We start from the raw sequence: 54,066 nt of genomic DNA, 5'->3' as shown, positions 1-54,066 counted from the left end.
ACCACCGGCAACGATCAGGGCTGGCTATCCTCCGCCACTTGGTCGCCGACGCTCGGGCATTCGATCGGCCTCGGTTTCCTGGTCGGCGGCAGCGCGATGGTGGGCGAAGTCTTCCGCGCCTGGGACGGGCTGCGCGGCACCGACATCGAGGTCGAGATCTGCGCCCCCTGCTTCATCGATCCGGAAGGAGTGCGCCTCCGTGGCTGACCTTCTCGCCTCCATCCATCCCGCAAAATCTCTGCCGCCCGGCCGCTACGGCGCGTCCACGCAGACGCCCGGCGTGACGCTGAAGCGCCTCGACAAGGCGGTGGCCGTGCTGGTTGCCGGCCGCGCCGGCCTGTCGGCGGAGCGCGCAAAATCGCTCGGTGCAACGCTGCCCGAAGGGCCGCAGCGCGTGGTCGCCGGCGATCTTTGCGTGGTCGGCATCGGGCCGGGCCGCTGGCAAATCTCGTCCGATGGCGATCCCGATGCGCTGGTGGAAAAGCTCGACGCGGCGTTTTCGCCCGAGGCGTCGGCCTTCGACCAGTCGGGCGGCACCGTGCAGCTCTCGGCATCCGGACCGCATCTGCCCGATGTGCTGGCAAAGCTCGTCGCGCTCGATCTCGACCCGAACGAGTTTTCGGTCGGCACCGCCGCCACCACCGTGACGGCGCATGTCGGCGTCACGCTCTGGCGCGAGGACGACGGCTTCGTGTTCGCCGTCGGCCGCTCGTTCGAGCCGGCGTTTCTGCGCGCGTTCGTTCAGTCGGCGGCGGAGTTCGGCATCGCGCTGGTCGACTGACGCAAGCTCACGGTGCGCCCGCCGTGGCGATGAACTGCGCGAGGTTCTGGCGCTGCGTGCCGTCCTCGTAAAAATTCGCGGGCGACAGCCAGGCGTCGAACGCCGCCTTGCGCGCCGGCCAATCGTCGACCACCATCGCCAGCCAGGCGGTGTCGCGGCTGCGGCCCTTCTGGATCATGTGCCGGCGAAACACGCCCTCGTAGACGAAGCCGAGCCGCAGCGCGGCCTTCAGCGAGGGCGCGTTCAGCGTGTTGCACTTCCATTCGACGCGGTCGTAGCCGAGATCGTCGAAGGCATGGCGCAGCATCAGCACCACCGCCTCGGTCGCCCCCGTCGTGCGGGCGAGCGACGGCGAGAACAGCACGTTGCCGATCTCGACCCTGTGGTCCGCCGGGACGATGTGCATATAGGCGATATGCCCGACAACCCGCCCGCTCGCGCGATCGAGGATCGCGTAAAACACCCGCTCCTCGTGCTCGATCCAGCGGGCGAGATAGGCGTCGAACGCCGCGCGGTCGGAGAACGGGCCGTCACCGAGATAGAACCACAGCCTTTCACGCTCGGGCCCGTGGGTGGCGGCAAACAGCTCGGCGGCATGATGGTCGATGTCGAACGGCGCCAGCGCGACGACGCGTCCGGCGAGCGCGACGCCACCCGGCCGCCGCGCCGGCGTGGCGTCGACTTTCGGGCCGATCGGCAGCCCGACCGCGCAATCGAAGACGGCCTCGGTGCTCATCGCAAAGCCCGCTGCGGTGGTGACGCCCCGAGCTAGCGCGCCCCGCACCCCGCCGCAAGCGGAACTCGCAGCGCCACGAAGGACGAGGCCACTGTGCGGGCCTCATCCTTCGAGACGGCCGCTTCGCGGCCCCTCGGGATGAGGTCACAGTCTCTTGCCGTTCGTCTCACACGGCGACGCGCATCGTGCCGGCCGCCATCGCCTCGGCGCCGCGCCGCAGCGCGCCGATCGCGTCACGGTAGTCCGGAGCGCCAAAGATCGCGCTGCCGGCGACGAAGGTGTCGGCGCCTTCCGCCGCCACCTCGCGGATCGTCTCGGGCGTGATGCCGCCGTCGACCTGGAGGCGGATCGGCCGGCCGCTGCCGGCGATCATGTCGCGCACGACGCCGACCTTCTCCACCACCGAGCGGATGAAGGCTTGGCCGGGAAAGCCGGGGTTCACGGTCATCAAGAGCACGAGATCGACCTGGTGCAGCACGCATTCGAGGCTGCTCGCCGGCGTCGCCGGGTTGAGCACCACGCCGACCTGCTTGCCCTTGGCGCGGATCAGCTGGAGGCTGCGGTCGAGATGCGGGCAGGCCTCGACATGCACCGAGATCAGGTCGGCGCCGGCGGCGGCAAAGCCTTCGATCAGCGCATCGACCGGCTGCACCATCAGATGCACGTCGATCGGCAGCTCGGTGTGCGGCCGCACGGCCTTCAGCACCATCGGTCCGAAGGTGAGGTTCGGCACGAAATGATTGTCCATCACGTCGAAATGGATCCAGTCGGCGCCGGCCGCCTCGACGGCGGCGATCTCCGCGCCGAGGCGGGAGAAGTCGGCGGACAGGATGGACGGCGCGATCACCGGCTTCATGGCATGCTCCCCGGAAAGATTCCTCGGAGAAGCTTGGGCGATCGCATCACATCAGTAAATTTGAATATTGTGAAAGCAGGCTTCATTCCGGCTGAAGCGTCGGCCGCTCCCGGGCGGTGCCCTCGCGCGGCCCGATGCCGCTCGCGAGCCGCCGCGCCGGCCGCGGCACGTCCGCCCGCTGCGGCCGCACGAACAGCGCCCGCACCTCGGGATGCTTCGACCGGATCGCCTCCTCGAGGGCGGCGACGTCCCGCTCGATGTCGCCGGCGGTGCGGGCGTCGGTGAAGTCGAGCGCGAGCGCGACGAGAATCTGGTCGGGCGCGAGATGCACGGTGATCAGGTCGATCACCCGGTCGACGCCTTCGTGCGCGCGGGCGATCGCACCGATCGAATCGCGGACCCCCTTGCGGGCGGGCTCGCCGATCAGCAGGCCCTTGCTCTCGCGGGCGAGGAAGGCGGCGGTGGCGGCGAGCAGCAGGCCGATGCCGATCGAGGCGACGCCGTCGAGGATCGGCTCCTCGAAATACTCCGCCGCGAACGTGCCGAGCGCGGCGATGGCGATGCCGATCAGCGCCGCGGAATCCTCGAACAGCACCATGAAGCCCGGCGGGTCCTTGCTGCGGGTGGCGGCATCGAGCCAGCCCTGGCCGGGATTGGCGCGGCGGAACGCGCGCAGCGCGATCGCCCAGGAGGTGCCCTCGAACACGAAGGCGATGCCATAGACGATGTAATTGATCCGAGCATCGCTGATCGGCGACGGCTCGAGGATGTGCAGCACGCCCTCGTAGAGCGACACGCCGGAGCCGACCGCGAAGATCAGCAAGGCGACGATGAAGCTCCAGAAATAGAGCTCGCGGCCGTGGCCGAGCGGGTGATGGTCGTCGGGCGGGCGCTTGGCCCGATGCATGCCGTAGAGCAGCAGCCCCTCGTTGCCGGTGTCGACCACCGAATGGACGCCCTCGCTCAGCATCGCGGAGCTGCCGGACCACGCCGCCGCGATGAATTTCGTGATGGCGATCAGCAGGTTGCCGATCAGCGCCGCATACACGACGGTTTTCGAGGACTGGTCCGACATGCCTCTTTCGCTCTCCCGTGCCGCCGCTGCGTGGCGCCAGGGGAAACGGCGAAGCCCGGGTGCAGAGTTCCGCAACTTCGGCGCATTGCGCCCGGTGTCGGACCAATGGCGAACACGAAAAGGCGGCGCCGTCGCGGGACCGACGGCGCCGAGGACACCCGAACGCGTTTCCGGCGGTCACACCACGGCGCGCACCGCGGCGGCGACACGATCGGCGGTGAAGCCGAAATGCGCCAGAAGGTCCTTTTCCGGCGCCGACTCGCCGAACCGGTCGAGGCCGATCACCCGCCCCGTGGGCCCGGCGAGGCCGCGCCAGCCACGCGTCGCCCCCGCCTCCACCACCACCACGGGCTTGCCGGACGGCACCAGGGCGGCGCACGCCTCGGCCGGAAGGGCCTCGAAGGCTTCGACGCACGGCATCGACACGACCCGCACCGGCGTGCCCTCCTCCGCGAGCGTCGCGGCGGCGTCCATCGCGAGGCGGACCTCCGAGCCGGTCGCGACCAGCGTCGCCTTGGCGTCCGCCGCCTCGCGCAGCACGCGGGCGCCGGTCTCCGGCAGCGTGTCGAGCCCGTCCGCCGGCTGCGGCGGCAAGGCCTGGCGGGTGAGGATCAGCGCCGTCGGCCCGTCGTGCCGGGCGAGCGCCGCCCGCCACGCCCGCGCGGTCTCGGCCGCATCGGCCGGCCGCCACACCGCGAGGTTCGGGATCAGCCGAAGGCTCTCCACGTGCTCGATCGGCTGGTGGGTCGGGCCGTCCTCGCCGACCGAGATCGAGTCGTGAGTGAAGACATAGACCACCCGCAGGCCCATCAGCGCCGACATCCGCACCGCGTTGCGGGCATAGTCGGAGAAGACCAGGAAGGTCGCGACATAGGGCACGAAGCCGCCGTGCAGCGCGAGACCGTTGGCGATCGCCGACATGCCGAACTCGCGCACGCCGAAGAAGATCTGGTTGCCGGCCGGGTCGCGCGTCACCGGCCTGCTGCCGGGATGGATCGTGAGGTTCGAGTGGGCGAGATCGGCCGACCCGCCGATCAGCTCCGGCAAAGCCTTGGCGAACTCGGTCAGCGCGATCTGGCCCGCCTTGCGGGTGGCGACGCTGCCGGCCGCAGTCTCTGCCGCGAGCGCCGCCTCCGCCGCGGTGGCGAAGTCTTGCGGCAGGTGACCGGCGAGCCGCCGGGTGAACTCGGCGGCGAGCTCCGGGTGCGCTTGCGTGTAGGCGGAAAAGCGCGCCCGCCAGTCGGCCGACAGTGCCGCGCCGCGCGGCCGGGCGTCCCACTCGGCATAAATCTCGGCCGGCACCACGAAGGGCGGATGGCTCCAGCCCATCGCCTCGCGGGTGGCGGCGATCTCGTCCTTGCCGAGCGGCGCGCCGTGGGTGTCCTGGTGGCCCTGCTTGGTCGGTGCGCCGCGGCCGATCACCGTGCGGCAGCACACCAGCGACGGCTTGTCCGTCTCCGCCAATGCCTCGGCCGCGGCCTTGGCGACCGCCGCGACGTCGTGCCCGTCGACCCCCTCCACCACGTGCCAGCCATAGGCGCGGAAGCGCGCGGCGGTGTCGTCGGCGAACCACTCGCTCACCTTGCCGTCGATCGAGATGCCGTTGTCGTCCCAGAAGCAGACGAGCTTGCCGAGCCCCAGCCGACCGGCGAGCGAGCACGCCTCGTGGCTGATGCCTTCCATCAGGCAGCCGTCGCCGAGAAACACGAAGGTGCGGTGATCGACGATCGTGTGGCCCGGCCGGTTGAACTGCGCGGCGAGCGTCTTTTCCGCCAGCGCCATGCCGACCGCGTTGCCGAGCCCCTGCCCGAGCGGCCCGGTGGTGGTCTCCACGCCCGGCGTCATGCCGCGCTCGGGATGGCCGGGCGTCTTTGAGCCGAACTGGCGGAACCGCTTCAGCTCCTCGACCGGCAGATCGTAGCCGGTGAGATGCAGAAGCGCGTAGAGCAGCATCGAGGCGTGCCCGTTGGACAGCACGAAGCGGTCGCGGTCGGGCCAGGCGGGGTCGGCCGGATCGTGCCGCATCACCTCGCGCCACACCACCGCGGCGATCTCCGCCATGCCCATCGGCGCGCCGGGATGGCCCGATTTCGCCGCCTCCACCGCATCCATCGCCAGCGCCCGCAGCGCCGCCGTCACCGGCCATTGCAGCCCGGTCGCGGCCGGCGGCCGTTCCAGCGTGTCGGTCGTGGTCATCGTCGTTCCTCCCGTGCCGTGTCTTTGTCTGTTCCGACGCCTGCTTTCCCGGCCTCTCGACCTCGTGGTGAGGAGGCTGCGAAGCAGCCGTCTCGAACCACGAGGCCCGGAACGGGCCGCCCGCCCTTCGAGACGCGCTCTTGCAGAGCGCTCCTCAGGACGAGGGCGGATCGTTCTCCGTCGCTTTCCTCACGCCAGCGCGCGGCGCTTGCGCTCGACGATCTTCAGGATCATCGGCGTGAGGATGAGCTGCATCGCCAGATCGAGCTTGCCGCCCGGAATCACGATCGAGTTGGCGCGGCTCATGAAGCTGCCGTCGATCATGGTGCGCAGATAGGCGAAGTCGATGCCGCGCGGGTTCTTGAAGCGGATCACCACCATCGATTCGTCCGGAGTCGGGATCCAGCGGGCGACGAACGGGTTCGAGGTGTCGACCGTCGGCACGCGCTGGAAGTTGATGTCGGTCTCGGTGAATTGCGGACAGATCACGTGCACGTAGGCGTGCATGCGCCGCAAGATCACGTCGGTGACCGCCTCGGCGGTGTAGCCGCGCGCCGCACGGTCGCGGTGCATCTTCTGGATCCATTCGAGATTGATCACCGGCACCACGCCGATCTTCAGGTCCGCGTGCCGGGCGATGTCGATCGTGTCGGTGACGACGGCGCCGTGCAGCCCCTCGTAAAACAGCAGATCGGAGGTCTCGGTGAACGGCTCCCACGGCGTGAAGTGGCCGGCCGGCACGCCGAATTTGGCGGCCTCCGCCTCGCTGTGGACATAGTGGCGCGTGCGCCCCTTGCCGCTCGCCCCGTACTCCATGAAGACCTGCTCGAGTGTCTCCAGCTCGTTCGCCTCGAGGCTGAAATGGCTGAAGGTCGGGTCGCCCTCGGCATAGTGGCGGGCGAGCTGCTCCTTCATCGCCGCACGGTCGTAGCGATGGAAGGCGTCGCCCTCGATCGACACCGCGGAAATGCCTTCGCGGCGAAAAATCTGGTCGAAGGTGTGCTTCACCGTGGTGGTGCCGGCGCCGGAGGAGCCGGTGACGGAAATGATCGGGTGCTTGATGGACATTTCGCAAATCCGAATGAGCTGACGAAACGAGTCGTTCCGGCACGCGGCCCGCGGGTCCGCGAGCCCGGGCTCCACGACCAGGGACCGTGGCCGTGAACCGGGTCATGGAGGCCGGGCGGCCGTGCATCGCACGGCGTCCGGAACGACGAACGACGGAAGACGCTCTCTCACGCCATCAGAAGGCCGCGCCTGCCGAACAGCGGCGAGCGCTCGGCGATCTCGCCCGGCCCGGTGAGATAGTTCGACACCCGCTCCACCTTCTCGCGCGAGCCGAACACCAGCGGAATGCGCTGGTGCAGCTTCTCCGGCGTCACGTCGAGAATGGGCGTGCGCCCGTCGGTCGCGGCGGCGCCCGCCTGCTCCATCAGCAGCGCGACCGGGTTCGCCTCGTAGATCAGCCGCAGCCGCCCTTGCGTGTAGCCCGCCCGCGTGTCGGCCGGATAGAGATAGATGCCGCCGCGCACCAGGATGCGATGCGCTTCCGCGACCATCGAGGCGATCCAGCGCATGTTGTAGTCGGCCTCGCGCGGGCCGTCCTTGCCCTGGAGAAGATCGTCGATATAGAGCCGCAAGCGGTCGTCCCAGTGCCGGTGGTTCGACATGTTGATCGCGAACTCTTTCGCGCTTGCCGGGATCTTCACCTCGGCGTTCACCAGGCGGAACGTGTCGGCCTTGCGATCCAGCACGAAATGCGCGGTGCCCTGCCCGACACTCAGCACCAGCGCGCTGTGCGGGCCGTAGACGACATAGCCGGCGGCGAGCTGATTGCGGCCGGGCTGCATGAACGCCGCCTCGCTCACCGGATCGACGCCCTCGGGCGCCGGCAGCACCGAGAAGATGGTGCCGATCGTCACGTCGGTGTCGATATTGGAGGAGCCGTCGAGCGGATCGACCGCGACCAAGAGCGGCCCGCCTGCGGTGACCGCGACCGGCAGCTCGGCCTCCTCCGAGGCGTATGCCGCGACCGGCGTGCCGGCGAGGGCTTCGCAGATCAGCCGGTCGGCGCGCACGTCGAGCTCTTTCTGCTCGTCCCAGCCGTCGGCACCGACGCCGAGCGAGGCCGAGAGGTCGCCGAGCAGCGGGCCGTCCGCCACCACGGCCGAGATGCGGGCGGTGGCGCCGGCGAGCGCGAGCAGCGTGGCCTTCACCGCGGCGCGGGTCGCGTCGTCGCCGGCCCAGCGTGTCAGATAGTCTTGGAGCGTGTCCATGGTCGTCCCGCCTCTTCCGCCTCGCCGTTTTCGCCGTTTTCGCCGGTCCGACGCCGGCTCTCACGACATCATATCAGTTCCCGAAAACCCGGCTCGCCTTGATTTCGGCCGCCGTGATGGTGCGCAGCGCCTCGCGGTCGACCGTGCCGTCGCCCTCGAACAGGCGCATCGCCTGGCGCAGCCGGGCGCGGTCGAAAGCGTTGCGCATCGAGCGCGCATTGGCGAAATTCGGCTGCTGCCGCCGCGCCGAGACATAGGACACGAGCGCCGCCCGCGCCTCGTCGTCGAAGAGATAGCCTTCCTCCGCGGCGAGCTTTTCGGTGATCGCCACCAGCTCGCCGTCGTCGTAGTCCGGGAAATCGATGTGGTGCGTGATGCGCGAGCGAAACCCGGGATTGGCGGAGAAGAAGGTCTCCATGCGATCGCCGTAGCCGGCGAGGATCACGACCAGATCCTCGCGCTGGTTCTCCATCACCTGGAGGAGAATCTCGATCGCTTCCTGGCCGTAATCCTTCTCGTTCTCCGGCCGGTAGAGATAATAGGCCTCGTCGATGAACAGCACGCCGCCCATCGCCCGCTTGAGCACCTCTTTGGTCTTCGGCGCGGTGTGGCCGATATACTGGCCGACCAGATCGTCGCGGGTGACCGAGACGAGATGGCCCTTTCGCACATAGCCGAGCCGGTGGAGGATCGAGGCCATGCGCAGCGCCACCGTCGTCTTGCCGGTGCCGGGGTTGCCGGTGAACGCCATGTGCAGCGTCGGCGGATTGGCGGTGAGCCCCTGCAGGCGGCGCGCCTTGTCGACCAGCAGATAGGCGGCGATCTCGCGGATGCGCCGCTTCACCGGCTTCAGCCCGATCAGCGCATTGTCGAGCTCGGTCAACACCTCGTCGATCTGAGTGTCGTGCGACAGCGCCTTGAGGTCGACGCGGCCGTTCTCCGGCGGGGCGGTGTCGGCGGCTTGGTCGGCAGCCTGGTCGGCGGTCGCGCCGGCGGGATTTTTCGCCTGCGGGGCCGCCCCGTTGCCGGTCTGCATCGTCGTGGTCATGGCCGACTCCTACCGCCTCGATTTCGCCGTCCGGGGCCCGACGTCCTGTGAGACCCGCTCACCGACCGATCCCCTCATGGAGAGGAGCGGCCGAAGGCTGCGTCTCGAACCATGAGGCCACCGGACGCCGGCTTCAGCCGACTTGTGCACTCGAGATGCCGAAATCGCCGGAACCGATTTCAAGCGTCCATCCCGGCCGCCCTCGCCCTTCGAGACGCCCGCTACGCGGGCTCCTCAGGGTGAGGGCGGAAGCCCCATTCTCCGCTCGTTCCCGCGCAAGCGGGAACCCGGCTCTCACGCCGTCCGGTCCTTCGTCCCCGCCTTCGCGGGGACGAGCGGAGCACCTCGGTGCGCCGGCGACAAGCGCACCTCGTGCCGGCGCGTCACGCCCGCACGATCTCGTAACGCTGCACCCGCCCGGCGCCTTCGGTGCGCGAGAGGCGGTATTTCGCCTCCTCCTTCGGCCGGTGGACGATGAAGGCGAGCCGCACCGTCTCCCAGCCGCGGGTCGAGTCGAACGCCGAGAGGCGAATGTAGCAGTCCGGATTCGCCTCGCGGCAGGCCTTCACCTCGCCCATCACGCCGGCGGCGTCGCGCAGGTCGAACATCGGGATCCCCCACATGTCCCAATAGGTGTTGCGGGGATGCGGGTCGTCGGTGAATTCGATGGCGACGGCCCAGCCCTTCTCCAGCGCGTACTCGATCTGCGCGGAAATCTGCTGGTCGGTCAGGTCGGGCAGGAAGGAGAACGCTCCCTGGGTGATGCGCATTTTCTGCTCCTTGTCGCTGGGCGACGAATTCTGATGATCCCCTCGTGCCGAGAAGGCTGCGACGCAGCCGTCTCGAACCATGAGGTCACCGGCTCCGGTCCGGGCCGCCCTCGCCCTTCGAGGCCCGGCTCCGCCGGGCACCTCGGGCCGAGGACGGAGAAAGGTCCGGGGGCCGGGGGCGAGCCCCCGTCACGCCACCGAGGCGGTCGGGACGAAATCCGAGGTGTCGGTCGAGGTGTAGTCGAAGGTGACCGAGCCCCAGGTGTGCAGCGCCGCCTCCAGCGGCTTGCACCACTTCGCCGCCTCCTGAAGGATCTCCGGCCCCTCCGCCATGATGTCGCGGCCCTCGTTGCGGGCGAGCACCATCGCCTCCAGCGCCACGCGGTTGGCGATCGCGCCGGCCTCGATGCCCATCGGGTGGCCGATCGTGCCGCCGCCGAACTGCAGCACCACGTCGTCGCCGAACAGGGTCAGCAGCTGGTGCATCTGCCCGGCGTGGATGCCGCCCGAGGCGACCGGCATGACGCGGCGGATGTCGGCCCAGTCCTGCTCGAAGAACACGCCGCGCGGCAGATCCACCTCGTTGTGACGCTCGCGCAGGATGTTGTAGTAGCCCTGCACGGTCATCGGATCGCCCTCGAGCTTGCCGACCGCGGTGCCCGCATGCAGATGGTCGACGCCGGCGAGCCGCAGCCACTTGGCGATCACCCGGAACGACACGCCGTGCGATTTCTGGCGCGTGTAGGTGCCGTGGCCGGCGCGGTGCATGTGCAGGATCATGTCGTTCGCGCGCGCCCATTCGGAGATCGACTGAATGGCGGTCCAGCCGATGATCAGATCGACCATCACGATCACCGAGCCGAGTTCCTTGGCGAATTCGGCGCGGCGATACATCTCCTCCATGGTGCCGGCGGTGATGTTGAGATAATGCCCCTTCACCTCGCCGGTGCGCACGGCGGCCTGGTTGACGCCCTCCATGCAGTAGAGGAAGCGGTCGCGCCAGTGCATGAAAGGCTGCGAGTTGATGTTCTCGTCGTCCTTGGTGAAGTCGAGGCCGCCGCGCAACGCCTCGTAGACGACGCGGCCGTAATTCTTGCCCGACAGGCCGAGCTTCGGCTTGATGGTGGCGCCGAGCAGCGGACGGCCGAAGGAGTTGAGCCGCTCGCGCTCGACCACGATGCCGGTCGGCGGGCCCTTGAAGGTTTTCACATAAGCCGGCGGCAGCCGCATGTCCTCGAGCCGGGCGGCCTTCAGCGGCTTGAACGAGAACACGTTGCCGATGATCGAGGCGGTGAGGTTGGCGATCGAGCCTTCCTCGAACAGGATCAGGTCGTAGGCGATATAGACGAAATACTGGCCCTCCTGGCCCGGCACCGGCTCGACCTTGTAGGCTTTGCCGCGATAGCTGTCGCACGCGGTCAGACGGTCGGTCCACACCACCGTCCAGGTCGCGGTGGAGCTTTCGCCGGCCACCGCCGCCGCCGCCTCCACCGGGTCGACGCCCTCTTGCGGGGTGATGCGGAAGACCGCGAGAACGTCGGTGTCCTTGGGCTCGTAGTCGCCGTCCCAGTATCCCATCTGGGCGTATTTCAGGACGCCCGCGGCGTAGCGCTTCTTGGCGTCCTTGATGGCACCGGTGTCGGCGCCGCTCTGGCTCTGGGTCGGGCTCGGGGCGAGCGTGACGGTCATCGGATGCTCCTCGGGTCTGGTCGAGGGGGAGATTGCGCTATCCGAAATATTCAGTAAATTCGAATGTCCTGAAGTTGTGTTTCAGCCAGGCTTAATGCCATGCGCAATGTCACGCTCAAGCACCTGCGGCTGGTGGAAAGCGCCGCCCGGCTCGGCAGCTTTTCCGCCGCGGCGGACGCCAACCACATCACCCCGCCGGCCGTCACCATGCAGATGCGCCAGCTCGAGCAGGAGGTCGGCCTGCCGCTGTTCGACCGCGACGGCCGCGGCCTCACCCCCACCGCCGCCGGCCGCGAGGTTTTGCTGGCCGCCCGCAAGGTGGAGGCGGCGCTCGCCGAATGCCGCGACGCGCTGGTGGCGCTGGAATCGCTCGATGCCGGGCGGGTCACCGTCGGCGTGGTGTCGACCGCAAAGTATTTCGCGCCGCGCATGCTGGCGGCCTTCGCCAAGGAGCACCCGAAGGTCGAGCTGCAGCTGGTGGTCGGCAATCGGCGCGACATCATCGCCCAGTTCGAGGCAGGCGCGCTCGATCTGTGCGTGATGGGCCGTCCGCCCGAGACCGGCGAGGTGGAGAGCCATTTGATCGGTCCGCACCCGCACGTGATCGTCGGGCCGCCCGAGCACCGGCTCGCCGGCCGCAAGGGGCTGACGCCGGCAGCCCTCGCCACGGAGACGTTTCTCGTGCGCGAAATCGGCTCCGGCACCCGCACGCTGATGGAGACGTTTTTCGCCCGCGCCGGTGTGCAGCCGGCGATCGGCATGGAGATCGGCTCCAACGAGACGATCAAGCAGGCGGTGATGGCCGGGCTCGGCCTGTCCTTCATCTCGGTGCACACGATCGCCGCCGAGCTGTCCGACGGCCGGCTGGTGGTGCTCGACGTCGAAGGCTTGCCGCTGCTGCGCAACTGGTTCGTGGTGCGGCTTTCCAGCAAGCGGGCGATGCCGGCGACCACCGCACTGCAGGACTTCGTGGTGGCCGAGGGCGCCCGCTTCCTGCCCAACCCGCCGGAGGTGCGGGCGGGGTGACCGAGGGGTGCAGCGGTACGGCGGCGCCGGCGCTCGCTTTCGTTCGGCCGCGCATTTGCTAGACTTCCGCGCGTACACGCCACCCGACGAGCCGCCCGCATGACCCGAGAAAAATCCTCGAGCTTCACCGTCACCGCCACCTGGGACGCGGAGGCCGGCGTGTTCACCTCACAGTCGGACGTGCCGGGCCTGCACGTCGAGGCGGCGACCTTCGACGAGTTCGTCGACCTGGTGCGCGACCTCGCCCCCGAGATGATCGCCGACAATCGTCCGGACCTGAAAGGGCCGTTCTCCATCCACATCGAAGCGCGCCGCGACCTCGTCCTGCCGGCTGCCTGATGGCAGAGGCGTTCCGACCAGCCACGCCTCTCTGCAACCCCGACACTCGCCGGCAAACCCCTCGCCTTGCACGGCTGCGGCACGGCGCCGTGTCACGCAAGTGTCACCGGACGGTCGTGGGGCGGTAGCGGGAGGCTTCCAAAACCCTCGGAGACCCACCGAAGGAGTCTCCATGTCCCGCTCGATGCCTCGCTCGATCGTTTTCGCGGGCGCCGCTCTCGCGCTCGCGCTCGCCACCCCCGCCTTCGCCCAGCAGGAATTTCCCGCCGTGCTCGCCGGCCACGCCGTGCTGCCGGCGGAGAGCTTCGTGCCGGCCCCGGCCGACGCCCCGGCCGACCTGAAGGTGTCCGGCAAGTTCACCACCGGCAAGCGGGTCGATGCCGTCGGCACGGTGATGGGCACGTCGAAGGAGCGCCCGACCGGCGTGTCGCTGCCGTTCGACGGCCAGCCGATCCAGGGCCATTCCGGCGTCAAGGTGATGCCCGACGGCACCTTCCTGATCCTCACCGACAACGGCTTCGGCGCCAAGACGAACTCGCCGGACACGATGCTCTTCCTCAACCGCTACCGGATCGACTGGGCGTCCGGCAAGTTCGAGCGCATCGAGACGATCTTCCTGTCCGATCCCGACAAGAAGGTGCCGTTCCGCATCGTCCACGAGGGAACCGACAAGCGCTACCTCACCGGCAGCGACTTCGACACCGAGGGCTTTCAGCCGATCGGCGACACTTTGTGGATCGGCGACGAGTTCGGCCCGTGGATCATCGAGGCCGACATGTCGGGAAAAGTGCGCGCCGTCTACGAGACGCTCGCCGACGGCAAGCCGGTGCGCTCGCCCGACAACCCGATGATTTCTTCGCCCGCCGCTCCCGACCAGACCGGCAAGTTCAATCTGCGCCGCTCGAAGGGCTTCGAGGGCTTTGCCGCCTCGATGGACGGTCGCTTCCTCTACGGCCTCTTGGAAGGCCCGCTGTGGAACGCCGACAAGAAGGAGTGGGAGAACCTCGACGGCAAGCAGGCCTCGCGCATCCTCGAGTTCGACACGCAGGCGAAGAAGTTCACCGGGCGGTTCTGGTACTACCCGTTCGAGCAGAACGGCAACGCCATCGGCGATTTCAACATGATCGACGGCACCGCGGGCCTGGTGATCGAGCGTGACGACGGCGAGGGTGTGGCCGAAAAGGCCTGCCCGGCCGGCACGCGCGGCACCGACTGCTTTCCGGACCTGCCGAAGTTCAAGCGCATCTACAAGATCGAGCTGACCGACGAGACCGTCGGCAAGCCGGTGCGCAAGATCGGCTATATCGACCTGCTGAAGATCCAGGACCCGAACAAGAAGGCGAGAAAGCCGCTGGAGAACGGCGTGCTGACCTTCCCGTTCTTCACCATCGAGAACGTCGACCGGGTCGACGCCACCCACATCGTGGTCGGCAACGACAACAACCTGCCGTTCTCGTCGAGCCGCGAGCCCAACAAGGCGGACGACAACGAGTTCGTGCTGCTCGAGGTCGGCGACTTTCTGAAGGCGAAGTGATCCGAGCGGCGGCGACTTCTCACCTCTCCCCGCGCGCGGGGAGAGGTGAGACCTGAGCGATCCCTCCGCTCGTCCCCGCGAAAGCGGGGACCCAGAGCCACACGTTTCCGTTATCAGTTCGAAACATCGGTCCCGGCACGGCCTCCACCTCTCCCCGGTGGGGAGAGGTCGGACCGCGAAGCGGTCCGGCCGAGGGGGACCTCGAGCAAATCACTGGCGCACACGCCCCTCACCCCGACCCTCTCCCCGCGAGCGCTACAGGATGCACACATCGCCTCGGATGCATGCATCCGTCATGCGCGGGCTCCGACCCGCGCATCCATCAAAATCAAAATGCGTCTTTGTTTTCGGTTTGATGGATCGCCGGGTCGAAGCCCGGCGATGACGGCGGAGAGCTTGTCGACCCGCGTGGTTCCAACTGAAACACTTGGCATTTTTCTCTTGTGTGCATCCCATAGCCCGCGAGCGGGGAGAGGGAGCAGCGGCGGCAGTGGACACCCCCGCCCTACCCCAGCAAGAGCTTCTCGTCGTAGGGCGCGCGCGACATCACGTGCGGGGCACCATCGGTGATCAGCACCATGTCCTCGAGCCGCACGCCGCCGCCGCCGCGCACGCCCGGCACCCAGATCAGCGGCTCGACCGCGAACACCATCCCCGGCTCGAACTCGTAGGTGGGCGCGCCCGGCAGCGTCTCGCCGATATAAGGCGGCTCGTTGGCACCGATGCCGACGCCGTGGGCGATGAACAGCGACAGGAAGCGCCCGTCCAGCCCATACTTTCCGGCGGCCCGCACGATCGCGTCGGTGCAGTCCTTGTCGGTGCGGCCGGGTCGCATCTCGGCGATGCCGTCCATCAAACCCTCGTAGACGGCGGTGAAGATCTTTCGCTGCTCGTCGGACGGCTTTCCGCAGATCACCGCGCGCGCCATGTCGCCGAAATAGCCGTTGAAGCAGGCGCCGATATCGATGAAGACGATGTCGCCGTTCCTGATCAGCTTGTCCGAGCAGATCCGGTTCGGCGGCGCCATGTGCTCGCCCGAGGCGACGAACGGCGTCATCACGTGCGAATACTCGCCGCCGAGCTTGAACAGCGTGCGCATCGCCTCGCCGACCACGTCGCACTCGCGCACGCCCTCGGCGATCGCCGCGGTGGCGGAGGCGGTGACCGCATCGGCGATCGCCGTCGCCTCCTCGAGCAGCACGATCTCGCCCGGCAGCTTGTGCCGGCGGGCGGCGAGCATCGGCGTGTCGCCGTCCTCGATCTGCAGTTTCGGAAAGTGGCGCTGCAGCGCCTTGAAGAACACGATGTTGGACTCGTCGAGGCCGAGCTTCGCCTCGGTCAGGCGATGCTTCTTCAGCACCGGCCCCAAAATGTCCTTCACCATCCCGTCGACCAGCGCCACCTCCTCGATGATCGGGATGATGTGCGCCTCCTTCACCCACGGCATGGTGAGCTGCACGCGGTCGTGCTCACCGCCCGAGCAAAACAGGATCGGCGCCTCGCCCTCGATCAGCAGCGCGCCGTTGAGCGCGGTCGTCTTGCCGGCGATCAGCTGCGGCCGCAGGTCGGTGAGGTAGCGGCAGTTCTCGTCCTTCCACACCAAAATGGCATCGAGGCCGGCCTTGCGGCGCTGCTCCTGCGCCTTGGCGATCCGTTCGGCGCGCAGTGTCGAGAGGTCGACCCGCTGCTCGTAGCCGATGTTGAAAGGGCCGCGCGCGTACCGGTCCATGGCGATCGTTCTCCCTTGCGTTCTTGGCGCGTTTCCGGGCGTTTCTCGTGAAGATTGTTCGGGAAGCTCGATCCGGGCGGACACCCGAACCGAAAGGCTCGACCGCGGAAGCTTACACCCGGCCGAGAGGCGCGGAAGATGCTCCGGCGCATTCCTGGGGCGTTCCGGGCGGGGATCCTGCGGCCGCGCCGCACCCGGTCACACCGCATCCCGGCCGCACCGCACCATCGGCCGCGCATGCCCGACGCGGCTTGCCCACGCGGCGGTCGCCTTCCGGATGCGAGGCGGACCACCGCGGGCGGCGCACTCGAGCCGGCCTCTCCGGATGCAAAAAGCATGCACATCCCCTATGATGGCGCGCGCGCCGCAGGATGCCCCGCGCACGACGCACCGCGCACAGTCACGACACCAGGAGACTCCCGATGGCGATCACCATGACTGGGGAGGTGCAGTTGCCGGCACCTCGCGAGACCGTGTGGGACAGGTTGAACGATCCCGAGACGTTGCGCGTGTGCATCCCCGGTTGTGAGATGCTCGACCGCCTGTCGGACTTCGAGTTCCAGGCGGTGGCGGTGACCAAGATCGGGCCGGTGAAGGCCCGCTGGAAGGGCAAGGTGCTGCTGATGGATCTCGATCCGCCGGCGAGCTACCGGATCGTCGGCGAGGGCGAAGGCGGTGTCGCCGGCTTCGCCAAGGGCGGCGCGGCGGTGGCGCTGCTGGAAAACGAGGGCGGCACCGTGCTGTCCTACACGGTGGAGGCGCAGATCGGCGGCAAGCTCGCCCAGCTCGGCCAACGGCTGATCGCCGGCGCCTCCAAGAAGATGGCCGACGAGTTCTTCAACCGGTTCGCGGCGGCGGTGACGCCGGGCGAGCCGGTCGAGCCGATCAACACCGCCACGCCGTCCTGAACGACGGCGCGGCGACCCGGTCGCAGGATCGGACGCAATATCTCGGACGCAGGACAAAGGGGGGACCACATGCCGACCGTCTCGTCGGACGGATGTCCGCTTCACGTGGAGATCCAGGGGCCGGAAAGCGCACCCGCGCTGGTGCTGTCGAGCTCGCTCGGCACCGACCACACGATGTGGGATCGGCTGGTCCCCCTTCTCGCCCGCCACTTCCGGCTGGTGCGATACGACCATCGCGGCCACGGCCGCTCCGGCGTCACGCCCGGCCCCTACGACATGGCCCGGCTCGGCCGCGACGTGATCGCGATCCTCGACGGGCTCGAGATCGACAAGGCTCATTTCTGCGGCTTGTCGATCGGCGGCATGGTCGGCCAGTGGCTGGCGGCGGAGGCGCCCGAGCGCGTCGACCGGCTGGTGCTCGCCAACACCGGGTGCTTCTTCGAGAACAAGACGCCGTGGAACGACCGCATCGCCACCATCCGCGAGCACGGGCTCGAGGCGATCGTCGACGGGGTGATGGACGTCTGGTTCACGGAGAGCTTCCGCAGCCACGATCCGGACGCGGTGCGGATCATTCGCGAGCATTTTCTGGCGACGCCGCAGGAGGGCTACATCGCCTGCGGCGAGGCGGTGCGCGACATGGACCAGCGCGCGCTCCTGGAAAAGATCACGGCGCCGACGCTGGTGATCGCCGGCCGGTTCGACAATTCGACGCCGCTGGCGATGGGCGCCTTCATCCGCAGCAAGGTGGCGAACGCGCAGTTCACCATCCTCGACAGCGCGCACCTGTCGCCGATCGAGCAGGCGGCGGCGTTCGAGACCGAGCTGTTGGGCTTTCTCACGTCGTGAGATCGTGCTGCGCCGCACGTGGCCACCGCACTGCGGCACGACGTGATCGGCACGGGGAGATCGAGGCTTCGGGCGCCTCCGTGCCGCCGTCGCAGTGCAGCGCACCACGAATTCCGCGGGGTTGTCCGCGTGCACCGCCGCGGGACTTCGCGACGGCTCTGTGTTAGGCCCGCTCCATGGCCCGCGGATCACCGTCCGCGGGTCGCGACCCCCGGAGCGACCATGACCCTTCTTCGTCTGGTGTATTTCAGTGAGAACCGGCTCGGCGGCGACGATGTCGCCCGCCAGCAGCAGATGGACGGCATCCTCGCGGCGTCGATCGCCAACAATCGCCGCGCCGGCATCACCGGCGCGATGATCCACGACTCGCGCTGGATCGTTCAGGTGCTGGAAGGCCGACCGCAGGACGTGATGAGCGCGTGCCTGCGCATCCGCGACGACCCGCGCCACCGCGACATGGTGGTGGCCGACACCATCGACACCGAGGAGCGGCGGTTTCCCTATTGGTGGATGGCGAGCGCGGCGATCGAGCCCGACATGGCCGACCTGGTGCGCCGCCACAGCGAGCGCGACACGCTCGACCCGCGCGGCATGAGCGGACGTGATCTGATCGCGCTCACCGAGGCGGTGGTCTCCGCCTACACCGACCGCACCACGCCCCGCCCCTCGCTTCGCGCCGAGGCCGACGCGGAAGCCGACGCGGAGGCCGACGCCTGAGCGTTGCGCCTCGTCGTCTGCGCCGGCCGCGTCGCCCTCACCCGCCGCCCTGCTCGCGAAACTCGTGCGGTGTGGTGCCGGTCTGGCGGCGGAAGAAGCGGGTGAAATGCGACGGATCGGGAAAGGTCAGCTCCTGCCCGATCTCGTGGATCGGCTGGGCGGTGAAGGCGAGCTTGCGCTTCGCCTCGGTGACCACCCGCTGGCGGATCAGATGCCCGGCGGTGACGCCGGTGATCCGCTTGACGTGCTCGTTGAGCCGGCCGGGCGTCATGCTCAGACGGTCTGCGTAGAAGCCGAGTTGCCGCTCGACGCGGAAATGCTGCTCGATCAGCCGGCGCAGCGCCTCCACCACCGGGTCGGATTCCGGCCCGGCGGCGCGGTCGTGCGGGCGGGCGAGCGCCCGGCGGGCGACGCCGACGGCGAGCAGCGCGAGGCAGCCGCGCATCGCCAGCCGGTGGCCCTCGCGGGCAAACACCTGCTCGTCGGCGAGCGCGCAGCACAGCCCGTCGAGCCGGGCGTGGTCGTCGCCGAGCGGCACCACCGGGTCGGCGGCGAGCGCGCGGAACCGGGTGATCGCCTCGCCCGCGCGGTCGCCGAGCCGCTGGGCGACGTCGGCGGTGAAGCTGACCACCCACCCCTCGGTCTCGTTGCGGCGGAACCGGAACCCGTGCGCGACGGTCGCCGGCACCAAGAGCGCCACCGGGGCGGTGAACGGCAGGGTTCCGCTCTCGGTCAGCATCTCGCCGCCGCCGCGGCCGATCACCAGAATCTGGAACAGGTCGCGGTGGCGGTGGGGGGCGATCGTCCAGCCGTGCCGCGCCGCCCGCACGAGGGTCTCGACATGGACGACGTCGAAGGCGTGCTCCTTCGGCGGCTCGCCGTAGAGATGGAAGACCGGGAGGTCGGCGTCGGGCGTCATGAGGTGAGTCTAGGCGAAGCCACGGCCGACCGGAATGCACTCGCTTCTCTTCACCGGCTCGCCGGGCCGACTTGTCGGCTCGCCGACTCGCCGGCCATGGATCGGTCGGTCGCCGACTGGTCGGTCGCCGACTGGTCGGTCGCCGTCGCGCCGGCCCCTGCGTTCACCCCCGCCCCGGCCGCCTCGGCGAGCGCCGTCCTGCCCAAATCTTGATCATCCCGGCGCCGCTTTCGTCCCCTCGTCGCCCGCCTTTCCCCGCCCGCCGCCGCCCGACCGCACCTCACGAAAATCGCGCCGGCCCGATCGCCCCTTGGGCATCGCCGGTCGCCGTCGTCCCCGACGCTGCCCCCGAGCATGGTCGCCGCCCGCAGGCACGCTCCTCGTCCCGCAGGCATTCTCCTTGCAGGGACCGGAGCACCTGTTCACGCGGCGGCACGCCGCAGTCCCCGACGGTCCGGCCGGCGCCGCTCGTGCGCCGCCGGTCGCCTCCGAACGACCCGGTCCGGCCGCAAATCCCGCGGCGCCACCCTGCGTTGCGGGGGCCGGATCGGCCTGTTAAGAGGTCCGAGGAGCCGGTTGCGGCCGGTTCGGGGCGCTGCGACACTGCCGCGGAACCCGAGAACGACGAGGCAAGGGCGCAGCATCCGCATGGACGTCTTTCTGCAGCAACTGATCAACGGCATCACGCTCGGCTCGATCTACGGGCTGATCGCGATCGGCTACACGATGGTGTACGGCATCATCGGCATGGTGAACTTCGCCCATGGCGACGTCTTCATGGTGTCGGCCTTCTTCGCGCTGATCGCCTTCCTGGTGCTGACGAGCTGGATCGGCATCGGCTCGGTGGCGCTCGCGCTCTTGATCGTGCTCCTGGTCTCGATGGTGCTGACCGGGCTGCTGAACTGGGCGATCGAGCGGCTCGCCTACCGGCCGCTGCGCGGCTCGTTCCGCCTCGCCCCGCTGATCTCGGCGATCGGCATGTCGATCTTCCTGTCGAACTTCGTGCAGGTGGCGCAGGGCCCGCGCAACAAGTCGATCCCGCCGCTGCTGCGCGGCGAGTTCGTGCTGTCGGATGCCGGCGGCTACGTGGTCGCGCTCTCCTACAAGCAGATCGTCGTGTGGGTGGTCACCGCGCTGCTGCTCGCCGGCTTTTGGTACGTGGTGCGCTACACCCCGCTCGGCCGCGCCCAGCGCGCCTGCGAGCAGGACCAGAAGATGGCCGCCCTGCTCGGCGTCGACGTCGACCGCACCGTGGCCATCACCTTCGTGCTCGGCGCCGCCCTCGCCGCGGTCGCCGGCACGATGTATCTCATGTATTACGGCGTGATCAGCTTCGCCGACGGCTTCACGCCCGGCGTCAAGGCGTTCACCGCCGCGGTGCTCGGCGGCATCGGCTCGCTGCCCGGCGCGGTGATCGGCGGGCTTCTGATCGGCATCGTCGAGACCATGTGGTCGGCCTACTTCTCGATCGACTACAAGGACGTCGCCGCCTTCTCGATCCTCGCCATCACGCTGATCTTCCTGCCGCAGGGTTTGCTCGGCCGGCCCGAGGTGGAGAAGGTCTAGTGGCGACGCAGCAGGTCTCGATCGACGATGCGACGCGCGAGGCCGGCGGCGGCGCCGTCCGCCGTGCGGTCAAGGACGCCGCGATCTGGGGGCTGGTGGCGCTCGGCGTGCTCGGGCCGCTGGTCGGCCTGCACGCGGTGCAGGACATCCGCGGCTTCCTGCGGCTCGACGGCCGCTGGGGGCTGCTCGCCGTGCTGGTCGGCCTGGTGGTCGCCGGCAGCCTGTTCGGCTCGCTGGTGGTCGAGCCGTGGAAGGAGCGCCGCGCCCGCACCCGCCCAAAGGCGCATCCGCTCGCCGAGCGCGCCCGGGTCGGCTTCGGCCGCTGGTTCCCGCCGGTCGCGATCGCCTTCGTCGCGGTCTATCCGTTCCTCGCGCTGTGGCTCACCGGTTTTTCCGGCTCGATCAAGTGGATCGACAATTTCGGCATCCAGATCCTGATCTATGTGATGCTCGGCTTCGGGCTCAACATCGTGGTCGGGCTCGCCGGTCTGCTCGATCTCGGTTACGTCGCCTTCTATGCGGTGGGCGCCTACTCGACCGCGCTGCTCGCGAAGGAGTTCGGGCTCTCCTTCTTCACGCTGTTGCCGCTCGCCGGCATCTTTGCCGCGCTGTGGGGCATCATGCTGGGCTTTCCGGTGCTGCGGCTGCGGGGCGACTATCTGGCGATCGTCACGCTGGCGTTCGGTGAGATCATCCGCCTCGTGCTGATCAACTGGGTGCCAGTGACCAACGGATACGCCGGCATCTCCGGCATTCCGCGGCCGACCTTTTTCGGCATCCCGTTCACCGCCTCCTCGACCGGCTTCGCGAAGACGTTCGGGCTCGCCTACAGCCCGATCTATCGCGGCATCTTCCTCTATTACATCATCCTCGCGCTCGCGCTGCTCACCGCCTGGGTGACGGTGCGCCTGCGGCGCCTGCCGATCGGCCGCGCCTGGGAGGCGTTGCGCGAGGACGAGATCGCCTGCCGCTCGCTCGGCATCAACACGACGAACACCAAGCTGACGGCGTTCGCGATCGGCGCGATGTTCGGCGGCTTCGCCGGCTCGTTCTTCGCCACCCGCCAGGGCTTCATCTCGCCGGAGTCGTTCACCTTCATGGAATCGGCGACGATCGTCGCGATCGTCGTGCTCGGCGGCATGGGCAGCCAGATCGGCGTCGCGGTCGCCGCGGTCGCGATGATCGGCGGCACCGAGCTCTTGCGCGAGCTCGACTTCCTCAAGGCGATCTTCGGCAGTGCGTTCGATCCGACGCAGTACCGCATGCTGCTGTTCGGCTTCGCCATGGTGCTGATCATGATCTGGAAGCCGCGCGGGCTGATCTCCACCCGCTCGCCCTCGGTGTTTCTGAAGGAGCGCCGCGCGGTGTCCGGCAGCCTGGTCGGGGAGGGCCGCGGATGACCGAGCCCGCACCGATTTTGCTCGAGGTCGACCATCTCACCATGCGGTTCGGCGGGCTGGTGGCGATCGACCAGCTCTCGTTCTCGACCCGGCGTGGCGAGATCACCGCGCTGATCGGCCCGAACGGCGCCGGCAAGACCACCGTGTTCAACTGCATCACCGGCTTCTACAAGCCGACCGAGGGGCGCATCGCGATCGTCCATGGCGAGCCGCAGATGTGGGAGGAGCTCGACGCGCTGACGCTGAAGGGCGACCGCAAGCTCGCGCTCGCCAACGGCGCGCTGTTTCTCCTCGAGCGCATGCCGGACTACCTGGTCTCGCGGCAGGCGAAGGTCGCCCGCACGTTCCAGAACATCCGGCTGTTCTCGGGCATGACGGTGCTCGAGAATCTCCTCATCGCCCAGCACAATCCGCTGATGCACGCCTCCGGCTTCACGCTGCTCGGCGTGCTCGGCATCGGCGGCTACGGCAAGGCCGAGCGGGCGGCGGTGGAGAAGGCGCGCCACTGGCTCGAGCTGACCGACCTGATCGACCGCGCCGACGACCCTGCCGGCGCCCTGCCCTACGGCGCCCAGCGACGGCTCGAGATCGCCCGCGCGATGTGCACCGACCCGGTGCTGTTGTGCCTCGACGAGCCCGCCGCCGGCCTCAATCCGCGCGAGAGCGCCGCGCTCAACGAGCTGATCCTGACCATCCGCGACCGCCACGACACCTCGGTGCTGTTGATCGAGCACGACATGTCGGTGGTGATGGAGATCTCCGACCACGTCGTCGTGCTGGACTACGGGGTGAAGATCGCCGACGGCCGGCCCGAGGAGGTGCGCAACGACGCCAAGGTGATCGCCGCCTATCTCGGCGTCGCCGACGAGGAGGTCGAGGCGGCCGAGGCGGAGGTCGGGCTGTGAGACCAGCAGCGGGAAACTACGACCTCATCCTGAGGGGCCGCGGAGCGGCCGTCTCGAAGGATGAGGCCCGGGCTTTGCTCTCGTCGGGGGCCTCGTCCTTCGAGACGCACTCCTGCGGAGTGCTCCTCTGGACGAGGACGAACTCCGTCGTGGTCGGTACGGGAACCGCTTTCCCCATTCTCCGCTCGTTCCCGCGCAAGCGGGAACCCAGCCTTTTCGCGCTTGCCCGCCTGGGTCCCCGCCTCCGCGGGGACGAGCGGGTGGGGCGGCGCCGCATGCTTCTCGCAGCGCCAAGGGGGGACGTGTCCCATGTCTGAGCCGCTGCTCGCCGTGCGCGGCGTGGAAACCTATTACGGCAGCATCCAGGCGCTGCGCGGCGTCGATCTCGACGTCGCCGAGGGCGAGATCGTCACGCTGATCGGCGCCAACGGCGCCGGCAAGTCGACCTTGATGATGACGATCTGCGGCAATCCGCGCGCGCGGGCCGGCCGCATCGTCTTTGCCGGGCGCGACATCACCGCACTGCCGACCCACGAGATCGCCCGCCTGCGGATCGCCCAGTCGCCCGAGGGCCGCCGCATTTTTGCTCGCATGAGCGTGCTGGAAAATCTTCAGATGGGCACGGTGGCGGCCGGCGGCGAGGCGTCGCCGGAAGACCTCGAGCAGGTGCTCGCCTTCTTCCCGCGGCTGCGCGAACGGCTCGACCAGCGCGGCGGCACCCTCTCGGGCGGCGAGCAGCAGATGCTGGCGATCGCCCGCGCGCTGATGAGCCGGCCGCGCCTGTTGCTGCTCGACGAGCCCTCGCTCGGCCTCGCCCCGCTGATCGCGCAGGCGATCTTCGACATCGTCCGCGAGCTCAACAAGACCCGCGGGCTGACGGTTTTTCTGGTCGAGCAGAACGCCTATCATGCGCTCAAGCTCGCCCACCGCGCCTATGTGATGGTCAACGGCGCCATCACCATGACCGGCTCGGGCCAGGAGCTTCTGGAGCGGCCCGAGGTGAAGGCCGCCTATCTCGAGGGCGGGCGGCGCGAGACCGCGACCGCCGACACCGCTGCCCGCGCCGGGGAGACGCGCTGATGCAGGGCCTCGTCTACGAGGAGAGCTCGCTCTTGGTGTTCGTCCTCGTCACCGTGCTGCTCGGCGGCGCCGGCGCATGGCTGTCGGGGCGCGCGATCGCCCGCACCTGGCGGCCGTGGTGGGCGGTGGTGCAATACATGCTGCTGCTCGGCCTCGCGGTGCGCTTCGTGCATTACGCGCTGTTCGGCGGCACGCTCCTGTCGGCGCATTATTACCTGGTCGACACCGCGATCCTGATCCTGATCGGGCTCGCCGGCTTCCGCGCCACCCGGCGGCGGCAGATGGCGCGCCAATACGGCTTTCTCGCCCGGCCCGAAGAGACCGGCCGGACCACGGCGGGGGCGTGAGCCGCCGAGGCGGCGCGCGCGCCCTCCGAACGACGCCCCGCCCGCGGCGCGCTGCGCCCCCGGACGGTGGCACGCGACCCGCCTGCGGCGCGGCAGACCGCCGCAGGCGAAGGCCTCCATCCCCCGGCGAAAAAAGCCCCTGGCGGGATGACTTTCCGGCGTGCTCGGCTTCAAATCCGGGAGGCGGCGACGCTCCCGTTCCAGGAGGACGATCGATGACGAAGAGCAGGACCTCGATACTCGCGCTGGGCCTCGCGCTCGCGCTCGGCGCCGCGACGGACGCCCGGGCGCAGCTCAAGATGGGCGTCGGCGGCCCGATGACCGGCGGCAGCGCCGCGTTCGGCGCGCAGCTCAAGCAGGGCGCCGAGCAGGCGGTGAAGGACATCAACGCCGCCGGCGGCATCATGGGCGAAAAGATCGAGCTCAGCGTCGGCGACGACCGCGGCGACCCCAAGGAGGGCGTGTCGGTCGCCAACAACTTCACCGCGGAAGGCGTGACCTTCGTGGTCGGCCACTTCAATTCGGGCGTCACCATCCCGGCGTCCGACGTTTATCAGGACAGCGGCATCCTGCAGATCACCCCCGGCTCGACCAACCCGTCGGTGACCGACCGCGGCCTGTGGAACATCTTCCGCGTCTGCGGCCGCGACGACCAGCAGGGCGGCCTCGCCGGAAAGATCATCGCCGAGAAGTTCAAGGGCAAGCGGGTGGCGATCGTCCACGACAAGACCACCTACGGCCAGGGCCTCGCCGAGGAGACCCGCAAGGCGATGGCGGCCGGCGGCCTGAAGGAGGTCTTCTTCGAGGGCGTCAACAAGGACGACAAGGACTTCACCGCGCTGGTCTCCAAGCTCAAGAGCGTCGACCCGGACCTCGTCTATTGGGGCGGCCTGCACGACACCGGCGGCCTGATCCTGCGCCAGATGCGCGACCAGGGCCTCAAGGCGCCGATGATGGGCGGCGACGGCCTCGCCGACACCGAGTTCGCGGCGATCGCCGGGCCGGGCGCCGAGGGCACGCTGATGACGTTCTCGCCCGATCCGCGCAACAACCCGAAGAACAAGGCGATCGTCGAGGAATTCCGCCAGCGTGGCTTCGAGCCGCAGACCTACACGCTGTACAGCTACGCCGCCGTGCAGATCATGAAGGAGGCGATCGAGCAGGCGAAGTCGACCGACCCGGAGAAGGTCGCCAAGCTGATGCGCTCAGGAAAGCCGTTCGACACCGTGCTCGGCACGCTCTCGTTCGACTCCAAGGGCGACGTCTCCGACGACGGCTATCTGGTCAACGGCAAGCGCAAGGACCGCTACGTGCTCTATGTCTGGAAGAAGGGCCCGGACGGCAATTTGACCTACGTCGAAGCCGACGAGTGATCGACGCCGCGCCGGCGCGCACCGACGCGCCCCGGCTCGCACCATTCCCGACACGCCGAAGGCCCGCGGACCCCCGCGGGCCTTTTTTCGTCGCGTTCCGCCACCGGGTCGTACCGACGGCGACAAAGTTCGGCCTCATCCCGAGGGCGGGCGGGACACCCGCGTCGCGTAGGAAGAGGACACTGCGCGGGCCTCGTCCTTCGATACGGCCGCGTCGTGCCCCCGAGGACGCGGTCATGGTGATGAAGCGTCCGACTTCAGGAGTAGGAACATGGGCTGGTGGAAACAACTGTTCGGCGGGGCGACAGGCAAGTCGCTCGACGGAACAATGTATCGAGTTGCCACGACGCTCTATAGCCCGGACGGGAAGCGCTCCGCAGAAGTTCGCGAGTTCGACAATGGACAAACTTATTTGCTCGAACGCGAATGGGTGGAGGGAACCATCTTCGAGGAACGACATGAAGGTCGGATGGTCGGCCCCTTCCGCTCACCACGACATGCGGAGCGATTTGTCGTCGCCACGGCGTGGTTCAACGGAGCGGAATGATTGCACGCTCGGCTACGGTCGGAATTTGTCCACGCCGCCTCGTCCAGTCCCTCCGGGCAAGTCTCCCTCCGAGGAGCCCCCCGAGGCAGGTTTCCCACGGAGGAGCCCTCCGAGGCGAATCCCTCGGGAACGTGTCTACCGGAAACGAGTCTTTCGGGGACGAGTCTTTCGGGGACGAGCCCTCGGGCACCAGTCCCTCGAGGCGTGTCCCTCGGAGACCAGTCGCTCGGGGACGAGTCCCCCCGGGACGAGTCCCCGAAACGAAAAGCGGACGCCGGAATTGCTTCCGACGTCCGCGATCGAGACGACACGTGCATGGAGCGACACGCGTCTCAAACAATCGCCGCGTCTTCCGGGCCGGCTCACACCGGTCCGGCGGCGCAGGGACGGCGCGTCCACACGACGGCGGTACGCGCCATCTCGCCGAGACGACGAAAAGCCCTCACGGCGACTCGAGCGAGACTTTCGTCCGAAAGCCTCCACCCGCCTGCACACGCTCCTCGAAAAGAGGAGAAGCGCCGACAGTCACTCGGCGAATTACTTCGCCGGCTGGCTGTACGCCTGCTGGGCGATCGACATGTGGTTGTAACGCGGGTGCGTCAGAACCAGAGCATGGATCAGGATGGCGACGACGAGGGCCGCGATCCAGATCACGGGCAGCCAGGTCGACGGATTGAGAACCAGCCAGATCTTGTAGTCGTCTTGCGGGTTAGCCATGACGAATTCCTCCTCGCTCAGTGCTCAGTACCAGGGCCGCCAGGCCCACACGAGAACGTGGGCGAGGACGCAGATCACCATGAAGGCGGTGAACGTGGTCTTGAACTGGGCGTGGAACTCGAGGGCTTCCTCTTCGGTCAGGCCGGAGAGGCTCCGGGTCGGCTCAGCCATCTGTATACCCTCCATTGAGGATGCCGCGGGAAGTTGCTGCAAACGTCCCGCACGGCGGGTTTTGTCGTGACGGAAATCGCCACGACCACCATTCCGCCCGATGGAATCGGGGGAATACTGAATCGAGAACGTGCGCCACGTGGCGTCCCAGTCGACCTCGTTGAGCCACTGCGACACCGGCTTCGCCCAACCGACCACGTCCTCGTTGAACTTGAAGTCCTTCATCGAACCCCGCTACCGGCCACCGGTCTCCCCGGCCGGCCCCAAGCTTCGCTGCGCCGCGCGCAACCTTTGCCAAAGTCCCGCGCTCGCGCGCACCGAATTCCGAACCCGTCGCCCTGCCCTCGCCTCGCGAGAGCCCGACCCAGCCCGGCACTCTCGGAACACGGCCCGGCATCACCGGCCCGCATCCGGGTCTCGACATCGACCGCGGCGCGCGGTGGCGCCTCGACCGCACCGGACCTGCGCATCGCGCAAACCCGTCATCTCCGCCTGCGGCTGGCACACCGCCACCACGACGGATACGCTTCGTCCGACGGTCCCGACATCGACATCGAAGCAGCGAGACACCGAGACGGTTCGACGACCGCCGGTGGTTCCGTGTCGCTGCCCGTGCCGTGCTCCTCCGGACGCCGATCGATCCGGCTCGGTCCCGCGCGGTGCGGTCATCGCCGTCGATCGAGTGTCATGCTATCTTTACATCCGAGGGTGTCAACGAGGAGCAATACGTAAATTCCCGAGACTATTCGGACCATCCGCCCGCACTAGTTTCCGGTATCGGCGTCAGGTCGGCCGGACATTGTGCAATTGCGAGACGTATCAGTCACTTGACGGTTCCGGGCGGAAGCACCGAGGCCTCGGCCCCTGCCGCGGCATTAATCCACACGGATGAGTGACGCCGCGGATGTCACAAAAGCCGGGTTTCGGAATCCGACAATGCGCGGCACGCGGGCCGCGCACGACTCTCGCAACCGGGCGATTTCACGGGATGGCAAAGGACGCCGGCGCGGCTCTCAGCCGATGGTGCCGAGCACCGGGAACCATTCGAGCAGCAGGAAGCTCATGTCGCCGATCAGGCCGGTGAGAAAGGCGATGCCGGTGAGCACCAAAAGCGCCCCCATCACCTTCTCGACCACGCCGAGATGCCGCTTGAAGCGGGCGAGGAAGGCGGAGAACGGCTCCACCGCGAAGGCGGCGGCGAGGAACGGCAGGCCGAGGCCGAGCGAGTAGACGGCCAAAAGGCCGGCACCGGTCGCGACCGTCTCCTTGGAGGCGGCGACCGCCAGGATGGCGGCGAGGATCGGGCCGATGCACGGCGTCCAGCCGAAGGCGAAGGCGAGCCCCATCACATAGGCGCCCCAGGCGCCGACCGGGCGCGGCATCGGCGCGCGCTTCTCCCGCATCAGCAGCGCGAGCCGGGTGAGGCCGAGGAAATGCAGGCCCATCAGGATGATGACGACGCCGGCGACGGTCGAGAGAACACCCGAATAGGCCCGCAGGAGCGCGCCGATCGCGGTCGCGCTCGCCCCCAGCGCGACGAACACGGTGGAGAAGCCGGCGACGAACAGCGCCGCCGCCAGCACCGTGGCGCGCCGGGCGCCCGGCGCCGGACCGCCCGCGGTCGCCACCCGGTGCTCCAGCGAGGCGCCGGCGAGATAGACGAGATAAGGCGGCACCAGCGGGAGCACGCACGGCGAGAGGAAGCTGACCACCCCGGCGATCAGCGCCCAGAAGAACGAGACATCGGCCATGTCGGCACCATGCCTCCGGCGGACCGGCCGAGGCAAGCGCCGCGGCGGCGCGAGCGACGCGGTTGACGGTCGCACCGAATCGGTCGTCCGATCGGTGGCCCGATCCGGCGCTCCCCCACCATGCCGGGCGCAACCGCCCCCTCCCGGAGAGAGATCATGACGAGGCGAAAAAACCTGATCACCGACGTGGCGGGCCTCCGGGTCGGCCACGCGCACGATCCGGCGCTCGCCTCCGGCGTCACCTGCGTGCTGTTCGACGAAGCGGCGGTGGCGGCGGTCGATGCGCGCGGCGGCGGGCCGGGCACCCGCGAGACCGACCTTTTGGACGCCGGCCGCACGGTGGAGCGGATCGACGCGCTGTTTCTCTCCGGCGGCTCGGCGTTCGGGCTCGACGCCGGCAGCGGCGTCCAGGCTTCGCTGCGCGGCCGCGGGCGCGGCTTCGACGTCGGCGGCATGCGGGTGCCGATCGTGCCGGGGGCGATTTTGTTCGATCTCCTGAACGGCGGCGACAAGGCGTGGGGCCGCTATCCGGTCTATCGCGAGCTCGGATTTGCCGCGGCCGAGGCGGCGGCGGAGGCCGAGGACGGCGCGTTCGCGCTCGGCACCGTCGGAGCGGGTTTCGGCGCGACCACGGTGAACTACAAAGGCGGGCTCGGCTCGGCCTCGGCGGTCACCGAGGACGGGCTGACGGTCGCGGCGCTCGCCGCCACCAATGCCTGCGGCAGCGCGGTGATCGGCGACGGGCCGTGGTTCTGGGCCGCCGCCTTCGAGGAGGACGGCGAGCTCGGCGGACACGGCCTGCCGGCGCAGGTGCCGCCGTCGGCACGCGCCCCGCGCTCCAAGGGCGTGCTGCAGGCGAGCACGACGCTGGTGATCGTCGCCACCGACGCGGTGCTCACCCGCAACGAGGTGCAGCGTCTCGCGGTGATGGCGCAAGACGGTTTTGCGCGCGCCCTGCATCCCGTTCACACGCCGCTCGACGGCGACATCGCCTTCGCCGCCGCGACCGGCAAAAAGCCCCTGCCCGACCCGGTGTTCGCGCTGATGCGGCTCGGCACCGCGGCCGCACAGGTGGTCGCACGGGCGATCGCCCGCGGCGTTCACGAGGCGACGGCGCTGCCCTTCCCCGGCGCGCTGCCGGCCTGGACCGACCGCTTCGGCGGGTGAGCGAGCTCTGCGCGCCGGTGCCGGAAGTCTTTCCCAGTAACCCGATGCTGCCGACACCTCGAAAGTGTTGCAATTTTCGCGCGCAACGAACGAATTCCGCCTGTCCGACCGGCGTTTTCGGCCGATTTTCACGAACCGCCGCGCGAATCTCCGTAACATAACGTGGGGAATACGACTCTGCCGGCCGCATCGGGCCGAGGCCGCCCATCGCGCCGACCGGTCGATCATGGGGGAATGGCAATGCGCGCACGTGCTGTTGCCGGTGCGGTCGTCGGCTTGTCGATCGCCGGCTCGATCGGGATCGTCTTCGCCCAAAAGGGCATGGAAAAGAGCATGTCTTGGCCGGGCGAGGTTTTTGCCGCCGCCTCGGAGCTCGCGACCGGCTCGACCCACTCGGCCACCGCGACCGAGCCGGTGCAGGTGGCGTCGGCCGCCGCCGTCGCCCCTCCGCCCGCGCCGGTGAAGAAGACCCCGCCGGCCAATCCGGTGAGCGATCTCACTGGGCCGCGTGCCGGCACCCAGCTCGCCCAGATCGCAGCCCCCGGTGCGACGCCCACCGTCGCGCCGACCGGCACGGCGGCGCCGACCAGGGCCGCAGCCACGCCGGGCGACGTGCCGGCCGCAGCGCCGCCGAGCGCCCTTGCGCCCGCCCCGGCGCCGTCCGCCGCCTCGGTGCTGGAAGGGCCGCCCTGCACCAATCCCGCCGCGCTCGGCGTCTCCCGCGTGGTCGAGATCGACACCACCGGCGCGCCCGGCTTCGGCTCGCAGCACTTCAAGCAGTACGACTTCCTGCGGCCCGGCGAGGTGGTGCTGACCTTCGACGACGGCCCGTGGATCGGCACCACGCCGATGGTGCTCGACGCCCTCGCCAAGGAGTGCGTGCGCGCGACCTTCTTCGCGATCGGCAAGCACGCGACCTATTATCCGGAGATTCTGCGGCAGGTGCACGAGGCCGGGCACACCGTCGGCTCGCATACCTGGTCGCACAAGAACCTGGCGAAGCTCTCGCTCGACGAGGCCAAGGACGAGATCGAGAAGGGCGTCGCCGCGGTGAAGCAGGCGCTCGGCGGGCCGATGGCGCCGTTCTTCCGCTTCCCCGAGCTGAGGCATCCGCCGGAGGTGGTCGCCTATCTCGGCGAGCGCAATGTCGGCATCTTCTCCACCGACCTCGATTCGCTCGACTACAAGGTCAAGAATCCCGAGCAGCTGGTCGCCAAGCTGATGCCGCGGCTGAAGGCGCGCGGCAAGGGCATCCTGCTGCTGCACGACCAGCGGCACTGGACCGCCAAGGCGGTGCCGCACCTGCTCGCCGAGCTGAAGGCGAACGGCTTCAAGATCGTCCACGTGGTCGGCAAGGAGCCGCTCGACTCGCTGCCCGCCTACGACCAGATGATCGCCAAGGACGAGAAGCTGCCGACCGCCGCCGCCAGTGCCGGCCGGCCCGACTCGAAGGTGTTTCGCACCATCGGGCAGTGACCGCGGGCCTTCGGGCAGTGACCGCCGCCTTCGGGCATCGACAGAAGCCGAAAGCGCCCCGGGGATTTCTCGGGGCGCTTTTTTTTGCCCCTCGTGCTCGGGTCGGCGGGGAAAAGCTCGGCCTCGCTCGGACGCCGCGCCGGCTGCGCTCGAACGACAAGAAACGGCACGAGCCGGACGTCGACCATGGCCGACGTCCGGCTCTCCCGACCCACTCCCACGCGAGAGGGCGACGTTCTTTTCTTGCTCAGATCGACTTCGCGACCGTCCCGCCGGCCGCGGTGGTCGCGGCCAGCATGTCGGCCTGCTGCTGGATCATCCGCTGAAACAGATCGAGCGCGGTGCCGCTCGGCTGCATGACGGTCTGACGGTGCGCGCCGTGGCGGCGCAGCGCGGCGGTCAGCTCGTCCTGGCCGACGCTGCCGTCCTGGTTCTGGTCGAGCATCTTGAACAACGACCCGTCGTCGGCGGTTTTGCTGCCCGTCGCCGACACCGCATCGGCGAGCTCCGACTCGCTGACCTGGCCGTTGCCGTCGGCGTCGATCGCCGCGAACAACCGCGCCGCCATGCCATCCGGCCCGTTCTGCCCCTGCATGGCGAGAATCGCCCGCATGGTGTCGCTCGACACCGCGCCGCCCTTGCCGACGGCGGAGGAAGAGCCGGCGGTCGTCTGATCGTCCAGCGTGAATGTCCCCGCCCCCGACTTCTTGTCGCCCGACCCAGACGAGACGAGATCCGTCAGCGACGACAGGGCGCCCAGGGCGGTCAGCGCGGAACCGGCGAGAAACATCATGGCGAGGCTCGTCCATAGAACGGCGTAACGGTCGGGCTTTCGGTCGCAAGCGCCGTGCCAGCCTCTTCTCTCCGCGGACGCGGCGCTCCCGAACGCGAAACGCGCTCCCGCCAGCGTGCAACCTGGCGAAAATTCTCGTTCGCTCACGGCATCTTGCACGAAAGGCCCGGCGGCCGGGCCGACGACCGGCGTTTTCGCGGGGCGATCCGCAGCGCCCCTCCTCCGTCCCGCCGACCCGGCAAGACCTGCCGGAACGACCGCGCGCCGCGGCATTTTCTGCCGACCGGCAGCCTCGCGCGAAAACCCCGCTTGAGCGGCCCGGCGATCTGCGGCACACCGCGTCTCGCCCCTTGGATCACCCGAAAAGCACCGGCAGCACGATGTCCCCGCCTCTGAAAATTTCGCCGTCCATTTTGTCGTCCGATTTCGCGAGGCTCGGCGAGGAGGTGCGGGCGATCGACGCCGCCGGCGCCGACTGGATCCATGTCGACGTGATGGACGGGCATTTCGTGCCGAACATCACGATCGGGCCGGACATCGTGAAGGCGCTGCGGCCGCACACCGAAAAACCGTTCGACGTGCATCTGATGATCGCGCCGTGCGACCCCTATCTCGCGGCGTTCGCGGCGGCGGGCGCCGACATGATCACCGTGCATGTCGAGGCGGGCCCGCACGTCCACCGCTCGCTGCAAGAGATCCGGCGGCTCGGCAAGAAGGCGGGCGTCACGCTCAATCCCGGCACGCCGGAGAGCACGATCGAGCATCTGATCGACGTGGTCGACCTGATCCTGGTGATGTCGGTCAACCCCGGCTTCGCCGGCCAGAAATTCATCCCGGCGGCGCTGGAGAAGATTTCCCGCCTGCGGGCGCTGGCCGGCGACCGGCCGATCGACATCGAGGTGGACGGCGGGGTGACGCCGGACAATGCCGGCGAGGTCGCGCGGGCCGGCGCCAATGTGCTGGTGGCCGGCTCCGCCGTGTTCAAGGGCGGCACACCGGAGGCTTACGCGACGAACATCGCGGCGATCCGCCGGGCGGCGCTGTTGGCCCGCGGCGAGGTGGTCTGAAGGGCTACACCGTGTCGCGGGAGACGCGGGCGGCGAGCGCCACCGCCTGCATGCGGTTGTCGAGCCCGAGCCGGCGCAGCACCGCGGCGACGTGCAGCTTTGCGGTGTTCATCGAGATGCCGAGCGCGGCGGCGATCTCGGAATTGCTCTTGCCGTCGCCGAGCAGCGCAAAGACCTGGCGCTGACGCTTGGGCAGTTGGGTCGCGACCGTCACCGTCTCGGCGTGCGGAAGCTCGCGGCCGTCGGCGCGCGCGCCCTCGGTCGCCGGGCGATCCGGCCGCCGCAGCCCGCCGGGCAGAACGCCCCCTGGACCCGCCTGGCCACCGAGCGCGGCGCCGAGCGCGAGCCCGAGCACATGGCCGTTGCTCGCGCCGCCCGGCCGCGGACCGGCGGCCCCCGCGGGGCCACCCGCCATGCTGCGGGCGATGGTGTGCTCGATCGTGTGCACGATGGCGTCGAGCGCCGGCGCGCCGATCGTTTCGGGGGAGTGCAGCGCGCGCAGCTCACGATGGCCGAGATCGAACGGCAGCAGCGCCGACACGTCGATGTGCATCAGCATCGCCCGGCGCGGCCGCGCCTCGGCGAGCGGCAGGCCGATCAAGAGCACCCAGCGTGGCTGCTCGCGCGCCTCGCACGGATAGACGCTGGTGACGAGATCGCACCGCCCGGCCAACAGATGCTCGAGCTGGCGCGCCCGCTCGGGCGGACAGAGATCGAGATAATTGAGGCCGCGACCGGCGTCCGGCAACGTCTTGCCGGTGACCGGACAGGGATCGCGCCACGTCGAGTTGGTGTCGGCGATCGTTCCGTCCGGATCGAGCACGGTGACGTTCAGGGCCAGCGAACGCAGGGTTTCGAACTGTGCCAACGCCGTCTGCATGGTGGTCCCGGACGCGTCCTCGGCGGCCTCGCCGCCTCGCGAGGCATGATCGTAAGGTTAGATTGACGCCGCCGCTTGTCAACCCGCGTTGGCATACCCGGGGATGGGTTTTGCCGGAAAATCCCTGCCGTCGGGTGGGTTCGGGAGGAGAGAGAAGCGAGTGGCGAGTGGGGAATGGCGAATGGGGAATCGGGAATCGCGAGGGCGGAGTGACGAACAGCGCGTGCGCGGAGCGGCGGAGGACGGCGAGCGGGACACGACGAGGCACGGCGTGCCGAATCGAGTTCGGCTCCCCTGCCCCGCCCGCCGGCACCGAGCCGGCCCGGCCCGGCGATGACCGCAAGAAGCGCCGCCAGAATGACCGCAAGAAGCGCCGCCAGCCGCGCCGCCGGCCACGAGCCCCCTCGCTCGCAGCGGCAAAGCACGTGGCAGCCTCGCCCGCCGGCCTTGCCGAGACGACCGCGTCGCCTGGCGATGCGTACCCCGGTGCCGCGCGATGGCCGGCCCTCTCGCGCGGGCGCGCCTATCGACTCCGCCCGCCGGCCCCGGCACCGGCCACGCTCGAGCCGGCCGCGCTCACGAACTCATACCAGCGGCGGAAAACTATGACCTCATCCTGAGGGGCCGCGAAGCGGCCATCTCGAAGGATGAGGCCCGCACCGTGGCCTCGCCCTTCGAGATGCACTCCTGCGGAGTGCTCCTCAGGACGAGGTCGGACTCTGTCGCCGTTGGTATCACCCCTGCGCCAAAACGAAAAAGCCGCCCCTGCGGGTCGAACCCCGTAGGAGCGGCTGTTCGACAAGCCACCGACCCCGGCGCAAACCCTCGACGGGCATCCGTTCGGCCAGCGACCACGCGGGTCGCACGGCGATCGGTGCTCGAGTCGAGGGCTCGGCGCCGGGGCGCCGGGCGCGGCCACCGAGCGGCGGCCGCTGCGCCGTGTCACTTCGCCGGGGTCGAGTACTTCGCCTGGGCGATCGACATGTGGTTGTAGCGCGGGTGGGTGAGAACCAGCGCGTGGATGAGGATCGCGACGACCAGCGCGGCGATCCAGATCACGGGGAGCCAAGTCGACGGGTTGAGAACCAGCCAGATCTTGTAGTCGTCCTGCGGATTGGCCATGACTTGTTCCTCCTCGCTCAGTACCAGGGCCGCCAGGCCCACACGAGAACGTGGGCGAGGACGCACAGCACCATGAATGCCATGAACGTCGTGGTGAACTGGCTGTGGAACTCGCGTGCCTCTTCGTCCGTCAGACCGGAGAGGCTCCTCTCGGGATTCGCCATAAAATTCCCTCCAATGAGGTTGCCGCGGGAAGTTGCTGCAAAACGTCCCGCTCGGCGGGTTCTGTCGTGACGACAAGTCACGACATTCGGTCGACCCGGTCACCCGGGAATAGCGTGCGTCCCGTCGGCGTCTCGACTTGTCCCACGCGGTCCGCTCGCGAGCCTCGGCCCGACATGCCGGAGACGAGGCCGCACCCCGGTGCGGCCGCCCTCGTTCTGCATGTCGTGTCGATCCGGGCCTCGCAAAATCCGGCCCCGAGTGAGACGAGAAGAATACCACCGACGAACGTTCAATTCATTGGGCTGTAAAGCTACATTTACACTTCCTGATGTCAATGTCGGTCAATACGTACCCTCGGCCGACTACTCTCGCCGATGGGGTCGCCGATGTGGTCGCCGCCCGTCGCCAGCGCCGGCCGCAACACGTCGACCACCCCGTACATCCGGGCGCCGAGCGCCACCGCCTGCATCCGGTTGTCGAGGCCGAGGCGGCGCAGGATCGCCGCGACGTGCAGCTTGGCGGTATTCATCGAGATGCCGAGCCGGCCGGCGATCTCCTGGTTGCTCTGGCCCTGCCCGAGCAGCGCCAGAACCTCGCGCTGACGCTTGGCCAGCCGGTCGGCGATCATCGCCTTCTCGAACGCCCGCTGGGGTGCCGCCGGATCGACCACCCGCGCCTCGGCGACGGCGCGCGCCATGGTCTGCTCGATCAGCGCGACCACCGGCCGGAACACGTCGGCGAGCGCCGCGTCGACCATCCGCCCCTCGCGCAGCGGGCCGCGCGCGATCGGCTTCGGCAGCATGGCGGTGAAATCGAGATGCAGCAGCGTGAGGCCGGTCGGCGGCTCGGCCGCGAGCGGAAGCGCGATCATCGCCATCCACCGCACGTCCTCGCACGAGTGGCAGGGATAGATGCAGGTGAACACGTCGCGCCGGCGGGCGATCACCTCGCGCAGCTCGTGCACCATCTCGGACGGGCAGACGTCGAAATAATTCGTGCCGACCCCGGCATCGCGCGTGAGCAGGCCATTCGCCGCACCGAAATCGCGCCACGGCTTGTTGACCTCGCGGATCGTCCCGTCCGGGTCGACAATCGCGGCATTCAGCGGCAGGGTTCGACAGATTTCCGAAGCTTCCACGGCAGGGCGCATGGCACATCGGTCCGGTCGGGGGTCCGGTCGGTCGAAGTATCATCGTACTCCCGTCGGAACCGGTGGACCAGGATCGTCGGACGGCCGACCTTCACGTTCGCGCGACCGGCCGAGCAACCGACCACCCGCGCCGGCGCGAGCATGATGCGCCGAGCCCGACCCGCCGCACGCGGCCGAAGGACCGATCACCGCGGCCGCCGGTTTTTTCCCCGACGCCGCCTGCGATCGGTCCGCCGGCAGCGAACCGCCGCCGTGCGAGGCACACGCCTTCTCTCGTTCTCTCGCGAGCTCTCGTTCTTTCGCGAGCGAGCCGGCGGATGGACCGGCCGGACGTGTGGCCCTCGACGGGCGGCAACCTCGAGAGGGTTGGACACTCCGGGACCGGCCGCACACGGCCGATCCCGGATTGCGACACGTCACTTCGTCTGCGACGTCACGGCCGCCGACTTGGCGGCGAGGAAATTGTAGCGCGCGTCGTTGAGAACGAAGGCGTGAACCGCCATCGCCACCAGGAGAACGGTGATCCAGATCACCGGCAGCCAGTTCGACGGGTTGATGACCAGCCAGATCTTGTAGTCGTCTTGCGGATTGCTCATGGTCGATCCCCCTTCGCTCAGAACCAGGGCTTCCAGGCCCACACCAGGACGTGGGCGAGGACGGCGATGACGATGAACGCCGAGAAGGTCGTCTTGAACTGCGAGTGGAACTCGACAGCTTCCTCTTCGGTCAATCCGGACAAGCTCCGGGTCGCTTCAGCCATATCATGACCCTCCATCAGTGACCGCGCGGCACCAGGCCGGCGGCCGTTGTCGTCGTGACGAACCGCCACGACCGCTTCGCCCGGCCCCCGCCGGGCGTATCGATCGCTTCGCTCCGCGTGAAATCTACGCGAGCGGGCACTGCCCTCGGCATCGACCTCGACCCGCAGATCGACAGAATTCCCACGGCTTCGGCAGCCGCCCCGACGTAAAGGCACTGAAAAGAAAGATTTGCCTTGCAGACGAGACGATGTAATTCGCTTCTGCCGACGCGGTGACCATCGACGACGTTTCGGTGTGCTGTCTACGACAGTGACAATGTCATGCTACATTGACGCGCATGGCTGTCAACGCTCGCCAATACGTAACATCCGGGCGCTACGAACATGATCCCCGGGGAGTACGGGCCGGCGCCCACCGCGGGCCTGGCGGGCACAGTGGAGCACGCGAGGGTTTTTGCCGGTCCCGCCGCTCCACACCCGCCGCCGCGTCTCCCGGCCGTCTCCCGCATGGCTTCGCCGGGCGCGATCTGCTAGAGCCCGCAAAAATCCCGAAACCGTGAGCCGACCATGATCCCGCGTTACACTCGCCCCGAAATGGCCTCCATCTGGGAGCCGCAGACCCGTTTCCGCATCTGGTTCGAGATCGAGGCGCACGCGGCCGACGCCATGGCGGACCTCGGCATCATCCCGGCGGACGCCGCCCGCACCATCTGGGAGAAGGCCAAAGGCGTGACCTTCGACGTCGCCCGGATCGACGCGATCGAGCGCACCACCAAGCACGATGTGATCGCCTTCCTCACCCACCTCGCGGAGATCGTCGGGCCGGAGGCGCGTTTCGTGCACCAGGGCATGACGTCCTCGGACGTGCTCGACACCTGCCTCGGCGTGCAGCTCGCCCGCGCCGCCGACCTGCTGATCGCCGATCTCGACGGCCTGCTCGCCGCGATCGAGCGGCGCGCCTTCGAGCACAAGCTCACCCCCACGATCGGCCGCTCGCACGGCATCCATGCCGAGCCGACCACGTTCGGGCTCAAGCTCGCCGGCGCCTATGCGGAGTTCTCGCGGGCGCGGGAGCGGATGGTCGCTGCACGGAAAGAGGTGGCGACCTGCGCCATCTCGGGCGCCGTCGGCACATTTGCCCAGATCGACCCGCGGGTGGAGGAGCACGTCGCCGAGGCGATGGGGCTCACGGTCGAGCCGGTGTCGACCCAGGTGATCCCACGCGACCGCCACGCCATGTTCTTCGCGACGCTCGGCGTCGTCGCCTCCTCGGTCGAGCGACTGGCGATCGAGATCCGCCACCTGCAGCGCACCGAGGTCTTGGAGGCGGAGGAGTTCTTCTCGGAGGGGCAGAAGGGCTCGTCGGCGATGCCGCACAAGCGCAATCCGGTGCTGTCGGAAAATCTGACCGGCCTTGCCCGCATGGTGCGCGCTTACGTGACGCCGGCGATGGAGAACGTCGCGCTGTGGCACGAGCGGGACATCTCCCACTCCTCGGCCGAGCGGATGATCGGGCCGGACGCCACGGTGACGCTCGACTTCGCGCTCGCCCGGCTGACCGGAATCGTCGACAAGCTCATCGTTTACCCGGAGAACATGAAGAAGAATCTCGACCGGCTGGGCGGCCTCGTGCACTCCCAGCGGGTTCTCCTGGCACTCACACAACACGGCGTGAGCCGCGAGGATTCCTACGCTTTCGTCCAGCGCAATGCGATGAAGGTGTGGCGCGGCGAGGCGACCGACTTCATGGGGTTGCTGAAAGCCGATCCGGACGTCAAAAAGGCTTTGTCCGACAAGGAGATCGAGGCCCTGTTCGACCTCGGCTATCATTTCAAGAACGTCGACACCATCTTCCGGCGGGTCTTTGGGCGGGTGTGATCGACCGACCTCGCGCGCGGTCCTCCGACCTCGCCGCCGCAACCGAAGGAGAATCGCGATGGCCGAACGAAGCCTCACCGTGACCCTGTCGGAGGATTTGATGCGGCTGGTCGAGGAGCGGGTCGGCTCGGGCGCCTATGCCGACGCGAGCGCGGTGGTGCGTGACGGTCTGCAGGCGCTCGCGGATCGCGACACCGCTCTCGATGCCTGGCTCCGGAACGACGTCGCGGCGACGTACGATCGCGTCGCCAGCGGCGAGGAACCACTGGTACCTTCGTCCGACGTCTTCGGCGGGCTCGAGGCACGAGCCCACCGTCGGCGCACGACGGCCGACCGAGGATGACCGGAAGGGTCTTGTTCTCCGAGGCGGCCCAGGCCGACCTCGACGCGATTTTCGACTGGATCGTCGACAGTGCCGGCCACGACCGCGCCCTCGCTTACATTCGGCGGATCGAGCGACGCTGCCTCGACCTCCTGCCTTTCCCGCAGCGTGGGACGATGCGCGACGACATCCGGCCGGGACTGCGGGTGATCGGCTTCGAGCGGCGGGTGGCGATCGCCTTCACGGTGAGAGGCGAAGACGTGATCGTGTTGCGCCTCCTCTATGCGGGGCGCAGCATGGAGCGAGCCTTCGAGTAGACGCCAGCGCAGACTCGGGCCAAAAAGACGACGGAACGGCGGCAGGAGCGCCGGACGAGACGATGCACGGCGGCCACACGGGCGAAACCACCATCCTGGTGTTCGATTCGGGACTGGGGGGACTGACGGTGCTGCGCGAGGTGGTCGCGGCACGGCCGGACGCCCGCTACGTCTATGTCGCCGACGACGCCTTCTTCCCCTATGGCCGCCACTCCGAGGCGACGCTGATCGGCCGGCTGGTGCCGCTGATGGGCGAGCTGATCGCCACCCACCGCCCGGACCTGGTCGTCATCGCCTGCAACACCGCCTCCACCCTGGTGCTGCCGCATTTGCGCGCCGCCCACACGGTGCCGTTCGTCGGCACGGTGCCGGCGATCAAGCCCGCCTGCGCCGGCTCGCGGACAAAACTCGTGTCGGTGCTCGGCACCGAGGCGACGGTGAAGCGCGAATACACCAAGGCCTTGATCCGCGATTTCGGCCAGAACTGCGCGGTGACGCTGGTCGGCTCCGCCCATCTCGCCGCGCTCGCCGAGGCGGCGCTGGAAGGCCGGCCGGTGGCGGACGCCGACATCGCGGCGGAGATCGCGCCGTGCTTCGTCGCCGACGGCGCGCGACGCACCGATACGGTGGCGCTCGCCTGCACGCATTATCCGCTGCTGAAGGACCGGCTCGCCACGCTCGCCCCCTGGCCGGTCGGCTGGATCGACCCGGCCCCGGCGATCGCCCGGCGGGTGGTGTCGCTGCTCGGCCCCGCCTCCGGCGCCGCTTGCGGCCCCGCTTGCGGCCTCGCCGCCGCGGCCGGACAGCGCGGAGCGCGGGACGCCTTCGTCTTCACCTCGGGACGGGCGCCCTCCCCGGCCCTCGCCGACGCCTTGAAAGCCTTCGGCCTGTGCCGCGCGGCGACCGCGGCGGTCGCAAAAGTTTGACAATCGCCGCGGTTCCCCTAAAACCCTGTGCGTCTCGCGGGCCGCACGGCCCGCGAAACGTTTCGCGACCCGAGGTCTTCGCCCGCGCAGGGCGACGGCCTGTCGGCCCGGCCCACTCGCCGTGGCAGAGGAGGGCGCGATCCTCATTCCACCAACAAGGCGGGCGCAACCCCGCCAACGAGGACGCGATGACCAAGCGCATCGAGGCGAAGTACAAGATCGATCGCCGTATGGGCCAGAACATCTGGGGCCGCCCGAAGAGCCCCGTGAATCGCCGCGAGTACGGCCCCGGCCAGCACGGCCAGCGCCGCAAGGGCAAGCTGTCGGACTACGGCGTGCAGCTGCGCGCCAAGCAGAAGCTCAAGGGCTATTACGGCAACATCTCCGAGAAGCAGTTCTTCGGCCTCTACGAGGAGGCGATCCGGATGAAGGGTGATTCCGGCGAGAACCTGATCGGCCTCCTGGAGCGCCGGCTCGACGCGGTGGTGTACCGCTCGAAGTTCGTGGCGACCCCGTTCGCGGCCCGCCAGTTCATCAATCACGGCCACGTCAAGGTGAACGGTCGCCGGGTCAACATCCCGAGCTTCCGCTGCAAGGTCGGCGACCTGATCGAGGTGAAGGACAAGTCGAAGCAGCTCGCGATCGTCATCGAGGCGAGCCAGCTCGCCGAGCGCGACGTGCCCGACTACATCGAGGTCGACCACGGCAAGATGACCGCGAAGCTCGCCCGCGTGCCGGGCCTCGGCGACGTGCCCTACGCCGCCCAGATGGAGCCGAACCTGGTGGTCGAGTACTATTCGCGCTGAGCCTTTCCTCGCGCGATCGACGAAGAGTTTCGGAAAAGCCGGCCTTCGGGCCGGCTTTTTCGCGTTTGCGGCGTGCCGCCCGGCAGCCGTTCGACGACTGGATGGCGGATGGACGGCGACTGGACGGCGACTGGACGGCGCCGCCGAACGCGCTATCACGGGCCCGAGCGCGGCCGAAGAGCGGCCGCGGCCACCGCGGAGGCGCGCATGCGGGTTCTGTCGAGCTGGCAGGTGTGGGCGCTGCTCTCGGCCGCCTTCGCGGCGCTGACGGCGATTTTCGCCAAGGTGGGCGTCGCAGGCGTCGGCTCGGACTACGCCACCTTCGTGCGCACCGTGGTGATCCTGGCGATGGTGACGCTGCTCGTGGCGGCGAGCGGGCAATGGCAGCCGCCGGGAACCGTGCCGGCACGCACCTGGGTGTTCCTGGTGCTGTCGGGACTCGCCACCGGCGCCTCGTGGGTCTGCTATTTCCGCGCGCTGAAGCTCGGCGAGGCGGCCCGCGTCGCTCCGGTCGACAAGCTGTCGGTGGTGTTGGTGGCGGTGTTCGGTGCGCTGTTTCTCGGCGAGCGCTTGTCGGTCACCGGCTGGGTCGGCGTCGCGTTGATCGCGCTCGGCGCCGGGCTGGTGGCGCTGCGGTGACCCGAGCGATCGGACGTCGCGTGCAGACGACGCGTCAGGCGCCGTCGACCTTCTCGGTCGTCGAAGCCGGCATGCCGGGCTCCGTCACGCCCGCCTTCTCCTTGGCAGCGGCTTCCTTGGCGGCGGCCTTGGCGGCCTTCTTCTCCGCCTTCTCCTCGCGCGCGTCCTCGCGCAGGCGCTTCTGCTCGAACACGAAGAACCAGAGCCAGTTGAGAGGCCACCAGACGATCGGCCCCTTGGTCCGGTGCCAGAGGAACCCCCGGCCCTTGAAATAATACCCGTCGAACATGCGACCGCTCCCACGAACGGCGCCACCCTAGCGCGGCGGCAGCGGCAGCGGAATGCGGATTTTCCGCACGCCGCCGCCCGCGGGCGCGGTCGACGACCGCACCCTGGTTCCGCCGGATCTCGCGTTCCGCGAACGGCCGACCGCCGCGGCGGGACGCGCCGATCAGAACTTCACCAGCACGTCCTCGTGGCGGACGATGAACTGGCAGGCGAGGCGCCACGGCGGCGGCAGGTTCTTCACCTCGGCGTCGGCGATCTGCTGGTCCGTGACCTTGCCGGCGAGCTTGAGCACGGTCTTCTCCTTCTCGGTGAGGTTGACGCCGAGCGGCGTCTTGCCGGACAGCACCGACACCTCACAGGCGCACGAGCCGCACTCGCCGTTCTCGCACTCGAAATGGATCGGAACCTTGTGCTCCTTGGCCACCGACAGGAGCGTCCGGGTGTCGCCCGCGACGGCGTAGACGGTCACGTCCTTGGACATGGCGGGCGAGGTGAAGGTGACGTCGGCCATTGGCTCTGCTCTCGAAAATGGAGACTGAAGGTCGAATAATTCCACTCTGGCTCGTCCACCCTGGCAATGTGCGTGCCACCCGCGCTCGCGCGAAAAGACGAGCCGGCGCAGTGGGTTTTGCGACATCCCGCAGAGCGGGGCGAGCCCGGCCGATGTGGCGTTGCCGACAATTTCGTGTCCGACCTGTCGCCAATCCGCCAAAACAGGGCGCGGTCCCGCCGCCTCTTCCAGGCCCCGCCGGTCGCCTTGCCGCATCTCCGACAAATTTCGGGAACCCGGCATTCGACGGCGAGTTGAACCGGCATTGCATCGGGCGCCCGCGGCGGCGCGGATCGAGGAGGCATGAATGTCGATTCTGTGGATCATCGCGATCGGGTTCGTCGCGGGCATCTTGGCGCGATTCATCGCGCCCGGCCCGAACAAGCCGTCCGGCTTCATCCTGACGACACTGCTCGGCATCGCCGGGGCGTTCGTCGCCACCTGGCTCGGCCAGACCGTCGGCTGGTACCGGATCGACCAGGGAGCCGGGCTGATCGGCGCGACGGTCGGTGCCGTCCTCGTCCTGTTCATCTGGAACCGGCTGGTCGTCTCGCGCCGCATCGACGACCCGAGCAGCCACCGCCGCTGGCTCTAGTGGAGCGAGTTCGACATTCGAGTCCCACCCGGCCGCATCTTCGTTCTCGAACGTCGAATTCGAAGCTCCGCTAGGCCCCGATGATTGCCAGTGGTCTTTTCGATTCCGACATTCGCCATCGGATGTGCGGCGGCGGGATGCGAATGTCGGAAGCGGACCACGAGCGCATCCGAACACGAACGAGCCGACTCGGGGTTCCCGAGTCGGCTCGTGACGGTATTCGGCGCAGCGATTCGGCGGTGAGCCGCGCGCAACCACTGTGCAATGCACAATATTTTCTACCAAAAATTGTTCTCGAGGCGCCATTTCCGAAACATTCTCGCACTGCGAGTGGGATTTACGCTTCGTTAACCATACCTGCGGCAACCATGGGCCTCCTTTCGCAACAGGAGGTCGATGTGGCACAGACCCTCGAAGACCGCATCCGCGAACGCGCCTATCACATTTGGCTCGCCCACGGCTGCGCCCATGGACAGGACGACCAGTATTGGCTGCAGGCCGAGCGCGAGATCCTCGCCGAGACGGCCGCGACGGCCGCCGTCGGCAAGCCGGTGAGCCCGGCACCCGAGATGGTCGCCGAAAAGCCGGCGCCGGCCCCCGCGGTCGCCGCCGCCGCCGAGGCCCCCGAGGCCGCCGCCGAGACGCCGAAGGCCCCCGCCAAGGCGCCGGCCAAGAAGAAGGCTTCGCGGCTCGCCGCCAAGGCGAAGGCCAAGGCCGCCGAGCGCGCCGACAGCGGCAAGAAGGCCGGCAAGGCCGCGACCACCGCAAAAACCGCGGCACCCGCGCCGGCCGGCAACGTGACGCCGATCACCGCCGCCCGCACCCTCGCGGCCGACACGGCCGAGAAGCCGCGCCTGCGCGCCGTCCGCTGACACCAGTCGGCGGGCGTCGCCCCTCCCCCCTCTCCCTCGCGAGAGCGGGTCGCATCGCGTGACGCCGGGTGCCACGGCACCGGCGACAGGACCCGAGACCGACGCGGCGCGCCGACCCCTCGTGATCGGCGACGAACCGGCCGGCGCTCGTCGAACGAGCGCCGCCGGCGTCGTCTCGTCCGGTCCGCTCGGAGCCAGGTCGCGGCCCGCCACACAGACAGGCGGTCCGCCACGCCTACCGGCCGAGCCGTCCCCCCTCCCCCCGACCGAAAAATGCGACAATCGAAGTCGAGTAACGATTCTCGCCATTAGACAAAATTAAGGTGCGGCCCGCTAACGTCATCGGACACCTCGCCCATCATTGCAGAGGCAAGGTTGTACCGAAGGACCTCTTCGATGCCCACCCCATCGCTTCGCCTCCGCATTGGCGGACGGCTCCTCGCCCTGGTCGGCGTGCTCGGCCTCGGCTGCCTCGTGCTCGCCGGGTCGCTGGTCTGGCTGCAGCACCGCGGCGCCGCCGACACCCGCCTGAAAACCCTCGAATCGCTCACCGACAGCGCGATCGGCGTGCTCGACGTCCACCGCCAGCTGGTCGCGCGCGGCCTGATGTCGGAGGCCGAGGCCAGGGCGCGCGCCCTCGCGGTGATCGCCGGCATGCGCTACGGCCACGGCGATTACTTCCTCGTGATGGACCGCAAGATGGTGCTGCTGGCCCATCCGACCATGCCGAAGCTGATCGGCACGCCGCAGGTCGACGTGAAGGATCTGGCCGGCCGCACGTTCAACCGCGAGCTGCTGCAACAGATCGACCAGGCCGGCATCGGCCACACGACCTATCTGTGGAAGAAGCCGGGCTCCGACGCGCCGATCTACAAGACCGCGGTGTTCAAGCTCTATTCACCATGGGGCATGCTGGTCGGCACCGGCGTCTACGACGACGACATCGCCGCCGAGACCCGCGCGACCTCGATCCGGGCCGCCGGGGTGACGCTCGTGGTGCTGCTCCTGCTCGGGGCAGCCGCTTGGTGGATCGCCCGCGGAATCACCCGGCCGCTCGACGCGCTGCGCGACGCGCTCCAGGATCTCGCACAGGACCGGGACATCTCCGGCCGGCTCGACCTCGACCGCCCGGACGAGCTCGGCGACATGGCGCGTGCGATCGACGTCTTCCGGGTGCGCACCGACCAGCGCCTCGCCGAGGAGGCGCAGGCCCGAACCGTGCAGGCCGAGCGGCAGACCCGGATCGATGCGCTGGTGGCCGGCTTTCGCACCACGATCGGCGAGGTTTTGAGCGCCGTCGGCGCCAGCATGCGACGGCTCGACGGCACCGCGACCTCGCTCGACACCATCGCGACCGACGCCACCACCCGGGCGAACGAGGCACTCTCGGCCTCCCAGCAAGCGGCCGGCAACGTGCAGAGCGTCGCCTCCGCTACCGACGAGCTCGGCTCGTCGGTCGCCGAGATCGGCCGCCAGGTCGACCACGCGAACGGCGTGGTCGGCGAGGCGACGGCGCTCGCCGTCCGCTCCAACGAGCAGGTCGCGACGCTCGCCGACGCCGCCCTGCGGATCGGCAAGGTGGTCGACCTGATCAAGGCGATCGCCGAGCAGACCAACCTCCTGGCGCTCAACGCCACCATCGAGGCGGCGCGGGCCGGCGAGGCCGGCAAGGGCTTCGCCGTGGTGGCGAGCGAGGTGAAGACGCTGGCGAGCCAGACCGGCAAGGCGACCGAGGAGATCGCCGCCCAGGTCACCGGCATCCAGACCTCGACCCGCGACTCGGTCGACGCGATCGGCAAGATCGCCGCGACCATGGAGGACATCGGCCGCTTCACCGGCTCGATCGCCGCGACCATCGATCAGCAGTCCGCCGCGACGCGGGAGATTTCCCGCAACGTCGCGGACGCCGCCTCCGGCGCCACCCGCGTCGCCGGCAACATCGAGACGGTGACGACGGCGATCGGCGCCGCCAGCCGGTCGGCCGGCGACGTGCTCGGCGCGAGCGGCGAGCTCGCCGAGACGGCGCGCCGGCTCCAGGGCTCGGTCGACGATTTTCTCCGCGAGGTCGCCGCCTGACCCCGCACGGGCGGCATCGAGGCTGGGAGGTCGCCGCGGCGGCCCTCCCGGCGCGGTCCGCGGCGGTCAGTCGATCAGGGCCAGAAACTCCTGGCGGGTCGAGCGGTTGTCGCGAAACACCCCGAGCATCCGGCTGGTGACGAGATCGGTCGCCGGCTGGCGCACGCCGCGGGTCGTCATGCAGTGATGCACCGCCTTGATCACCACGGCGACGCCCTGCGGCTCCAGCACCTCCTGGATCGTGTCGGCGATCTGCGCCGTCATCTTCTCCTGGATCTGCAGGCGCTTGGCAAAAATCTCGACGAGCCGTGCGAGCTTCGAGATGCCGACCACCCGCCCGGCCGGCACATAGGCCACCCAGGCGCGGCCGATGATCGGCACGATGTGGTGCTCGCAGTGGCTCTCGAAGCGCACCCCGCGCAGCATCACCATCTCGTCGTAGCCGCCGGTTTCCTCGAAGGTTTTGCGCAGCACCGCGGCGGGGTCCTCGTCGTAGCCGCGAAAGAACTCCTCGTAGGCCCGCGCCGCCCGCGCCGGGGTCTCGCGAAGACCCTCGCGGTCGGGATCGTCGCCGGCCCAGCGGATGATGGTGCGGAACGCCGCCTCCGCCTCGGCGCGGCTCGGCCGCTGCGGCCCTGCCCTGCCGTCGCCGATATCCGTCGCCGTCGCCTTCACCTTCGCCGTCTCGTCGACCGTCCGCACCGGAGTCGTCATCGCACCGAGGTTCCTTTCGTGAGTCGTAGCCGCCACACCATGCACCGCGACACGATGGCTCCGCCTGCGACCGTTCGCCCGACCCGGTGGCCGAGTTTGCCGCATTGCCCGAACGCCTCGCCGTCACCACCTTGTCGGGGTCGGTGACGAACCGATCCATCCTGCGCACGTTGCGCGAGAATACGCGGCCGGTGTTCAGCCATCCCGACCGCGTTCACGGCCCCGACCCCGGTTCACCCGAAATTGCTGCGGGTCGGGGAAGGGGCCGTGACCCTCGCCCCCGTATCCACCGCCCTGCCCCCGATCACGCCGAGACCCACCGATCCCGACCTCGGGCTCGATCTCGGGCCCGATCTCGCGCAACCGCCCGTCCCCATCGCCCGATTTCTTTGGCCCGAAACCGCTTGCAAAATCCCTGCGGCATCGCGGCGGCGCGCCGCAAACGGCCTAGAACGGCCGCAAGCGACCGCCAGATGACCGTCAGACAGCGGATTTGCCGCGATCCGCCATTGAAGCGAATCGGCAAAATGCGACAGATTCAGGTTGCAGACGGGGCGACCCGCGCCTCGTCGATGGTCCCGTCCTCGCCGCCCCGGTCCGCGCCCCCGGTCGGGGCGGCATTTTTTTCTCCACGTTCTCGCCACGTCCCCGCGCCGGACGTACCCGGCTCACAGCCGGGTCGGATAGTTCGGGCTCTCGCGGGTGATGGTCACGTCGTGCACGTGGCTTTCGCGCAAGCCGGCGCCGGAGATGCGCACGAACCGCGCCTTCTCGTGGAACTCGGTGAGCGTCTTGGCGCCGACATAGCCCATCGCCGCCCGCAGGCCGCCGGTGAGCTGATGCAGCACCGCGCCGGCCGGACCCTTGTAGGGCACCTGCCCCTCGACGCCCTCCGGCACCAGCTTGAGCGCGTCCTTGATGTCCTGCTGAAAATAGCGGTCGGCCGAGCCGCGCGCCATTGCGCCGACCGAGCCCATGCCGCGATAGGTCTTGTAGGACCGGCCCTGATAAAGAAACACCTCGCCCGGCGACTCGTCGGTGCCGGCGAGCAGCGAGCCGATCATCGCGCAGTCGGCCCCGGCCGCCAGCGCTTTTGCGAGATCGCCCGAATACTTGATGCCGCCGTCGGCGATCACCGGGACGCCGGCGGCGTGCGCCGCCTCGACCACGTCCATGATGGCGGTGAGCTGCGGCACGCCGACGCCCGCCACCACCCGCGTGGTGCAGATCGAGCCCGGGCCGATGCCGACCTTGATGGCGTCCGCGCCGGCATCGATCAGCGCCTGGGCGCCGTCCCGGGTCGCGACGTTGCCGGCTGCGACCTGCACCGAGTTCGACAGCGTTTTTATCCGGCTCACCGCCTCCAACACGTGGCGGGAGTGACCGTGCGCGGTGTCGACCACCACCAGGTCGACGCCCGCCGCGATCAAATGCTCCGAGCGTGAAAATCCCTTGTCGCCGACCGTGGTCGCGGCGGCGACGCGGAGCCGGCCCTGCGCGTCCTTGCAGGCGTTCGGGTTGGCGACCGCCTTCTCGATGTCCTTCACGGTGATCAGGCCGACGCAGCGATACTGGTCGTCGACCACCAGAAGCTTCTCGATCCGGTGCTGGTGCAGGAGTTTCTTGGCCTCCTGCTGGTTCACCCCCTCGCGCACCGTGATCAGCCGCTCCTTGGTCATCAGCTCGCGGACCTTTTGGTCCGGGTCGTGGGCGAAGCGGACGTCGCGGTTGGTGAGGATGCCGACCAGCTTGCCCTCGACGCCGCCCTCGGTCGTCACCACCGGGATACCGGAGATGTGGTTCGCCGCCATCATCTCGAGCGCGTCGGAGAGCGTCGCCTCCGGGCCGATGGTGAGCGGGTTCACCACCATGCCGGACTCGAACTTCTTCACCTGCCGCACCTGGCCGGCCTGCTGCTCGGGCTCGAGATTGCGGTGGATGACGCCGAGCCCACCGGCCTGGGCCATCGCGATCGCCATCGCCGCCTCGGTCACGGTGTCCATCGCCGAGGCGATGATCGGCATGTTGAGGACGATCTCGCGGGTGAGACGCGTGCGCACGTCCGCCTCGGAGGGCATCACGTCCGAGGGCCCCGGCGTCAACAGGACGTCGTCGAAGGTGAGCGCCTCGCGGAAAATCGCGTCGGAAATGGTGGCCATGCCAAGCTCCCGGTGCCGCAGGGAAGTTTTGGAGAATGCCCGGTCGGCCAGCCGGGGGCGGCTGGGGGACTCGGGCTGTCCCTGTACGGAGTTGGCGAGGGTGAGTAGCACGGGCTCGTGACGATGGGAAGGCCGGAGGAACTCGCGGGCGAGCCCGAGGACGCGTGCGCTCATCGCGCAGAGCCGCGGGCGGGAACAGGAACTCCCGCCCGATGGAGAGGACGACTCACCGCCAGCCGGGCGGCGGGCCGTGGCGCTCGATGGCGTCGACGATCTCGCGGTGGCGGCGGTCCTCCCGCTTCATGTGCACGGCGATCAGCGCGTGCGCCGAGGGCACCAGCAGGAGGAACGGGAACGAGAAGATCGTCAGCACCGTCAAGAGGATGCTGACCACCAGCAGGACCAGGTTGAAGATCGCCGCGAACGGCTGGCCATTGAGCAGCAGCCCGAGCGGGGGCAGGATGGCCGCGAGAATGTAGATCATCGTGCGCTCCTCGGTGGTGTGCCCCGGTTGTGCTCCGGTGGTGGTGTGCGCCGGCCGGGCCGGGTTCGGGCGTCGGCCGCCGACGGGCCGCCGGTCGATCGTCTCCCGGTCGGTCGCCTCGATGTGGGGATGCACCGACCGGATGCAATGCGGCCATGCGTCCTGCGGTGGCATCCTGTGGCGGCGCCCCCATCGGGCCTTCGACAATCCGGCGACGGACGCGACCTCGGTGCCGCCGCGGCGTCCGGCCGTTCGTAATTCCGACACGACGGGCGCCGAAGGATGTCCGCTCGCCGGAACCCGGCACCCGCCTTCCGCTTTCTTCCGCATCCCCGCGCCCCGTCGCCGGCCTTCCCGCCGTCGGACGAGCCACCGCCCCTCGAGCCCACCATGCCGCTTGCCCGCGAACGTCTGGTCCCGTTCATCGTCGCGGTCGCACTGTTCATGGAGAATCTCGATTCGACGGTGATCTCCACCGCCCTGCCGGCGATCGCCAAAAGCATCGGCACCTCGCCGATCGAGCTGAAGCTCGCCATCACTTCGTACCTTCTGGCGCTGGCGATTTTCATCCCGATGTCCGGCTGGATGGCCGACCGGTTCGGCGCCCGCACCATCTTCCGCTCGGCGATCGTGGTGTTCGTGGCGGGCTCGATCGCCTGCGCGATGTCGAGCGCGCTGTGGCACTTCGTGCTCGCCCGCTTCGTGCAGGGGATGGGCGGGGCGATGATGAGCCCGGTCGGCCGCCTGGTGCTGTTTCGCACGGTCGAGAAGACCAAGCTCGTCGCGGCGATGGCGCTGGTCACCATGCCGGCGCTGATCGGGCCGATGCTCGGGCCGCCGCTCGGCGGCTTCATCACCACCTATGCGAGCTGGCACTGGATCTTCCTCGTCAACGTGCCGATCGGGCTGATCGGCTTCCTGCTGGTCACCGCGGTGGTGGAGAACGTGAAGGCCGAGGTGCCCGACCCGTTCGACACGCTCGGCATGATCCTGGTGGCGTTCGGGATCGGCGGGCTCGCCTTCGGCTCGGCGGTGATCACCGTCGATTTCGTGCCGAAATGGATCGCCGGGGTTTTGCTCGGCACCGGCGTGCTCGGCTCGGCGGCCTACGTGGTCTATGCGCGCAAAATGCCGGCACCGGTGCTCGACCTGTCGCTGCTCGCGCTGCCGACCTTTCGGGCAGGCGTGATCGGCGGCTTCGTCTTTCGGGTGGGGGCCGGCGCCCTGCCCTTCCTGCTGCCGCTCCTGTTGCAGCTCGGCTTCGGGATGACGCCGTTCCAGTCCGGTCTCGTCACCTTCGCCACCGCGATCGGCGCCCTGGCGATGAAGACGCTGGTGCCGCCGATTCTCCGCCGGTTCGGCTTTCGCGACACCATGATCGTCAATGCGGTGGTCGCCGGGCTGACGCTCGCCGCCTGCGCCGCGTTCGTGCCCGGCACGCCGGTGTGGGTGATGTTCTGCGTGCTCCTGCTCGGCGGGCTCGCCCGCTCGCTGCAGTTCACCAGCCTCAACACGCTGGCCTTCGCCGAGGTCGACCCGCGGCGGATGAGCCGGGCGACCTCGCTCGCCAGCGTCACCCAGCAGCTGTCGATCTCGACCGGGGTGACGATCGGCGCGCTGGTGCTGGAGACGGTTCTGACGCTGCACGGCGGAACCACGCTCGGCGCCGCCGATTTCCCGCCCGCCTTCCTGCTGATCGGGGCGATCTCGGTGTCGTCGGTGGTGTTTTTCGTCAAGATGCCGGCCAATGCCGGCGAGGAGCTGATCGAGCGGGCCGCGAAACGCGAGTGAAGCCGCGCAGGAGGCCCGTCACTCCGCGGCGTCGGCACGCTTCAGGAGACCGGTGGCCTGCATCTCGTCGTGGAGCGAGATCGGATCCCAGTCGTAGCCGTTCGGCCACGTCAAGGCGCCATCGTTCAGGAAAACGCGAGCGAAAAAGGCGGGGTCCTTCAGCGGCTCGGCCATCGCCCCGGTCTTGTCGCGAACGCCAGCGAAATCGCGCACGCCGATCGTGCCGTCCGAGAACGCGATCTCCAGCCGGAAATCACCGAGGCGGCGGAGACCGATCACGTCGATCATCGTCCAGCCCTCCGGGCGTCGCCCCCCCGCACGATGTGCGCGGCACCGGATGTCACCCCTCGCCGACCTGCCGAAATCCCATCGCCAGCACGTAAAGCTCGGCGGAATCGGCGCGGCTCGCCGACGGCTTGACGTGCTTCACCTTGGCGAAATCGCGCTTGAGGTCGTTGAGGAGGTCGCCCTCGGTGCCGCCGCGAAGGACCTTGCAGAGGAAGGCGCCGCCGGGCACCAAAACCTCGCGGGCGAACTGGGCCGCCGTCTCGGCGAGCCCCATGATCCTCAGGTGGTCCGTCTTCCGGTGCCCGGTGGCGTTGGCCGCCATGTCGGACAGCACGAGGTCGGCCGGGCCGCCGAGCAGCGCCTTCAGCTTGTCGGGCGCGCTGTGGTCGAGGAAATCCAGGTGCAGGATGTCGACGCCCGGAATCGGCGGCATGTCCAAAAGGTCGATCGCCACCAGCCGGCCGCGCCCGCCCTCGGCGCCGATTCTCTTGGCCGCGACTTGGCTCCAGCCGCCCGGCGCCGCGCCGAGATCGACCACCCGCGCGCCCGGCTTCATCAGCTTGAAGCGGTCGTCGAGCTCGATCAGCTTGTAGGCCGCCCGCGAGCGCCAGCCGTCGCGCTTGGCCTGCGCCACATACGGGTCGTTGAGCTGCCGCTCGAGCCACAGCTTTTGCGCCAGAGTGCGGCCCTTGCGGGCCTTGACCTGGACTTTCAGGGGACGGTTGCGCTCGGAGGTCATCGCGATACTCGGGCCGGACGGCAGCAGACGAACGGCCGGCGACAGGACGGTGGCGTGCCGGCACGATGGCGTGCAGGACGACGGTGTGCAGAACGAAGGTGCGCAGGACAATGGCGTGGCGCGGCGAAAACGAAAAGGGTTTTGGCGGGCGCCACCCTCCTCGCGAGACCGGCGACACGAGGAAAGACGGCCTACCCCTCGTCGTCCCACACGCCGTCGGCGCGCATCATCTTGACCAGAATGCCCTCGCGCAGGCCGCGGTCGGCGACCCTGAGGCGCGGGCACGGAAACGCCCGGCGGATCGCCTCGAGGATGGCGCAGCCGGCCAGCACCAGGTCGGCCCGCTCCATGCCGATGCACGGATTGTCGACCCGGTCCTGCCAGGTCATCGCCATCAAACGGTCGATCACCGCGGTGATCTCGTGGGTGCGCAGCCAGCAGCCGTCGACCCTGCGGCGATCGTAGCGCGGCAGGTCGAGCCACACGCCGGCGATGGTGGTCACCGTGCCGGAGGTGCCGAGCATGTGCAGCCCGCGCAGATCGCCGCCGTGGCGGCGGGAGAAGTCGGCGAGCGCGGCGCTCACCACGTCGACCATCTGCTCGAACACGGCGCGGGACACCTTCTCGCCGCCGAACTTTTCCGCCAGCGTGACGACGCCGAGCGGCAGCGACACCCAGCCCTGGATCACCGGCTTCGGCGGGCCACGGCCGGCCGCCTCCGAGCGGTCGAGCCGCAC

General features: G+C 69.0%; 57 protein-coding genes (1 of these 57 only partly in view). 28 read left to right on the top strand and 29 right to left on the bottom strand.

Annotated elements, in window-relative coordinates:
- Both A33M_RS15605 and A33M_RS15600 read left to right on the top strand, forming a co-directional pair.
- On the top strand, window positions 1–207 hold the end of the coding sequence (locus A33M_RS15605) for a sarcosine oxidase subunit alpha family protein (protein ID WP_008388916.1). The gene continues 2,754 nt to the left of window position 1, outside the view; 207 of the gene's 2,961 nt are visible here — the last part of the coding sequence; its start codon lies beyond the left edge, outside the window; the stop codon is at window positions 205–207.
- Window positions 200–781 (top strand): sarcosine oxidase subunit gamma, encoded by a 582-nt coding sequence (locus tag A33M_RS15600; RefSeq protein ID WP_008388913.1) that lies wholly within the window; start codon window positions 200–202, stop codon window positions 779–781. Before A33M_RS15605 ends, A33M_RS15600 begins: the two co-directional genes overlap by 8 nt.
- 7 nt (window positions 782–788) lie before the next feature.
- Here A33M_RS15600 and A33M_RS15595 read toward each other — a convergent pair whose 3' ends face one another.
- From A33M_RS15595 to A33M_RS15555, 9 genes are all read right to left on the bottom strand, one after another.
- The gene (locus A33M_RS15595; protein WP_008388911.1) at window positions 789–1,517 is read right to left on the bottom strand and encodes a GNAT family N-acetyltransferase; all 729 of its coding nucleotides are present in this window, start codon (window positions 1,515–1,517) and stop codon (window positions 789–791) included.
- Between the two features lie 166 nt (window positions 1,518–1,683).
- Window positions 1,684–2,373 carry a ribulose-phosphate 3-epimerase gene (rpe, locus tag A33M_RS15590; protein WP_008388909.1) on the bottom strand — a complete coding sequence of 230 codons (690 nt, stop codon included), beginning with the start codon at window positions 2,371–2,373 and terminating at the stop codon, window positions 1,684–1,686.
- 82 nt (window positions 2,374–2,455) lie between these two features.
- Window positions 2,456–3,448: a cation diffusion facilitator family transporter gene (locus A33M_RS15585; RefSeq protein ID WP_040620903.1), complete on the bottom strand. Its 993-nt coding sequence runs from the start codon at window positions 3,446–3,448 to the stop codon at window positions 2,456–2,458.
- Window positions 3,449–3,625: 177 nt separating this feature from the next.
- Window positions 3,626–5,644 carry a transketolase gene (gene tkt / locus A33M_RS15580; protein ID WP_008388905.1) on the bottom strand — a complete coding sequence of 673 codons (2,019 nt, stop codon included), beginning with the start codon at window positions 5,642–5,644 and terminating at the stop codon, window positions 3,626–3,628.
- 189 nt (window positions 5,645–5,833) lie between these two features.
- Window positions 5,834–6,712, bottom strand: a complete 879-nt coding sequence (locus tag A33M_RS15575) for a phosphoribulokinase (protein WP_008388903.1) — start codon at window positions 6,710–6,712, stop codon at window positions 5,834–5,836.
- A gap of 167 nt (window positions 6,713–6,879) precedes the next feature.
- Window positions 6,880–7,920 (bottom strand): class 1 fructose-bisphosphatase, encoded by a 1,041-nt coding sequence (locus A33M_RS15570; protein ID WP_008388901.1) that lies wholly within the window; start codon window positions 7,918–7,920, stop codon window positions 6,880–6,882.
- 73 nt (window positions 7,921–7,993) lie between these two features.
- Window positions 7,994–8,968: a CbbX protein gene (gene cbbX, locus A33M_RS15565; RefSeq protein ID WP_008388898.1), complete on the bottom strand. Its 975-nt coding sequence runs from the start codon at window positions 8,966–8,968 to the stop codon at window positions 7,994–7,996.
- A 383-nt stretch (window positions 8,969–9,351) separates the two neighbouring features.
- Entirely contained in the window at window positions 9,352–9,738 is a 387-nt protein-coding gene (locus A33M_RS15560) for a ribulose bisphosphate carboxylase small subunit (protein ID WP_040620901.1), read from the bottom strand.
- A gap of 189 nt (window positions 9,739–9,927) precedes the next feature.
- Window positions 9,928–11,427 (bottom strand): form I ribulose bisphosphate carboxylase large subunit, encoded by a 1,500-nt coding sequence (locus A33M_RS15555; RefSeq protein ID WP_008388895.1) that lies wholly within the window; start codon window positions 11,425–11,427, stop codon window positions 9,928–9,930.
- A gap of 99 nt (window positions 11,428–11,526) precedes the next feature.
- Here A33M_RS15555 and A33M_RS15550 point away from each other — a divergent pair, with 99 nt between their 5' ends.
- The 3 genes from A33M_RS15550 (at window position 11,527) to A33M_RS15540 (ending at window position 14,326) form a co-directional block, all read left to right on the top strand.
- Window positions 11,527–12,453 (top strand): LysR family transcriptional regulator, encoded by a 927-nt coding sequence (locus A33M_RS15550; RefSeq protein WP_008388893.1) that lies wholly within the window; start codon window positions 11,527–11,529, stop codon window positions 12,451–12,453.
- A 99-nt stretch (window positions 12,454–12,552) separates the two neighbouring features.
- The gene (locus A33M_RS15545) at window positions 12,553–12,792 is read left to right on the top strand and encodes a DUF1902 domain-containing protein (protein WP_008388891.1); all 240 of its coding nucleotides are present in this window, start codon (window positions 12,553–12,555) and stop codon (window positions 12,790–12,792) included.
- Between the two features lie 172 nt (window positions 12,793–12,964).
- The gene (locus tag A33M_RS15540) at window positions 12,965–14,326 is read left to right on the top strand and encodes an esterase-like activity of phytase family protein (protein ID WP_008388890.1); all 1,362 of its coding nucleotides are present in this window, start codon (window positions 12,965–12,967) and stop codon (window positions 14,324–14,326) included.
- Window positions 14,327–14,831: 505 nt separating this feature from the next.
- On the opposite strand, the gene A33M_RS15535 is transcribed toward A33M_RS15540, so the two are convergent.
- Window positions 14,832–16,055 carry a M24 family metallopeptidase gene (locus A33M_RS15535; protein ID WP_008388887.1) on the bottom strand — a complete coding sequence of 408 codons (1,224 nt, stop codon included), beginning with the start codon at window positions 16,053–16,055 and terminating at the stop codon, window positions 14,832–14,834.
- 422 nt (window positions 16,056–16,477) lie between these two features.
- Here A33M_RS15535 and A33M_RS15530 point away from each other — a divergent pair, with 422 nt between their 5' ends.
- The 3 genes from A33M_RS15530 to A33M_RS15520 all read left to right on the top strand — a co-directional run bounded on the left by A33M_RS15530 (window position 16,478) and on the right by A33M_RS15520 (window position 18,529).
- On the top strand, window positions 16,478–16,963 hold the full coding sequence (locus A33M_RS15530) for an SRPBCC family protein (RefSeq protein WP_008388885.1): 486 nt from the start codon (window positions 16,478–16,480) through the stop codon (window positions 16,961–16,963).
- A 69-nt stretch (window positions 16,964–17,032) separates the two neighbouring features.
- A complete protein-coding gene (gene pcaD / locus A33M_RS15525; RefSeq protein ID WP_040620900.1) occupies window positions 17,033–17,812 on the top strand; it encodes a 3-oxoadipate enol-lactonase in 780 nt (259 codons plus the stop codon).
- Window positions 17,813–18,034: 222 nt separating this feature from the next.
- Window positions 18,035–18,529 carry a BLUF domain-containing protein gene (locus tag A33M_RS15520; protein WP_008388881.1) on the top strand — a complete coding sequence of 165 codons (495 nt, stop codon included), beginning with the start codon at window positions 18,035–18,037 and terminating at the stop codon, window positions 18,527–18,529.
- 37 nt (window positions 18,530–18,566) lie between these two features.
- On the opposite strand, the gene A33M_RS15515 is transcribed toward A33M_RS15520, so the two are convergent.
- Window positions 18,567–19,448, bottom strand: a complete 882-nt coding sequence (locus tag A33M_RS15515) for a helix-turn-helix domain-containing protein (protein ID WP_008388879.1) — start codon at window positions 19,446–19,448, stop codon at window positions 18,567–18,569.
- A 648-nt stretch (window positions 19,449–20,096) separates the two neighbouring features.
- Here A33M_RS15515 and A33M_RS15510 point away from each other — a divergent pair.
- The 7 genes from A33M_RS15510 to A33M_RS24080 all read left to right on the top strand — a co-directional run bounded on the left by A33M_RS15510 (window position 20,097) and on the right by A33M_RS24080 (window position 26,666).
- Entirely contained in the window at window positions 20,097–21,014 is a 918-nt protein-coding gene (locus A33M_RS15510) for an ABC transporter permease subunit (protein WP_040620897.1), read from the top strand.
- Window positions 21,014–22,414 (top strand): high-affinity branched-chain amino acid ABC transporter permease LivM, encoded by a 1,401-nt coding sequence (gene livM, locus A33M_RS15505; RefSeq protein ID WP_008388872.1) that lies wholly within the window; start codon window positions 21,014–21,016, stop codon window positions 22,412–22,414. Before A33M_RS15510 ends, livM begins: the two co-directional genes overlap by 1 nt.
- Window positions 22,411–23,319 (top strand): ABC transporter ATP-binding protein, encoded by a 909-nt coding sequence (locus tag A33M_RS15500; RefSeq protein ID WP_008388871.1) that lies wholly within the window; start codon window positions 22,411–22,413, stop codon window positions 23,317–23,319. The genes livM and A33M_RS15500 overlap by 4 nt, the downstream gene beginning before the upstream one ends.
- A 309-nt stretch (window positions 23,320–23,628) precedes the next feature.
- Window positions 23,629–24,399 carry an ABC transporter ATP-binding protein gene (locus A33M_RS15495; protein ID WP_008388868.1) on the top strand — a complete coding sequence of 257 codons (771 nt, stop codon included), beginning with the start codon at window positions 23,629–23,631 and terminating at the stop codon, window positions 24,397–24,399.
- Window positions 24,399–24,746 (top strand): DUF6867 family protein, encoded by a 348-nt coding sequence (locus A33M_RS15490; protein WP_008388867.1) that lies wholly within the window; start codon window positions 24,399–24,401, stop codon window positions 24,744–24,746. Before A33M_RS15495 ends, A33M_RS15490 begins: the two co-directional genes overlap by 1 nt.
- Window positions 24,747–24,961: 215 nt before the next feature.
- Window positions 24,962–26,119 carry a branched-chain amino acid ABC transporter substrate-binding protein gene (locus A33M_RS15485; RefSeq protein WP_008388865.1) on the top strand — a complete coding sequence of 386 codons (1,158 nt, stop codon included), beginning with the start codon at window positions 24,962–24,964 and terminating at the stop codon, window positions 26,117–26,119.
- Window positions 26,120–26,390: 271 nt separating this feature from the next.
- Window positions 26,391–26,666 (top strand): hypothetical protein, encoded by a 276-nt coding sequence (locus A33M_RS24080; RefSeq protein ID WP_157223505.1) that lies wholly within the window; start codon window positions 26,391–26,393, stop codon window positions 26,664–26,666.
- 537 nt (window positions 26,667–27,203) lie between these two features.
- Here A33M_RS24080 and pufA (A33M_RS15480) read toward each other — a convergent pair.
- The 3 genes from pufA (A33M_RS15480) to A33M_RS15470 form a co-directional block, all read right to left on the bottom strand.
- A complete protein-coding gene (pufA, locus tag A33M_RS15480; RefSeq protein WP_040620895.1) occupies window positions 27,204–27,383 on the bottom strand; it encodes a light-harvesting antenna LH1, alpha subunit in 180 nt (59 codons plus the stop codon).
- Between the two features lie 24 nt (window positions 27,384–27,407).
- Window positions 27,408–27,779: a light-harvesting antenna LH1, beta subunit gene (gene pufB, locus A33M_RS25005; protein WP_237718389.1), complete on the bottom strand. Its 372-nt coding sequence runs from the start codon at window positions 27,777–27,779 to the stop codon at window positions 27,408–27,410.
- Window positions 27,780–28,567: 788 nt separating this feature from the next.
- On the bottom strand, window positions 28,568–29,305 hold the full coding sequence (locus A33M_RS15470; protein WP_008388859.1) for a cytochrome c biogenesis CcdA family protein: 738 nt from the start codon (window positions 29,303–29,305) through the stop codon (window positions 28,568–28,570).
- 156 nt (window positions 29,306–29,461) lie between these two features.
- Here A33M_RS15470 and A33M_RS15465 point away from each other — a divergent pair, with 156 nt between their 5' ends.
- Both A33M_RS15465 and A33M_RS15460 read left to right on the top strand, forming a co-directional pair.
- Window positions 29,462–30,472, top strand: coding sequence for a P1 family peptidase (locus tag A33M_RS15465; protein WP_008388857.1), 1,011 nt, complete (start codon window positions 29,462–29,464; stop codon window positions 30,470–30,472).
- Window positions 30,473–30,712: 240 nt separating this feature from the next.
- Window positions 30,713–31,948 carry a polysaccharide deacetylase family protein gene (locus A33M_RS15460; RefSeq protein ID WP_202801909.1) on the top strand — a complete coding sequence of 412 codons (1,236 nt, stop codon included), beginning with the start codon at window positions 30,713–30,715 and terminating at the stop codon, window positions 31,946–31,948.
- Between the two features lie 247 nt (window positions 31,949–32,195).
- On the opposite strand, the gene A33M_RS15455 is transcribed toward A33M_RS15460, so the two are convergent.
- Window positions 32,196–32,741, bottom strand: coding sequence for an EF-hand domain-containing protein (locus A33M_RS15455; RefSeq protein ID WP_008388853.1), 546 nt, complete (start codon window positions 32,739–32,741; stop codon window positions 32,196–32,198).
- A 380-nt stretch (window positions 32,742–33,121) separates the two neighbouring features.
- Between A33M_RS15455 and rpe (A33M_RS15450) the strand changes: the two genes are divergently transcribed.
- Entirely contained in the window at window positions 33,122–33,808 is a 687-nt protein-coding gene (rpe, locus tag A33M_RS15450) for a ribulose-phosphate 3-epimerase (protein ID WP_040620893.1), read from the top strand.
- 4 nt (window positions 33,809–33,812) lie between these two features.
- Here the strand turns inward: rpe (A33M_RS15450) and A33M_RS22500 are convergent, their stop codons facing one another.
- The 6 genes from A33M_RS22500 to pufB (A33M_RS15420) form a co-directional block, all read right to left on the bottom strand.
- A complete protein-coding gene (locus tag A33M_RS22500) occupies window positions 33,813–34,688 on the bottom strand; it encodes a helix-turn-helix transcriptional regulator (protein ID WP_008388849.1) in 876 nt (291 codons plus the stop codon).
- 942 nt (window positions 34,689–35,630) lie between these two features.
- Window positions 35,631–35,810 carry a light-harvesting antenna LH1, alpha subunit gene (pufA, locus tag A33M_RS15440; RefSeq protein ID WP_008388847.1) on the bottom strand — a complete coding sequence of 60 codons (180 nt, stop codon included), beginning with the start codon at window positions 35,808–35,810 and terminating at the stop codon, window positions 35,631–35,633.
- Between the two features lie 17 nt (window positions 35,811–35,827).
- On the bottom strand, window positions 35,828–35,974 hold the full coding sequence (gene pufB, locus A33M_RS15435) for a light-harvesting antenna LH1, beta subunit (RefSeq protein ID WP_008388845.1): 147 nt from the start codon (window positions 35,972–35,974) through the stop codon (window positions 35,828–35,830).
- 332 nt (window positions 35,975–36,306) lie between these two features.
- A complete protein-coding gene (locus A33M_RS24680) occupies window positions 36,307–37,125 on the bottom strand; it encodes a helix-turn-helix transcriptional regulator (protein ID WP_008388844.1) in 819 nt (272 codons plus the stop codon).
- A 416-nt stretch (window positions 37,126–37,541) separates the two neighbouring features.
- On the bottom strand, window positions 37,542–37,721 hold the full coding sequence (pufA, locus tag A33M_RS15425; protein ID WP_008388843.1) for a light-harvesting antenna LH1, alpha subunit: 180 nt from the start codon (window positions 37,719–37,721) through the stop codon (window positions 37,542–37,544).
- Window positions 37,722–37,738: 17 nt separating this feature from the next.
- Window positions 37,739–37,885: a light-harvesting antenna LH1, beta subunit gene (gene pufB, locus A33M_RS15420; RefSeq protein WP_040620922.1), complete on the bottom strand. Its 147-nt coding sequence runs from the start codon at window positions 37,883–37,885 to the stop codon at window positions 37,739–37,741.
- A 567-nt stretch (window positions 37,886–38,452) separates the two neighbouring features.
- Between pufB (A33M_RS15420) and purB the strand changes: the two genes are divergently transcribed.
- From purB to A33M_RS15390, 6 genes are all read left to right on the top strand, one after another.
- The gene (gene purB, locus A33M_RS15415) at window positions 38,453–39,763 is read left to right on the top strand and encodes an adenylosuccinate lyase (RefSeq protein WP_008388837.1); all 1,311 of its coding nucleotides are present in this window, start codon (window positions 38,453–38,455) and stop codon (window positions 39,761–39,763) included.
- Between the two features lie 58 nt (window positions 39,764–39,821).
- Window positions 39,822–40,106: a ribbon-helix-helix domain-containing protein gene (locus A33M_RS15410; RefSeq protein ID WP_008388836.1), complete on the top strand. Its 285-nt coding sequence runs from the start codon at window positions 39,822–39,824 to the stop codon at window positions 40,104–40,106.
- Complete coding sequence (locus A33M_RS15405) at window positions 40,103–40,402, top strand: type II toxin-antitoxin system RelE/ParE family toxin (protein WP_008388834.1); 300 nt, start codon at window positions 40,103–40,105, stop codon at window positions 40,400–40,402. The genes A33M_RS15410 and A33M_RS15405 overlap by 4 nt, the downstream gene beginning before the upstream one ends.
- Before the next feature lie 62 nt (window positions 40,403–40,464).
- Window positions 40,465–41,328, top strand: coding sequence for a glutamate racemase (murI, locus tag A33M_RS15400; RefSeq protein ID WP_008388832.1), 864 nt, complete (start codon window positions 40,465–40,467; stop codon window positions 41,326–41,328).
- 188 nt (window positions 41,329–41,516) lie between these two features.
- Complete coding sequence (gene rpsD / locus A33M_RS15395; protein ID WP_008388830.1) at window positions 41,517–42,134, top strand: 30S ribosomal protein S4; 618 nt, start codon at window positions 41,517–41,519, stop codon at window positions 42,132–42,134.
- A 207-nt stretch (window positions 42,135–42,341) separates the two neighbouring features.
- Window positions 42,342–42,773 (top strand): EamA family transporter, encoded by a 432-nt coding sequence (locus tag A33M_RS15390; RefSeq protein ID WP_008388827.1) that lies wholly within the window; start codon window positions 42,342–42,344, stop codon window positions 42,771–42,773.
- A gap of 34 nt (window positions 42,774–42,807) precedes the next feature.
- On the opposite strand, the gene A33M_RS15385 is transcribed toward A33M_RS15390, so the two are convergent.
- Entirely contained in the window at window positions 42,808–43,062 is a 255-nt protein-coding gene (locus A33M_RS15385) for a hypothetical protein (protein ID WP_008388825.1), read from the bottom strand.
- A 162-nt stretch (window positions 43,063–43,224) separates the two neighbouring features.
- Complete coding sequence (locus tag A33M_RS15380; protein ID WP_040620891.1) at window positions 43,225–43,572, bottom strand: 2Fe-2S iron-sulfur cluster-binding protein; 348 nt, start codon at window positions 43,570–43,572, stop codon at window positions 43,225–43,227.
- A 346-nt stretch (window positions 43,573–43,918) separates the two neighbouring features.
- On the opposite strand from A33M_RS15380, the gene A33M_RS15375 reads away from it, so the two are divergent.
- From A33M_RS15375 to A33M_RS15365, 3 genes are all read left to right on the top strand, one after another.
- The gene (locus A33M_RS15375) at window positions 43,919–44,206 is read left to right on the top strand and encodes a GlsB/YeaQ/YmgE family stress response membrane protein (protein WP_008388821.1); all 288 of its coding nucleotides are present in this window, start codon (window positions 43,919–43,921) and stop codon (window positions 44,204–44,206) included.
- A 398-nt stretch (window positions 44,207–44,604) separates the two neighbouring features.
- Window positions 44,605–45,078 carry a DUF2934 domain-containing protein gene (locus tag A33M_RS24465; RefSeq protein ID WP_008388819.1) on the top strand — a complete coding sequence of 158 codons (474 nt, stop codon included), beginning with the start codon at window positions 44,605–44,607 and terminating at the stop codon, window positions 45,076–45,078.
- A gap of 396 nt (window positions 45,079–45,474) precedes the next feature.
- Complete coding sequence (locus tag A33M_RS15365) at window positions 45,475–47,154, top strand: methyl-accepting chemotaxis protein (protein ID WP_040620889.1); 1,680 nt, start codon at window positions 45,475–45,477, stop codon at window positions 47,152–47,154.
- A 66-nt stretch (window positions 47,155–47,220) separates the two neighbouring features.
- Here the strand turns inward: A33M_RS15365 and folE are convergent, their stop codons facing one another.
- The 3 genes from folE to A33M_RS15350 all read right to left on the bottom strand — a co-directional run bounded on the left by folE (window position 47,221) and on the right by A33M_RS15350 (window position 50,511).
- A complete protein-coding gene (gene folE, locus A33M_RS15360) occupies window positions 47,221–47,868 on the bottom strand; it encodes a GTP cyclohydrolase I FolE (protein WP_083850497.1) in 648 nt (215 codons plus the stop codon).
- A gap of 668 nt (window positions 47,869–48,536) precedes the next feature.
- Window positions 48,537–50,027 carry an IMP dehydrogenase gene (gene guaB / locus A33M_RS15355; protein ID WP_008388814.1) on the bottom strand — a complete coding sequence of 497 codons (1,491 nt, stop codon included), beginning with the start codon at window positions 50,025–50,027 and terminating at the stop codon, window positions 48,537–48,539.
- Window positions 50,028–50,253: 226 nt separating this feature from the next.
- Window positions 50,254–50,511 (bottom strand): hypothetical protein, encoded by a 258-nt coding sequence (locus A33M_RS15350; RefSeq protein ID WP_040620911.1) that lies wholly within the window; start codon window positions 50,509–50,511, stop codon window positions 50,254–50,256.
- Window positions 50,512–50,901: 390 nt separating this feature from the next.
- Here A33M_RS15350 and A33M_RS15345 point away from each other — a divergent pair, with 390 nt between their 5' ends.
- A complete protein-coding gene (locus A33M_RS15345) occupies window positions 50,902–52,302 on the top strand; it encodes a DHA2 family efflux MFS transporter permease subunit (protein ID WP_008388812.1) in 1,401 nt (466 codons plus the stop codon).
- 18 nt (window positions 52,303–52,320) lie between these two features.
- On the opposite strand, the gene A33M_RS15340 is transcribed toward A33M_RS15345, so the two are convergent.
- The 3 genes from A33M_RS15340 to A33M_RS15330 form a co-directional block, all read right to left on the bottom strand.
- On the bottom strand, window positions 52,321–52,590 hold the full coding sequence (locus tag A33M_RS15340) for a DUF2442 domain-containing protein (RefSeq protein WP_008388811.1): 270 nt from the start codon (window positions 52,588–52,590) through the stop codon (window positions 52,321–52,323).
- Between the two features lie 52 nt (window positions 52,591–52,642).
- Window positions 52,643–53,329 carry an RlmE family RNA methyltransferase gene (locus tag A33M_RS15335; RefSeq protein ID WP_008388810.1) on the bottom strand — a complete coding sequence of 229 codons (687 nt, stop codon included), beginning with the start codon at window positions 53,327–53,329 and terminating at the stop codon, window positions 52,643–52,645.
- Between the two features lie 191 nt (window positions 53,330–53,520).
- Window positions 53,521–54,066: Ppx/GppA phosphatase family protein (locus A33M_RS15330; protein ID WP_443213277.1), on the bottom strand; the 546-nt coding region annotated here is incomplete at its 5' end.

Origin of the sequence: Rhodovulum sp. PH10 (assembly GCF_000293785.1) — a bacterium.
Lineage (GTDB): Bacteria > Pseudomonadota > Alphaproteobacteria > Rhizobiales > Xanthobacteraceae > Rhodoplanes.
This window is presented reverse-complemented; position numbering and strand designations above follow the sequence as displayed.

What these genes read in the sequence shown, in the direction of transcription:
- A33M_RS15535 (WP_008388887.1), bottom strand. Translation starts at nt 16,055, where the DNA reads ATGGACCGGTACGCGCGCGGCCCTTTCAACATCGGCTACGAGCAGCGG.
- A33M_RS15375 (WP_008388821.1), top strand. Translation starts at nt 43,919, where the DNA reads ATGTCGATTCTGTGGATCATCGCGATCGGGTTCGTCGCGGGCATCTTG.
- A33M_RS15490 (WP_008388867.1), top strand. Translation starts at nt 24,399, where the DNA reads ATGCAGGGCCTCGTCTACGAGGAGAGCTCGCTCTTGGTGTTCGTCCTC.
- pcaD (WP_040620900.1), top strand. Translation starts at nt 17,033, where the DNA reads ATGCCGACCGTCTCGTCGGACGGATGTCCGCTTCACGTGGAGATCCAG.
- rpsD (WP_008388830.1), top strand. Translation starts at nt 41,517, where the DNA reads ATGACCAAGCGCATCGAGGCGAAGTACAAGATCGATCGCCGTATGGGC.
- A33M_RS15575 (WP_008388903.1), bottom strand. Translation starts at nt 6,712, where the DNA reads ATGTCCATCAAGCACCCGATCATTTCCGTCACCGGCTCCTCCGGCGCC.
- A33M_RS15345 (WP_008388812.1), top strand. Translation starts at nt 50,902, where the DNA reads ATGCCGCTTGCCCGCGAACGTCTGGTCCCGTTCATCGTCGCGGTCGCA.
- A33M_RS15365 (WP_040620889.1), top strand. Translation starts at nt 45,475, where the DNA reads ATGCCCACCCCATCGCTTCGCCTCCGCATTGGCGGACGGCTCCTCGCC.
- murI (WP_008388832.1), top strand. Translation starts at nt 40,465, where the DNA reads ATGCACGGCGGCCACACGGGCGAAACCACCATCCTGGTGTTCGATTCG.
- A33M_RS15550 (WP_008388893.1), top strand. Translation starts at nt 11,527, where the DNA reads ATGCGCAATGTCACGCTCAAGCACCTGCGGCTGGTGGAAAGCGCCGCC.
- A33M_RS15405 (WP_008388834.1), top strand. Translation starts at nt 40,103, where the DNA reads ATGACCGGAAGGGTCTTGTTCTCCGAGGCGGCCCAGGCCGACCTCGAC.
- rpe (WP_040620893.1), top strand. Translation starts at nt 33,122, where the DNA reads ATGTCCCCGCCTCTGAAAATTTCGCCGTCCATTTTGTCGTCCGATTTC.
- pufB (WP_040620922.1), bottom strand. Translation starts at nt 37,885, where the DNA reads ATGGCTGAAGCGACCCGGAGCTTGTCCGGATTGACCGAAGAGGAAGCT.
- guaB (WP_008388814.1), bottom strand. Translation starts at nt 50,027, where the DNA reads ATGGCCACCATTTCCGACGCGATTTTCCGCGAGGCGCTCACCTTCGAC.
- tkt (WP_008388905.1), bottom strand. Translation starts at nt 5,644, where the DNA reads ATGACCACGACCGACACGCTGGAACGGCCGCCGGCCGCGACCGGGCTG.
- A33M_RS15595 (WP_008388911.1), bottom strand. Translation starts at nt 1,517, where the DNA reads ATGAGCACCGAGGCCGTCTTCGATTGCGCGGTCGGGCTGCCGATCGGC.
- A33M_RS24080 (WP_157223505.1), top strand. Translation starts at nt 26,391, where the DNA reads ATGGGCTGGTGGAAACAACTGTTCGGCGGGGCGACAGGCAAGTCGCTC.
- rpe (WP_008388909.1), bottom strand. Translation starts at nt 2,373, where the DNA reads ATGAAGCCGGTGATCGCGCCGTCCATCCTGTCCGCCGACTTCTCCCGC.
- A33M_RS15510 (WP_040620897.1), top strand. Translation starts at nt 20,097, where the DNA reads ATGGACGTCTTTCTGCAGCAACTGATCAACGGCATCACGCTCGGCTCG.
- A33M_RS15460 (WP_202801909.1), top strand. Translation starts at nt 30,713, where the DNA reads ATGCGCGCACGTGCTGTTGCCGGTGCGGTCGTCGGCTTGTCGATCGCC.
- A33M_RS15340 (WP_008388811.1), bottom strand. Translation starts at nt 52,590, where the DNA reads ATGATCGACGTGATCGGTCTCCGCCGCCTCGGTGATTTCCGGCTGGAG.
- A33M_RS15520 (WP_008388881.1), top strand. Translation starts at nt 18,035, where the DNA reads ATGACCCTTCTTCGTCTGGTGTATTTCAGTGAGAACCGGCTCGGCGGC.
- pufB (WP_008388845.1), bottom strand. Translation starts at nt 35,974, where the DNA reads ATGGCGAATCCCGAGAGGAGCCTCTCCGGTCTGACGGACGAAGAGGCA.
- A33M_RS15545 (WP_008388891.1), top strand. Translation starts at nt 12,553, where the DNA reads ATGACCCGAGAAAAATCCTCGAGCTTCACCGTCACCGCCACCTGGGAC.
- pufA (WP_008388847.1), bottom strand. Translation starts at nt 35,810, where the DNA reads ATGGCCAATCCGCAGGACGACTACAAGATCTGGCTGGTTCTCAACCCG.
- A33M_RS22500 (WP_008388849.1), bottom strand. Translation starts at nt 34,688, where the DNA reads ATGCAGACGGCGTTGGCACAGTTCGAAACCCTGCGTTCGCTGGCCCTG.
- A33M_RS15555 (WP_008388895.1), bottom strand. Translation starts at nt 11,427, where the DNA reads ATGACCGTCACGCTCGCCCCGAGCCCGACCCAGAGCCAGAGCGGCGCC.
- A33M_RS15390 (WP_008388827.1), top strand. Translation starts at nt 42,342, where the DNA reads ATGCGGGTTCTGTCGAGCTGGCAGGTGTGGGCGCTGCTCTCGGCCGCC.
- A33M_RS24680 (WP_008388844.1), bottom strand. Translation starts at nt 37,125, where the DNA reads ATGCGCCCTGCCGTGGAAGCTTCGGAAATCTGTCGAACCCTGCCGCTG.
- A33M_RS15335 (WP_008388810.1), bottom strand. Translation starts at nt 53,329, where the DNA reads ATGACCTCCGAGCGCAACCGTCCCCTGAAAGTCCAGGTCAAGGCCCGC.
- A33M_RS15500 (WP_008388871.1), top strand. Translation starts at nt 22,411, where the DNA reads ATGACCGAGCCCGCACCGATTTTGCTCGAGGTCGACCATCTCACCATG.
- A33M_RS15540 (WP_008388890.1), top strand. Translation starts at nt 12,965, where the DNA reads ATGTCCCGCTCGATGCCTCGCTCGATCGTTTTCGCGGGCGCCGCTCTC.
- A33M_RS15380 (WP_040620891.1), bottom strand. Translation starts at nt 43,572, where the DNA reads ATGGCCGACGTCACCTTCACCTCGCCCGCCATGTCCAAGGACGTGACC.
- A33M_RS15455 (WP_008388853.1), bottom strand. Translation starts at nt 32,741, where the DNA reads ATGATGTTTCTCGCCGGTTCCGCGCTGACCGCCCTGGGCGCCCTGTCG.
- pufA (WP_008388843.1), bottom strand. Translation starts at nt 37,721, where the DNA reads ATGAGCAATCCGCAAGACGACTACAAGATCTGGCTGGTCATCAACCCG.
- A33M_RS15465 (WP_008388857.1), top strand. Translation starts at nt 29,462, where the DNA reads ATGACGAGGCGAAAAAACCTGATCACCGACGTGGCGGGCCTCCGGGTC.
- folE (WP_083850497.1), bottom strand. Translation starts at nt 47,868, where the DNA reads ATGACGACTCCGGTGCGGACGGTCGACGAGACGGCGAAGGTGAAGGCG.
- A33M_RS15495 (WP_008388868.1), top strand. Translation starts at nt 23,629, where the DNA reads ATGTCTGAGCCGCTGCTCGCCGTGCGCGGCGTGGAAACCTATTACGGC.
- cbbX (WP_008388898.1), bottom strand. Translation starts at nt 8,968, where the DNA reads ATGACCACGACGATGCAGACCGGCAACGGGGCGGCCCCGCAGGCGAAA.
- A33M_RS15570 (WP_008388901.1), bottom strand. Translation starts at nt 7,920, where the DNA reads ATGGACACGCTCCAAGACTATCTGACACGCTGGGCCGGCGACGACGCG.
- A33M_RS15585 (WP_040620903.1), bottom strand. Translation starts at nt 3,448, where the DNA reads ATGTCGGACCAGTCCTCGAAAACCGTCGTGTATGCGGCGCTGATCGGC.
- purB (WP_008388837.1), top strand. Translation starts at nt 38,453, where the DNA reads ATGATCCCGCGTTACACTCGCCCCGAAATGGCCTCCATCTGGGAGCCG.
- A33M_RS15485 (WP_008388865.1), top strand. Translation starts at nt 24,962, where the DNA reads ATGACGAAGAGCAGGACCTCGATACTCGCGCTGGGCCTCGCGCTCGCG.
- A33M_RS15350 (WP_040620911.1), bottom strand. Translation starts at nt 50,511, where the DNA reads ATGATCTACATTCTCGCGGCCATCCTGCCCCCGCTCGGGCTGCTGCTC.
- pufA (WP_040620895.1), bottom strand. Translation starts at nt 27,383, where the DNA reads ATGGCTAACCCGCAAGACGACTACAAGATCTGGCTGGTTCTCAATCCG.
- A33M_RS15410 (WP_008388836.1), top strand. Translation starts at nt 39,822, where the DNA reads ATGGCCGAACGAAGCCTCACCGTGACCCTGTCGGAGGATTTGATGCGG.
- A33M_RS15515 (WP_008388879.1), bottom strand. Translation starts at nt 19,448, where the DNA reads ATGACGCCCGACGCCGACCTCCCGGTCTTCCATCTCTACGGCGAGCCG.
- A33M_RS15530 (WP_008388885.1), top strand. Translation starts at nt 16,478, where the DNA reads ATGGCGATCACCATGACTGGGGAGGTGCAGTTGCCGGCACCTCGCGAG.
- A33M_RS15470 (WP_008388859.1), bottom strand. Translation starts at nt 29,305, where the DNA reads ATGGCCGATGTCTCGTTCTTCTGGGCGCTGATCGCCGGGGTGGTCAGC.
- pufB (WP_237718389.1), bottom strand. Translation starts at nt 27,779, where the DNA reads ATGAAGGACTTCAAGTTCAACGAGGACGTGGTCGGTTGGGCGAAGCCG.
- A33M_RS15560 (WP_040620901.1), bottom strand. Translation starts at nt 9,738, where the DNA reads ATGCGCATCACCCAGGGAGCGTTCTCCTTCCTGCCCGACCTGACCGAC.
- A33M_RS15385 (WP_008388825.1), bottom strand. Translation starts at nt 43,062, where the DNA reads ATGTTCGACGGGTATTATTTCAAGGGCCGGGGGTTCCTCTGGCACCGG.